Origin of the sequence: Bacillus sp. CECT 9360, assembly GCF_918741275.1 — a bacterium.
In the GTDB taxonomy this organism is placed as follows: domain Bacteria; phylum Bacillota; class Bacilli; order Bacillales; family DSM-1321; genus Peribacillus.
The window spans coordinates 172876-230546 of sequence record NZ_CAKKNA010000006.1 but is presented as its reverse complement, the minus strand read 5'-3'; the positions used below and the strand labels follow the sequence as shown (position 1 = coordinate 230546).

Annotated in this window: 58 protein-coding genes (2 of these 58 only partly in view); 52 read left to right on the top strand and 6 right to left on the bottom strand. The window is 44.6% G+C overall.

What is annotated here, in order from left to right:
- From LQ216_RS09605 to efp, 4 genes are all read left to right on the top strand, one after another.
- Positions 1 to 413, top strand: the 3' portion of a protein-coding gene (locus LQ216_RS09605) for a YqhR family membrane protein (RefSeq protein WP_230129077.1). The gene continues 94 nt to the left of window position 1, outside the view; only the last 413 of its 507 coding nucleotides appear in the window; its start codon lies off the left edge, out of view; its stop codon occupies positions 411 to 413.
- A 124-nt stretch (positions 414 to 537) separates the two neighbouring features.
- Entirely contained in the window at positions 538 to 969 is a 432-nt protein-coding gene (gene aroQ / locus LQ216_RS09600) for a type II 3-dehydroquinate dehydratase (protein WP_230129076.1), read from the top strand.
- 16 nt (positions 970 to 985) lie between these two features.
- The gene (locus LQ216_RS09595) at positions 986 to 2047 is read left to right on the top strand and encodes an aminopeptidase P family protein (RefSeq protein ID WP_230129075.1); all 1062 of its coding nucleotides are present in this window, start codon (positions 986 to 988) and stop codon (positions 2045 to 2047) included.
- Positions 2048 to 2067: 20 nt separating this feature from the next.
- Positions 2068 to 2625, top strand: a complete 558-nt coding sequence (efp, locus tag LQ216_RS09590; protein ID WP_230129074.1) for an elongation factor P — start codon at positions 2068 to 2070, stop codon at positions 2623 to 2625.
- A 107-nt stretch (positions 2626 to 2732) separates the two neighbouring features.
- On the opposite strand, the gene LQ216_RS09585 is transcribed toward efp, so the two are convergent.
- Entirely contained in the window at positions 2733 to 3002 is a 270-nt protein-coding gene (locus tag LQ216_RS09585; protein ID WP_230129073.1) for a hypothetical protein, read from the bottom strand.
- A gap of 450 nt (positions 3003 to 3452) precedes the next feature.
- Between LQ216_RS09585 and LQ216_RS09580 the strand changes: the two genes are divergently transcribed.
- From LQ216_RS09580 to LQ216_RS09460, 25 genes are all read left to right on the top strand, one after another.
- A complete protein-coding gene (locus LQ216_RS09580) occupies positions 3453 to 3638 on the top strand; it encodes a hypothetical protein (RefSeq protein WP_230129072.1) in 186 nt (61 codons plus the stop codon).
- Positions 3639 to 3755: 117 nt separating this feature from the next.
- Positions 3756 to 3962, top strand: coding sequence for a hypothetical protein (locus LQ216_RS09575; protein WP_230129071.1), 207 nt, complete (start codon positions 3756 to 3758; stop codon positions 3960 to 3962).
- A gap of 241 nt (positions 3963 to 4203) precedes the next feature.
- Positions 4204 to 5127, top strand: a complete 924-nt coding sequence (gene spoIIIAA / locus LQ216_RS09570) for a stage III sporulation protein AA (RefSeq protein WP_230129070.1) — start codon at positions 4204 to 4206, stop codon at positions 5125 to 5127.
- Positions 5128 to 5643 carry a stage III sporulation protein SpoIIIAB gene (gene spoIIIAB / locus LQ216_RS09565; protein WP_230129069.1) on the top strand — a complete coding sequence of 172 codons (516 nt, stop codon included), beginning with the start codon at positions 5128 to 5130 and terminating at the stop codon, positions 5641 to 5643. It abuts the gene before it with no gap.
- A 21-nt stretch (positions 5644 to 5664) separates the two neighbouring features.
- Positions 5665 to 5868 (top strand): stage III sporulation protein AC, encoded by a 204-nt coding sequence (gene spoIIIAC, locus LQ216_RS09560; RefSeq protein ID WP_117308061.1) that lies wholly within the window; start codon positions 5665 to 5667, stop codon positions 5866 to 5868.
- 7 nt (positions 5869 to 5875) lie between these two features.
- Complete coding sequence (gene spoIIIAD, locus LQ216_RS09555; protein ID WP_230129068.1) at positions 5876 to 6271, top strand: stage III sporulation protein AD; 396 nt, start codon at positions 5876 to 5878, stop codon at positions 6269 to 6271.
- 36 nt (positions 6272 to 6307) lie between these two features.
- Positions 6308 to 7501: a stage III sporulation protein AE gene (gene spoIIIAE, locus LQ216_RS09550; protein ID WP_230129067.1), complete on the top strand. Its 1194-nt coding sequence runs from the start codon at positions 6308 to 6310 to the stop codon at positions 7499 to 7501.
- A gap of 17 nt (positions 7502 to 7518) precedes the next feature.
- Positions 7519 to 8142, top strand: a complete 624-nt coding sequence (spoIIIAF, locus tag LQ216_RS09545) for a stage III sporulation protein AF (protein WP_230129066.1) — start codon at positions 7519 to 7521, stop codon at positions 8140 to 8142.
- Positions 8139 to 8798, top strand: coding sequence for a stage III sporulation protein AG (gene spoIIIAG / locus LQ216_RS09540; RefSeq protein WP_230129065.1), 660 nt, complete (start codon positions 8139 to 8141; stop codon positions 8796 to 8798). The genes spoIIIAF and spoIIIAG overlap by 4 nt, the downstream gene beginning before the upstream one ends.
- 14 nt (positions 8799 to 8812) lie before the next feature.
- Complete coding sequence (locus tag LQ216_RS09535) at positions 8813 to 9415, top strand: SpoIIIAH-like family protein (protein WP_230129064.1); 603 nt, start codon at positions 8813 to 8815, stop codon at positions 9413 to 9415.
- A 434-nt stretch (positions 9416 to 9849) separates the two neighbouring features.
- Positions 9850 to 10341, top strand: coding sequence for an acetyl-CoA carboxylase biotin carboxyl carrier protein (gene accB, locus LQ216_RS09530; protein WP_230129063.1), 492 nt, complete (start codon positions 9850 to 9852; stop codon positions 10339 to 10341).
- Between the two features lie 13 nt (positions 10342 to 10354).
- On the top strand, positions 10355 to 11707 hold the full coding sequence (accC, locus tag LQ216_RS09525) for an acetyl-CoA carboxylase biotin carboxylase subunit (protein ID WP_230129062.1): 1353 nt from the start codon (positions 10355 to 10357) through the stop codon (positions 11705 to 11707).
- A gap of 27 nt (positions 11708 to 11734) precedes the next feature.
- Positions 11735 to 12148, top strand: a complete 414-nt coding sequence (locus tag LQ216_RS09520) for an Asp23/Gls24 family envelope stress response protein (RefSeq protein WP_230129061.1) — start codon at positions 11735 to 11737, stop codon at positions 12146 to 12148.
- Between the two features lie 331 nt (positions 12149 to 12479).
- Complete coding sequence (gene nusB, locus LQ216_RS09515; protein WP_230129060.1) at positions 12480 to 12866, top strand: transcription antitermination factor NusB; 387 nt, start codon at positions 12480 to 12482, stop codon at positions 12864 to 12866.
- Between the two features lie 58 nt (positions 12867 to 12924).
- Complete coding sequence (gene folD / locus LQ216_RS09510; RefSeq protein ID WP_230129059.1) at positions 12925 to 13791, top strand: bifunctional methylenetetrahydrofolate dehydrogenase/methenyltetrahydrofolate cyclohydrolase FolD; 867 nt, start codon at positions 12925 to 12927, stop codon at positions 13789 to 13791.
- 166 nt (positions 13792 to 13957) lie between these two features.
- A complete protein-coding gene (xseA, locus tag LQ216_RS09505; RefSeq protein WP_230129058.1) occupies positions 13958 to 15313 on the top strand; it encodes an exodeoxyribonuclease VII large subunit in 1356 nt (451 codons plus the stop codon).
- A complete protein-coding gene (locus LQ216_RS09500; protein WP_230129057.1) occupies positions 15306 to 15533 on the top strand; it encodes an exodeoxyribonuclease VII small subunit in 228 nt (75 codons plus the stop codon). Before xseA ends, LQ216_RS09500 begins: the two co-directional genes overlap by 8 nt.
- Positions 15534 to 15536: 3 nt before the next feature.
- Entirely contained in the window at positions 15537 to 16433 is an 897-nt protein-coding gene (locus LQ216_RS09495; RefSeq protein ID WP_230129056.1) for a polyprenyl synthetase family protein, read from the top strand.
- 212 nt (positions 16434 to 16645) lie between these two features.
- Positions 16646 to 18541 carry a 1-deoxy-D-xylulose-5-phosphate synthase gene (dxs, locus tag LQ216_RS09490; protein ID WP_230129055.1) on the top strand — a complete coding sequence of 632 codons (1896 nt, stop codon included), beginning with the start codon at positions 16646 to 16648 and terminating at the stop codon, positions 18539 to 18541.
- Between the two features lie 5 nt (positions 18542 to 18546).
- Positions 18547 to 19401 (top strand): TlyA family RNA methyltransferase, encoded by an 855-nt coding sequence (locus LQ216_RS09485; RefSeq protein WP_230129054.1) that lies wholly within the window; start codon positions 18547 to 18549, stop codon positions 19399 to 19401.
- Positions 19402 to 19596: 195 nt separating this feature from the next.
- Positions 19597 to 20046 carry a transcriptional regulator ArgR gene (gene argR / locus LQ216_RS09480; RefSeq protein WP_230129053.1) on the top strand — a complete coding sequence of 150 codons (450 nt, stop codon included), beginning with the start codon at positions 19597 to 19599 and terminating at the stop codon, positions 20044 to 20046.
- 24 nt (positions 20047 to 20070) lie between these two features.
- Positions 20071 to 21786, top strand: a complete 1716-nt coding sequence (recN, locus tag LQ216_RS09475) for a DNA repair protein RecN (RefSeq protein ID WP_230129052.1) — start codon at positions 20071 to 20073, stop codon at positions 21784 to 21786.
- Between the two features lie 165 nt (positions 21787 to 21951).
- Positions 21952 to 23244, top strand: a complete 1293-nt coding sequence (gene spoIVB / locus LQ216_RS09470; protein ID WP_230129051.1) for a SpoIVB peptidase — start codon at positions 21952 to 21954, stop codon at positions 23242 to 23244.
- 293 nt (positions 23245 to 23537) lie between these two features.
- Entirely contained in the window at positions 23538 to 24335 is a 798-nt protein-coding gene (spo0A, locus tag LQ216_RS09465; protein WP_230129050.1) for a sporulation transcription factor Spo0A, read from the top strand.
- Positions 24336 to 24503: 168 nt separating this feature from the next.
- Entirely contained in the window at positions 24504 to 25226 is a 723-nt protein-coding gene (locus tag LQ216_RS09460; RefSeq protein WP_230129049.1) for a glycerophosphodiester phosphodiesterase, read from the top strand.
- A gap of 34 nt (positions 25227 to 25260) precedes the next feature.
- Here the strand turns inward: LQ216_RS09460 and LQ216_RS09455 are convergent, their stop codons facing one another.
- Positions 25261 to 25491: a DUF2627 domain-containing protein gene (locus LQ216_RS09455; protein WP_230129048.1), complete on the bottom strand. Its 231-nt coding sequence runs from the start codon at positions 25489 to 25491 to the stop codon at positions 25261 to 25263.
- Positions 25492 to 25658: 167 nt separating this feature from the next.
- Between LQ216_RS09455 and LQ216_RS09450 the strand changes: the two genes are divergently transcribed.
- From LQ216_RS09450 to LQ216_RS09390, 13 genes are all read left to right on the top strand, one after another.
- Positions 25659 to 27737, top strand: a complete 2079-nt coding sequence (locus LQ216_RS09450) for a sigma-54-dependent Fis family transcriptional regulator (protein ID WP_230129047.1) — start codon at positions 25659 to 25661, stop codon at positions 27735 to 27737.
- 151 nt (positions 27738 to 27888) lie between these two features.
- Entirely contained in the window at positions 27889 to 28797 is a 909-nt protein-coding gene (gene yqiS, locus LQ216_RS09445) for a phosphate butyryltransferase (RefSeq protein ID WP_230129125.1), read from the top strand.
- Between the two features lie 22 nt (positions 28798 to 28819).
- Complete coding sequence (gene bcd / locus LQ216_RS09440; protein WP_230129046.1) at positions 28820 to 29917, top strand: Glu/Leu/Phe/Val dehydrogenase; 1098 nt, start codon at positions 28820 to 28822, stop codon at positions 29915 to 29917.
- A gap of 59 nt (positions 29918 to 29976) precedes the next feature.
- Entirely contained in the window at positions 29977 to 31095 is a 1119-nt protein-coding gene (gene buk, locus LQ216_RS09435) for a butyrate kinase (RefSeq protein WP_230129045.1), read from the top strand.
- Positions 31096 to 31132: 37 nt separating this feature from the next.
- A complete protein-coding gene (gene lpdA / locus LQ216_RS09430; protein ID WP_230129044.1) occupies positions 31133 to 32554 on the top strand; it encodes a dihydrolipoyl dehydrogenase in 1422 nt (473 codons plus the stop codon).
- A gap of 26 nt (positions 32555 to 32580) precedes the next feature.
- Entirely contained in the window at positions 32581 to 33576 is a 996-nt protein-coding gene (locus LQ216_RS09425; RefSeq protein ID WP_230129124.1) for a thiamine pyrophosphate-dependent dehydrogenase E1 component subunit alpha, read from the top strand.
- 12 nt (positions 33577 to 33588) lie between these two features.
- Positions 33589 to 34572, top strand: coding sequence for an alpha-ketoacid dehydrogenase subunit beta (locus LQ216_RS09420; RefSeq protein ID WP_230129043.1), 984 nt, complete (start codon positions 33589 to 33591; stop codon positions 34570 to 34572).
- 175 nt (positions 34573 to 34747) lie between these two features.
- The gene (locus LQ216_RS09415; protein ID WP_230129042.1) at positions 34748 to 36028 is read left to right on the top strand and encodes a dihydrolipoamide acetyltransferase family protein; all 1281 of its coding nucleotides are present in this window, start codon (positions 34748 to 34750) and stop codon (positions 36026 to 36028) included.
- A 138-nt stretch (positions 36029 to 36166) separates the two neighbouring features.
- Positions 36167 to 36814, top strand: a complete 648-nt coding sequence (locus LQ216_RS09410; protein ID WP_230129041.1) for a superoxide dismutase family protein — start codon at positions 36167 to 36169, stop codon at positions 36812 to 36814.
- Between the two features lie 219 nt (positions 36815 to 37033).
- Positions 37034 to 38899 carry a methylmalonyl-CoA mutase family protein gene (locus LQ216_RS09405; protein ID WP_230129040.1) on the top strand — a complete coding sequence of 622 codons (1866 nt, stop codon included), beginning with the start codon at positions 37034 to 37036 and terminating at the stop codon, positions 38897 to 38899.
- 1 nt (position 38900) lies between these two features.
- Entirely contained in the window at positions 38901 to 41093 is a 2193-nt protein-coding gene (gene scpA, locus LQ216_RS09400) for a methylmalonyl-CoA mutase (protein WP_290369253.1), read from the top strand.
- Positions 41093 to 42232, top strand: coding sequence for a methylmalonyl Co-A mutase-associated GTPase MeaB (gene meaB / locus LQ216_RS09395; protein WP_230129039.1), 1140 nt, complete (start codon positions 41093 to 41095; stop codon positions 42230 to 42232). Before scpA ends, meaB begins: the two co-directional genes overlap by 1 nt.
- A gap of 170 nt (positions 42233 to 42402) precedes the next feature.
- On the top strand, positions 42403 to 42840 hold the full coding sequence (locus LQ216_RS09390; RefSeq protein ID WP_230129038.1) for a BrxA/BrxB family bacilliredoxin: 438 nt from the start codon (positions 42403 to 42405) through the stop codon (positions 42838 to 42840).
- Positions 42841 to 42979: 139 nt separating this feature from the next.
- On the opposite strand, the gene LQ216_RS09385 is transcribed toward LQ216_RS09390, so the two are convergent.
- On the bottom strand, positions 42980 to 43183 hold the full coding sequence (locus LQ216_RS09385; protein WP_230129037.1) for a hypothetical protein: 204 nt from the start codon (positions 43181 to 43183) through the stop codon (positions 42980 to 42982).
- Positions 43184 to 43425: 242 nt separating this feature from the next.
- On the opposite strand from LQ216_RS09385, the gene LQ216_RS09380 reads away from it, so the two are divergent.
- The gene (locus tag LQ216_RS09380) at positions 43426 to 44415 is read left to right on the top strand and encodes an aromatic acid exporter family protein (RefSeq protein WP_230129036.1); all 990 of its coding nucleotides are present in this window, start codon (positions 43426 to 43428) and stop codon (positions 44413 to 44415) included.
- 32 nt (positions 44416 to 44447) lie between these two features.
- On the top strand, positions 44448 to 44957 hold the full coding sequence (locus LQ216_RS09375; protein WP_230129035.1) for a L,D-transpeptidase: 510 nt from the start codon (positions 44448 to 44450) through the stop codon (positions 44955 to 44957).
- A 39-nt stretch (positions 44958 to 44996) separates the two neighbouring features.
- On the opposite strand, the gene prli42 is transcribed toward LQ216_RS09375, so the two are convergent.
- Positions 44997 to 45095: a stressosome-associated protein Prli42 gene (gene prli42 / locus LQ216_RS20350; protein ID WP_290369252.1), complete on the bottom strand. Its 99-nt coding sequence runs from the start codon at positions 45093 to 45095 to the stop codon at positions 44997 to 44999.
- Between the two features lie 170 nt (positions 45096 to 45265).
- Between prli42 and mce the strand changes: the two genes are divergently transcribed.
- From mce to gndA, 5 genes are all read left to right on the top strand, one after another.
- A complete protein-coding gene (gene mce, locus LQ216_RS09365) occupies positions 45266 to 45688 on the top strand; it encodes a methylmalonyl-CoA epimerase (RefSeq protein WP_230129034.1) in 423 nt (140 codons plus the stop codon).
- On the top strand, positions 45685 to 47235 hold the full coding sequence (locus LQ216_RS09360; protein WP_230129033.1) for an acyl-CoA carboxylase subunit beta: 1551 nt from the start codon (positions 45685 to 45687) through the stop codon (positions 47233 to 47235). Before mce ends, LQ216_RS09360 begins: the two co-directional genes overlap by 4 nt.
- Positions 47236 to 47333: 98 nt before the next feature.
- The gene (locus tag LQ216_RS09355; protein ID WP_230129032.1) at positions 47334 to 48455 is read left to right on the top strand and encodes a M20/M25/M40 family metallo-hydrolase; all 1122 of its coding nucleotides are present in this window, start codon (positions 47334 to 47336) and stop codon (positions 48453 to 48455) included.
- A 209-nt stretch (positions 48456 to 48664) separates the two neighbouring features.
- The gene (locus tag LQ216_RS09350) at positions 48665 to 49957 is read left to right on the top strand and encodes a DNA polymerase IV (RefSeq protein ID WP_230129031.1); all 1293 of its coding nucleotides are present in this window, start codon (positions 48665 to 48667) and stop codon (positions 49955 to 49957) included.
- A gap of 103 nt (positions 49958 to 50060) precedes the next feature.
- On the top strand, positions 50061 to 51473 hold the full coding sequence (gndA, locus tag LQ216_RS09345) for an NADP-dependent phosphogluconate dehydrogenase (protein ID WP_230129030.1): 1413 nt from the start codon (positions 50061 to 50063) through the stop codon (positions 51471 to 51473).
- 885 nt (positions 51474 to 52358) lie between these two features.
- Here gndA and LQ216_RS09340 read toward each other — a convergent pair.
- Positions 52359 to 52532, bottom strand: a complete 174-nt coding sequence (locus LQ216_RS09340) for an asparagine synthase (RefSeq protein WP_230129029.1) — start codon at positions 52530 to 52532, stop codon at positions 52359 to 52361.
- 110 nt (positions 52533 to 52642) lie between these two features.
- Here LQ216_RS09340 and LQ216_RS09335 point away from each other — a divergent pair, with 110 nt between their 5' ends.
- Entirely contained in the window at positions 52643 to 53113 is a 471-nt protein-coding gene (locus LQ216_RS09335; RefSeq protein ID WP_230129028.1) for a GNAT family N-acetyltransferase, read from the top strand.
- 344 nt (positions 53114 to 53457) lie between these two features.
- Here the strand turns inward: LQ216_RS09335 and zwf are convergent, their stop codons facing one another.
- Positions 53458 to 54954, bottom strand: a complete 1497-nt coding sequence (gene zwf / locus LQ216_RS09330; protein ID WP_230129027.1) for a glucose-6-phosphate dehydrogenase — start codon at positions 54952 to 54954, stop codon at positions 53458 to 53460.
- A 261-nt stretch (positions 54955 to 55215) separates the two neighbouring features.
- Here zwf and LQ216_RS09325 point away from each other — a divergent pair, with 261 nt between their 5' ends.
- On the top strand, positions 55216 to 56736 hold the full coding sequence (locus LQ216_RS09325; RefSeq protein WP_230129026.1) for an amidase family protein: 1521 nt from the start codon (positions 55216 to 55218) through the stop codon (positions 56734 to 56736).
- A 98-nt stretch (positions 56737 to 56834) separates the two neighbouring features.
- Positions 56835 to 57671 carry the 5' portion of a ribonuclease Z gene (gene rnz, locus LQ216_RS09320; RefSeq protein ID WP_230129025.1) on the top strand. Its footprint extends 96 nt past the window's final position, so the window shows 837 of its 933 coding nt (coding positions 1–837); its start codon is at positions 56835 to 56837; the stop codon falls past the right edge of the window.

Below are 57671 nucleotides of genomic sequence, written 5' to 3'. Positions count from 1 at the left end.
GGAGCCTAATGGCCCAGGTTGCCTACTTTTTTAATTTTTTGGACTTCAGCCCAAAAGTTCTTCTAACTTCATGGATTACTTTAGAATGGGCCAAAGGCTGGCTCGGGGTGGTCATATCCATCCTGCTTTTTGGAATCCTTTCCATTTTGGTAGCTCTCGTTTACTATGCTTTATTAAAAAAGGCCACAAGTATTTTTGCCGGTCTGCTATATGGACTGGTTTTATGGCTGATTTTAGTTTTTATTTTAAAACCGATGTTCCCTGATTTTCCCTCTTATGCGGAAATGACGGGTAACACCATTATCACTAGCATCTGTCTTTTTATCTTATTTGGGGTATCTATCGGCTATTCAATTTCTTACGAACATCAGGAGCTCGAAAAGATAGAAAAGATGGAAACGGAAATGACCTGATTATAGATCACGCATTGAACATGAAAAGATGCTTGCTCTTTTCTGTGTAACATAATTTGGGATTATGATAGAATGTTCATGTTGAACATTCTTTTTTCAATTCAGCAGATAAAGCGGGTGTAGCATGAAAATTATATTAGTGATAAACGGACCTAATCTTAATCGGTTAGGCAAGCGGGAGCCAAAGCAATACGGAACAGAGACGCTTTCCGATTTAGAGAATTCTTTAAGGCAAAATGAGGAAGGGCTCGAAATCAGCCTGAATTTCTTCCAATCTAACCATGAAGGAGCCATTATTGATAAACTGCACTGGGCCGAAGACAATGGCGTAAAGGGCATCGTTATCAATCCAGGAGCGTTTACACACTACAGCTATGCGATTCGGGATGCGATTGCTGCTATAAAAATCCCCGTCATCGAAGTACATATTACAAACGTTCATGCCCGGGAGGATTTCAGGCATGTATCCGTTATTGCACCGGTTGCGGCCGGTCAAATCGTCGGACTTGGTCTGCAAGGCTACGAATTAGCGCTTCATGCATTAAAAAAATTATAAAGGAGTGAAACGTGAGATGGAAAAATTAGAGCGACTCCGCGAAAAAATGGAGATTGTCCAGGTTGATGGATTTTTGATCACAAGCACATATAACCGCCGCTATATGACGAACTTCACCGGTTCTGCGGGTATTGTGCTGATTTCCCTCAAAGAAGCGAAATTCATTACGGATTTCCGCTATATGGAACAGGCAGGAAAGCAGGCTCAAGGGTTTGAAATTATCCAGCACACTGGTACGATTACCGATGAAGTGGCCAGTCAGGCAAAAGCGATGGGCATCAAAAGGCTTGGTTTTGAACAGGATCACGTCACGTTTGGGTCATACAAAGTGTATGAAACCGCTTTTGAAGGTGAGCTCGTCCCGGTATCCGGCCTGATAGAGAAATTGCGCTTGATTAAGACACCGTCAGAGATTAAGATATTAAAGGAAGCCGCTCAGATTGCCGATGCGGCATTTACCCATATCACACAATATATCCGTCCCGGTTTAACCGAATTGGAAGTTTCCAATGAACTTGAGTTTTTTATGAGAAAGCAGGGAGCTTCCTCTTCTTCCTTCGACACGATTGTCGCTTCAGGGTACCGCGGGGCTCTTCCGCACGGGGTTGCTTCTGATAAAGTGATTGAAAAGGGAGAATTGGTCACGCTTGATTACGGAGCTTATTACAACGGGTACGTATCCGATATTACCCGAACCCTGGCAGTGGGCCAGCCGAGTGATGAGTTAATAAATATTTACAACATCGTTCTTGAAGCACAACTGCGGGGAATGGCCGGCATCAAGCCGGGCATGACTGGAAAAGAAGCAGACGCACTAACCCGTAATTTTATTGCCGAAAAAGGATACGGAGAAAGTTTTGGCCATTCAACCGGTCATGGCATCGGCCTCGAAGTGCATGAAGGACCGGCACTTTCCGTAAGATCTGAAACCATACTTGAACCAGGCATGGCTGTAACCGTGGAACCGGGCATTTATGTGGCAGAATTAGGCGGTGTCCGGATCGAAGACGATACGATCATTACCACCCGCGGCAATGAATCGCTCACCCATTCAACTAAAGAGTTAATTATTCTGTAAAACATGTAGGAGGACAAAAGATGATTTCCGTCAATGATTTTCGTACCGGGTTAACAATTGAAGTAGACAATGCCATTTGGCAGGTAATTGAATTCCAGCATGTAAAGCCAGGTAAAGGAGCTGCGTTTGTACGTTCAAAGCTTCGGAACCTTCGTACAGGCTCCATCCAGGAAAAGACCTTCCGGGCCGGTGAAAAAGTAAGCAAAGCCCATATCGAAAACCGCAAGATGCAATATTTGTATGCAAGCGGCGACAACCATGTGTTTATGGATAATGAAACATATGATCAAATCGAACTTCCTGAAACGAGCATCGAGAGGGAATTGAAATTCTTGAAGGAAAACATGGAAGTGCATATCATGACATTCCAAAGTGAAACGCTTGGGGTAGAGCTTCCAAACACAGTTGAACTAGAAGTTACAGAAACAGAACCGGGAATTAAGGGGGACACCGCTTCCGGTGGAACGAAACCGGCAACCCTTGAAACAGGACTTACAGTCCAGGTTCCTTTCTTCATAAACCAGGGAGACCGTCTGATCATCAATACAACAGAAGCTTCCTATGTATCGCGTGCATAAGAAAAGTCCAAAACCGGAGATCTTGAATCTCCGGTTTTTTTGTGCTCAATTTTGTTAGGAATCCGGGACTGGTTACAAAATGGGAAAGTTCTCCCCCGGTTCCAAAACTAATCAACCCGACGGAAAGTTTCCGCAACGAAAAAAGGGCCTGGCAACAAAACTAAAATTCCGCCAACAAAAGTCGCTGTTTCGGCAACAAAACTAGTCAAAGCGGCAACAAAACTGGAAATTTCCGCAACAAAAAAAGGGCCTGGCAACAAAAACAGAATTCCGGCAACGAAAGTCGCTGTTCCGGCAACAAAACTAGTCAAACCCGCAACAAAATCGGAATTTCCGCAACAAAAAAGGGCCTGACAACAAAACTGAAATTCCGGCAACGAAAGTCTCTGTTCCGGCAACAAAACTAGTCAAACCGGCAACAAAATCGGAATTTCCGCAACAAAAAAAGAGCCTGGCAACAAAACCAGAATTCCGGCAACGAAAGTCTCTGTTTCGGCAACAAAACTAGTCAAACCGGCAACAAACTGGAAATTTCCGCAACAAAAAAAGGGCCTGGCAACAAAACTGGAATTTCGGCAACAAAAGTCGCTGTTTCGGCAACAAAACCAGTCAATGCGGCAACAAAACCGAAATTTCCGCAACAAAAAAAGAGCCTGGCAACAAAACTGAAATTCCGGCAACGAAAGTCTCTATTCCGGCAACAAAACTAGTCAAACCGGCAACAAACTGGAAATTTCCGCAACAAAAAAAGAGCCTGGCAACAAAAACAGAATTCCGGCAACGAAAGTCGCTGTTTCGGCAACAAAACCAGTCAAAGCGGCAACAAAATGGAATTATCCGCAACAAAAAAAGGGACTGGCAACAAAACTGGAATTTCGGCAACAAAAGTCGCTGTTTCGGCAACAAAACTAGTCAAACCGGCAACAAAATCGGAATTTCCGCAACAAAAAAAGAGCCTGGCAACAAAACTGGAATTTCGGCAACAAAAGTCCCTGTTCCGGCAACAAAACTAGTCAAACCGGCAACAAAATCGGAATTTCCGCAACAAAAAAAGGGCCTGACAACAAAACTGAAATTCCGGCAACGAAAGTCGCTGTTTCGGCAACAAAACCAGTCAAACCGGCAACAAAATGGAATTATCCGCAACAAAAAATGGGACAGGCAACAAAAACAGAATTCCGGCAACGAAAGTCGCTGTTTCGGCAACAAAACTAGTCAAAGCGGCAACAAAATCAAAATTTCCGCAACAAAAAAAGAGCCTGGCAACAAAACTGGAATTTCGGCTACAAAAGTTCTCAACCCGGCTACAATCAGCAGCAACCCGGCTACAAAAATGAAATTCCGGCTACGAAATCTGGGATTGGCTACAAAAATGAGATTCTCGCTACAAAAGTCCCCAACCCGGCTACAATCCGCAGAAAACCCGCTACAAAACTAAAATTCCCGCTACGAAATATGGAATTGGCTACTTTAAAATACTTGCCAATCGTCGAGGTTTCCTCCATAACTGTTCATCAATGCCAGTCATAAACTGTGCGGACAGGCATACATTTTAAATAATGAACGAGGGGGGTAGCTATGGAAAGTGTCCTGTCACTTTTGCCGAAAAAGATTCATGAACAGCTAAGGTCTGTTCCACCGGCCGAGGCCGAAAAAATCGAAGAGCTTCGCATCCGTGTCGGGAGGCCTCTTGAAATCATTATCGGCGGCAGGCCATCTTTTATGCCGTACCTGGTGAGTGCTGCGGATGCTCAAGGATTGCTCAGTCGTCTGAGCCAATTTTCTTTATATACGCTTGAGGAAGAATTGAAACGAGGTTATATAACGGTTGCAGGAGGACATAGAGTGGGCCTGGCCGGCAAAGTTATCCTGGAGAATGGTGCTGTTAAAGCGATCAGGGATGTCTCCTCTTTTAACATAAGGATAGCCAGGCAGAAAATCGGTGCTGCGCAAGGCTTGATTCCCTATCTATTCATGGGAGGATGGCAACATACCATGATCATCGGTGCACCGCAAAGCGGTAAGACGACTTTGCTCCGGGACATCGCGCGCATTATTTCAGGTGGAGATGAACGAAATCAGATTCAGCCGAATAAGGTAGGAGTTGTTGATGAACGTTCGGAAATTGCAGGCGCGGTCCATGGGGTGCCGCAGCTGGAATTTGGTCCGAGGATGGATGTGCTTGACGGCTGTCCAAAGGCAGAAGGAATGATGATGATGATCCGATCGATGTCTCCGGATGTTCTCGTCGTCGATGAAATTGGCCGGGCTGAAGATACGATGGCCGTGTTGGAAGCGGTGAATGCGGGGATCAAGCTGATCATCACCACTCACGGGCATTCATTGGAGGATGTTAAAAAACGTCCGAATATTGCCCATATCCTTGAACAGAACATATTCGAAAGATTCATTGAATTAAAAAGAGATGAAGATGGAGGGAGAATTTCAACCGTTCTGGATGCCCGGGGTCAGCCTATTTCACGGAAACTGGGGGTTTCATAGATGTTTAAGCTAATAGGTGCGGCAATCATTATTTTAGCCACGACCTGGACTGGATTTGAAGCTTCCAGACATTTGAGCCAGCGGCCGCGCCAGCTAAGGCAGCTGAAGGTGGCTTTGCAATCGCTGGAAGCAGAAATTATGTATGGTCATACTCCTCTCGCGGAAGCAGCCTTTAAGCTTTCGAAGCAAATGCCTAAACCGCTCTCATGGTTTTTTGAATCGTTCGCTAACCGTCTTACTTCAGGCGAAACGACTGTGAAGGATGCCTGGGATGAGTCCTTAAAAGAGATATGGAAATGGCTTGCATTAAAACAGGGGGAATTTGAAATTCTATCCCAATTTGGTGAAACACTCGGCAGGCATGATAGATATCATCAGCAAAAACAGATACAGCTCACGATGACGCATTTGGAACGGTTCGAGAACGACGCGATCGACCGGCAGGGAAAATACGAAAAAATGGTCAAAAGCCTTGGCTTTCTATCCGGCTTGTTATTAATAATTTTGCTAATGTAGGCAGATACGGGAGGAAATGAGATGGGCATGGATGTAGACATCATATTTAAAATTGCCGGTGTCGGAATTGTAGTGGCTTTTTTGCATACAATTTTGGATCAGGTCGGAAAAAAGGAATACGCTCAATGGGTCACCCTTTTTGGTTTTATTTATATCTTATTCATGGTTGCGTCGATCGTGGAGAATCTCTTCCAGAAAATCAAATCTGTGTTTTTGTTTCAGTAGGGAGGGGATGGCCATTGAAATTATCAAAATAGCCGGGATCGCATTGGTGGCCACCTTCCTCGCCCTTATCATCAAGGAGCAAAAGCCGAATTTTGCCTTCCTGCTGGTGGTCTTTGTCGGTTGTTCGATCTTTCTTTTTTTGGCGGATAAAATTCATGAAATCATTCAGATGCTCGAAAAAATCGCAGTCAATGCCAATGTCAATATGGTGTATCTTGAAACGATTCTAAAGATTGTTGGGATTGCTTATATTGCCGAGTTTGCCTCCCAGATAACGAAAGATGCCGGACAAGGATCGCTTGCTTCAAAGATTGAACTCGCCGGCAAAATATTGATTTTGGCAATGGCGATCCCGATTCTGACAGTCATCATCGAAACGATTATTAAGATGATTCCGAGCTGACAGACGGTATCTGTTAATTACAGGTGAGGTGAATATATGAAGCCAAAAATATACTACCTATCGCTCATGCTGCTTTTCCTCTTTTTTTTTCAGGGCAGCACGGTCCTTGCCTCCCCCGCCGCTGAAACAGAACCCATTATGCAATCGGAGCTTGTTCAGTCTCAAATCGACAAGCTCGGAGTGGACGAGCTGAAACAATATTGGGATGATGTCATCTCTGAATACGGAGGTTTTTTGCCGGAAAGCCAAAAAGGCAGCTTCATGGATTTTATCAGCGGGGAAAAGCAGTTTTCATTCGCGGAATGGTTTAAGGGATTGGGAAAATTCATTTTCCATGAATTGATTGTAAATGGTAAGCTGCTTGGCTCATTGATATTGCTTACTGTGTTCAGCATGTTTCTCCAGTCGCTCCAAAATGCCTTTGAACAAAGTTCCATCAGTAAAGTTGCCTATGCGATTGTATATATGGTGCTGATTATTCTCGCACTTAACAGCTTTCATGTCGCCATTACCTATACGAAGGAAACAATCGATTTAATGATTTCCTTTCTGATGGCGTTGATCCCTTTGCTGCTCGCTTTGATTGCCGCTTCGGGCGGTGTAATCTCGGCGGGATTCTTTCATCCGGTGCTTTTCTTTCTCATGAACACGAGCGGGATCTTGGTTCAATATGTCGTCCTGCCGCTGCTGTTTCTCTCAGCACTTCTCAGCATTGTCAGCACGTTGACGGACCAATATAAAGTGACACAGCTTGCCCAGCTGCTTCGAAACTTTGGAATCGGGATTCTTGGAGCTTTCATGACCGTTTTTCTCGGTGTCATTTCCGTTCAGGGAGCCACATCGGCTGTTGCTGACGGGATAACATTAAGAACCGCGAAGTTTATTACCGGCAATTTCATACCGGTGATCGGGAGAATGTTTACGGATGCTACAGATACTGTTATTAATGCATCCGTCCTCTTGAAAAATACCGTGGGGGTGGCAGGTATGGCGATCCTGCTTATGATCACGGCCTTTCCGGCCATCAAGATATTGATTGTCTCCTTCATCTATAAGCTTGCAGCGGGGCTTTTGCAGCCGCTTGGCGGAGGACCGGTGATCAACTGTCTCGATATTATCAGCAAAAGCATGATTTATATTTTTGCGGCTCTGGCTATTGTATCGCTTATGTTTTTTCTAAGCATAACGATTATTATAGCGGCCGGAAATATTACGCTCATGGTGAGGTGAGGAAAGGAGCAGGAGCATTGGAATTTTTAACGGGATGGATTACGAATATCATTTTGTTTGTGTTACTAGCCACTGTCATTGATATGCTGCTCCCGAGCTCGGCGATGCAGAAGTATGCGAAGATGGTCATTGGTCTCTTGCTGATTGCGGTTATCATATCGCCGGTGCTTTCCTTATTTAACACCGATTTTGATCAATTGCTGGCAGAAGCAACGGCTTCTTTCCAGAAGGGTGAGCAAAAGAATCTGGAAAATTTAACAGAAATGAAGAAAAAAGAAATACAAGCCTCACAACATGCATATATTTTAGAACAAATGGCTGTCGGGTTGAAGGCAGGAGTGGAAGAGGAGTTGATAGCGAAGTACGAAATGGAAATTCAATCCATTCATTTAGAAGTAAAAAATGCTAAACAACCTGAGATGCCGGAGGACTTAGAAAAGATTGTACTGGAATTGGACAAAGCAAAGAGTGAAACAGACTCAGTAGAGGTTGTCACGAAAATAGAAATCAATACAGGGGACACAGCTCCGCAGAAACAGCCTGCCAACTTGGACGAGATTAAAAAATTTCTCGCAGCGAATTGGTCCGTAGATGAACAAGTGATTGAAATAGCCGGGGAAGGGAGTGGCTGGAAAAATTGAAAAATGATAAAGGTCCTATAACCTGGCTTTACAAACTATTCATTAAAGATGGGGAACCAAAAGAGAAAAAACCTTCACTCTATGCTTACGTTTTCGTGGTCCTTATTATTGGAGTCGGAATCATGACCGCAGGGAACTTTTTGACAACCGATCAGACCAAAATGGATCCAAACGATGCAATGCCTGCTTTCAATGACAAAGAGTCGGAAGAGGAAGTGCCGGCATTCGGCCGGAAAGAACAAGTGGAAATCAAATCGATTAAGGATTATGAGAAATATTTGCAAACCGAAATGAAGGAAGCGCTTGAAGCGATTTCAGGCGTTGATGATGTCAAAGTAGTTGTAAACGTGGATGCTTCCGAACAGAAAATCTTTGAAAAAAACAAGGTCACGCAAAAGCAAATCACGGAAGAAACGGATCAGGACGGCGGCAAACGGACAGTCGAAGATTCGAATATTGATGAGCAGCTCGTCATTATAAAAAGTGGTGAGAAAGAAGGCCCAATTGTTTTAGAAACGAAAAAACCAAAAATTCGCGGTGTCCTGGTCGTAGCAAAGGGTGCTGAGAATATCCAGATAAAAAAGTGGATCATCGAAGCAGTTACAAGGTCACTTGACGTACCGAGCCACAGGGTTTCGGTAATGCCTAAAAAATAAGGGGGAAGAAATCCATGTTATTAAAAAAACAAACCGTTTGGTTATTGACGATGTTAAGCCTTGTCGTTGTATTATCTGTCTACTATTTGACCGCGCCGCCAAAGGATTCTTCAAATATGGTAGCCACTGAGCAAAAAGAGGACAAACAGCAGACCGAGACCAAACAGCAGACCGAGACCAAACAAGCTGAAAAAGAAAATACAGGAGAGCCGGCCGCCGAAAAAGAAAGCAAATCGGGTGCTACTGTCGTGACTGAACAAACGGACGATGATACTTTCGCGATACTGCGTATGGAAATTCAGGATAGCCGCGCCAAACAAAAAGAGGAATTGACGTTAGTCATGGCAGATACTGAGATCTCGGCGGAAGAAAGAAGCAAGGCAGCGGCATCGATTAAAGAATTGAGTGAGATTGATGAAAAAGAACAAATCATTGAATCGTTAATTGAAGCGATGAATTACGACGCCGCGCTTGTTCGAGTGAAAGGTAAGGATGTTAACATTACCGTAAAAGCAGATAAAGCCAATGCCTCTGCCGCCAACAATATCATCAGGCTTGTAAATGATGAATTGGAAAGTATGCACAATGTGGCGGTCGCATTCCAACCGAAAAAATAATTGGATTCTTTCTATAAATGAACGCTTGGTTATAAACCTAAGCGTTTTCTTATGTTTCTTGCACCCTTTGTCAGCCAAAACTTTGCAGGTGAAATAAAAGGAGTGTTAAACTATATAAGTTGAACTAAAGATTACGCATTAATAAATTTTTGGCTCATTTAAGCTCCAACAGGATAGGCCGGGGAGAAAGCGAGCTTTCTCTCGGCCTATCCTGTTGGAGCAACCTTTCAGCTTTGCTGAAAGGCATGTGAAACTCTGGTTTCACATGAATGAGCCAAAATTAAATCATTCATTCAACTTATATAGTTAAGACTATGTATTGAATTTTGGCAAGCTATTATCGTATGATATTAGTATCTAGTCATAAATTTACCGATAAGTCTGGATGATTCCTTCGAAATGATCTGTTAAAAAAATAGACAAGGGGTGCCGTAATGTTAAAGGTACAAGAAATTCGTGAACTTATTAAATTGATTGATCAATCAAACATTAATGAATTTGTTTATGAGCAAGATGGAACAAAAATTAAAATGAAAAAGAAAGCAGCTCAGGAACAACCGGTTTCTGTCATCGCTGAAACGGTACAGGCCCAAGTTCCGGTACAGGAACAGCCTGTAAAGCAGGAGAAAGCCGCGGTTGTTGCATCCGCTCCCGCTCAGGAGACACAGGAGTCCAATCAAGAAAATTTACATAAAATTGTATCACCGATGGTCGGAACATTCTATCAGTCTCCTTCTCCTGATGAAGACATATATGTTAAAGCTGGATCGAAGGTCAAAAAGGATTCGATCGTTTGCATTGTTGAAGCGATGAAACTGTTTAACGAAATCGAAGCGGAAATTGAAGGGGAAATCGTCGAAATATTAGTGAGTGATGGCCAATTAGTCGAATATGGCCAGCCATTGTTTTTAGTTAAGCCTGAATAAGGAGCTGTTACAGATGATTAAAAAGCTACTGATCGCAAACCGCGGTGAAATTGCCGTCCGTATTATCCGGGCCTGCAAGGAATTGGGCATTGAGACGGTCGCTGTCTTTTCTGAAGCCGACAGAGAGGCGCTTCATGTCCAGCTTGCAGATGAGGCATATTGTATAGGTCCGACTGCATCCAAAGACAGTTACCTTAATTTCACGAACATTATCAGCACGGCAAAGCTTACCGGTTCGGATGCCATTCATCCCGGTTATGGATTCTTGGCTGAAAACTCGGATTTCGCTGACCTGTGCCGTGAGTGTGGAATCATTTTTGTAGGTCCGTCCCCCGAGGCGATTTCAAAAATGGGCACAAAGGATGTTGCGAGGGAAACGATGCGCAAAGCGGGAGTACCGATTGTTCCCGGATCACAAGGCATTATCAAAGATAATGATGAAGCGATAAAACTAGCAGAAAAAATCGGTTATCCGGTCATCCTAAAGGCTACTGCTGGCGGAGGCGGAAAAGGAATCCGTGTTGCGAGAACCGAGGATGATCTGATTAAAGGTCTCCGCATTACCCAACAGGAAGCCATGACCGCGTTCGGCAATGCCGGGGTCTATATTGAAAAGTATATTGAAGATTTCCGTCACGTTGAAATCCAGGTGATGGCCGATTCACACGGAAACGCCATCCACTTGGGTGAGCGGGATTGTACGATTCAACGACGCTTGCAAAAACTGGTTGAAGAGACTCCTTCTCCGGCTTTGGATAGTGAAATGCGCGAGGAGATGGGGACTGCGGCTGTAAAGGCAGCGGTGGCTGTGGACTATTCGGGAGCAGGAACAGTCGAATTTATCTATGATTATAAGGACCGTAAATTTTACTTTATGGAAATGAATACCCGTATCCAGGTAGAGCATCCAGTTACTGAAATGGTGACGGGAGTTGATCTAATCAAGGAACAGATTTATGTGGCATCCGGAAAAAGACTGAGTTTGAAACAAGAGGATGTTACTTTTAACGGATGGGCGATTGAATGTCGCATCAACGCGGAAAACCCCGAAAAGAATTTTATGCCGTCTGCCGGGCAGATCCAAATGTACCTGCCCCCGGGCGGATTTGGTGTAAGGGTGGATTCTGCCGCATATCCGGGCTACTCCATTCCTCCATATTATGATTCGATGATCGCGAAATTGATCGTCCACGCGGCGACGAGGGAAGAAGCCATCGAAAAAATGAAACGCGCATTAAGTGAGTTTGCGATTGAGGGCGTTCATACGACCATTCCGTTTCATATTAAACTGCTTCAGCATGAACAGTTCGTCTCAGGAGAATTTAATACCAAATTCCTTGAAATATATGATGTAATGGATTCATAATGAAAGAGAAACAGGAGGTGCTTTTTAATGAGTGAAATGGAAAGTGCAATGCTTGAGATGAACGAGAGTGATAATGGATTAGGCAAAGTGGAAATAGCTCCGGAGGTCATTGAAGTCATCGCCGGAATTGCTGCGGGTGAAGTTGAAGGCGTGGCTCAGATGCGCGGCGGGTTTGCTTCAGGAGTCGTAGAACGTCTCGGGAAAAAAAATCATGGCAAAGGCGTAAAAGTAGACCTATCAGGCGATGGAATTAAAGTAGACTTATATTGCGTCATGAAATTCGGTGTTTCCATTCCCAAGGTAGCCCAGGTGGTACAGGATAATATCAGGCAGGCATTATTGAATATGACAGCTTTGGAAGCCGATGAAGTGAATGTTCATGTCGTCGGGATCCAATTTGAGAACGCGAAACAAGAAACGGAAATCGAGCAGGAAATGTAACATTCTGTCATGAAGCATTATCCTTTCAGAGAAAGGCCCGGCTTTTTATGCCGGGCTCTTTCTATTAAAAATACCTTGTTTCCTGAGTTTAGTTTGCCTGGTTATGAGGCATACAAAATATATAGGAAATAAAAGCATAGAATTTTTGTTCCTCTTCAAACTATTATCTGATACAGTGTAAAAGATGTGATTTCAATCGAAGGTTGAGGCAAAACGAGTTCTTTGGTTATCGTTTGGCTAATAAAACTTAATATTTTTGAATAAATGATACTTAATGTTCGTTTTTGTCTTTGTTTTCATATATAATAGTGGATATTAAAGGAGTAAAATGATGAAAAGAAGAATAGCTCGTGAAAAAGCACTGCAGGCACTTTATACGATCGAGATTGGCAAGTCGGAAATTCAGGATGCACTGGTGAGCGTTTTGGATGGCGGAGAATCTGACGAATATTTCGAAAAACTCGTAAAAGGTACCCTTGACAAAAAGGAAGAGATTGACGGCCTGATCCGCAGCAACCTTGAAAACTGGAAGCTTGAGCGCCTTGCAAATATTGACCGCAACCTTCTCAGGCTTACCGTTTATGAGATGCGTTACAGTGATGATGTTCCGGTAAATGTCGCCATGGATGAAAGCATTGAAGTCGCTAAAAAGTTTGGGGATGACCAATCAAGCCGATTTGTGAATGCGGTTTTGTCAAAAATCAAAGACTCGCTGTAATCACGATGTACGTGCCGTTTCTTTTTCACCATTTCATTCGGGGAGGAATTCTTGGAAAATGACAGCTAAAATAATTGATGGTAAAGAAATTGCGCTGGCAGTAAGGCAGGGAATAGCGGAGGATGTAAAGAAGCTTCAAGCAAAGAATATTACCCCAGGCTTGGCTGTTGTTTTGGTTGGCGATAACCAGGCTTCCCACACGTATGTCACAAATAAACAAAAGGCATGTCAGGAACTTGGGATGCATTCCGTTCTAATCGAATATCCAGCTTCCCTCACTCAGCATCAACTAGTTGAAAAAATTAAAGAACTGAATGGGGATGACGCGATCCATGGCATTCTCGTGCAGCTGCCGCTCCCGGGGCATATTGATGAAAAAGAAATCATTGAAGCGATTTCCCCGGAGAAGGATGTGGATGGCTTTCATCCAATCAATATTGGCAGAATGATGACCGGGCAGGATGCGTTTCTTCCTTGCACCCCATATGGAATTTTAGAAATGCTGAAATATATCGGCAGTGACCTGGAAGGCAAGCATGTCGTCGTGGTCGGCCGTAGCAATATCGTCGGCAAGCCGGCAGGACAGCTGTTCTTGAATGAAAATGCGACGGTGACCTACTGTCATTCCCGAACAAACGATCTTGCTCACCATACGAGACAGGCGGATATTATCGTCGTGGCTGTTGGGAGGAGAAACATGATCACGGCTGAGCATGTAAAGCAAGATGCGATTGTGATCGATGTCGGGATGAATCGGGACGATGAAGGCAAGCTATGCGGCGACGTTTCGTTCCAAGAAGTTAAGGAAATCGCCTCTTACATTACCCCTGTTCCAGGAGGCGTCGGGCCGATGACGATTACGATGCTGATGAAGAATACACTGAAATCAGCCCAAAAGTCTCATCGTACCAAGTCGGAAACTTAAATTGTTAAGAAAATAGGATTAAATGCTTAAAAGAAGTCGGACTCTTGTTTATAATGAAGAGACGGCTTTTTTATGTGATTAACAAATCATGTTGATAATTAAATGTAGAGAATCAATGTTCTTTACGTTCTGTGAGATAACAATGTTTCTTTTAAGGAGAGTCTTAATGGAAAATCAACAATATTTAAGTGTTACGGCTTTAACAAAATATATTAAGCGCAAATTCGATGTGGATCCCCATCTGCAGAATATGTACATAAAAGGTGAGATTTCGAATTTTAAACAGCATTCAAGCGGTCATATGTATTTTACGCTTAAGGATGAAAAGGCGCGTCTCCTTGCCGTCATGTTTGCAAGCAGCGCGAGTGGGCTTAAATTCACCCCGGAAAACGGGATGAAGGTATTGATTCAGGGAGATGTATCCGTCTACGAGCAAAGCGGGCAATACCAGCTGTATGTCAAGGCGATGTCTCCTGATGGCATCGGAGATCTCTATCTGGCTTATGAACAACTGAAGAAAAAGCTGGAGGAAAAGGGGCTTTTCTCCCCGCAGCATAAGAAAGAAATTCCGCGATATCCCAAGACCGTGGGCATTATCACGTCGCCAACCGGTGCTGCTTTGCGGGATATCCTCATTACAATTAAAAGAAGGTTTCCGATCGCGAGAATCATCATCTATCCGGCACTTGTACAAGGGAACAATGCCGCCAGGTCCATTGCGAAGGCGATTGCCACGGCAAATTCGAGAAAAGAAGCGGACGTCTTGATTGCCGGACGCGGTGGAGGCTCGATCGAAGAGCTTTGGGCCTTTAATGAAGATGTGGTCGCGGAATCGATTTTCGACTCGGATATTCCAATTATATCGGCAGTCGGGCATGAAACGGATTTTACGATCGCGGATTTTGTCGCCGACTTGAGAGCTCCGACGCCAACCGGTGCCGCCGAACTCGCTGTCCCACATCTCAATGAAATTATGGAGCGGCTGATGAACCGGAAAAACCGGTTAACCAGATCGGTACAGGAGCTGGTTAATTTTGAGGGCACAAAGCTAGCTCGCCTGGAAAAATCATACGCTTTCCGTTACCCAAGGAAAATGTATGAACAAAAAATGGAGCAGCTTGATAAAGCGGTAGAGCGACTTAAAAGAGAAAGCAGGAGGTATTTCCTGAAAAAGAATGATAACCTGTCAGCCCTTCAGGCGAGTCTCAGGAAGCAACATCCTTATCAGGCCGTTTTACATGGGAAAGACAGCCTTGATAAACAGAAAAGAATCTTGAACAGATTAATGGAAAGCATTCTGAAGACCCATACCCAGAACTTTGTTCATAAAAATGCGACATTATCCGCGTTAAGCCCGCTTAAAATCATGGACCGGGGGTACGGGCTTATATACGCGGAAGATGAAACACTTGTGAAGAGCAGGGAACAAGTAGCAAAGGGAGATGCAATCTCCGTTCAAATAAAAGACGGCACATTGAATTGCGTTGTGCAGGATATAAAGGAGAGAAATGAACATGAGTGAAGAATTAACCTTTGAACAGGCAATGGACAAGCTGGAGGATATCGTGGAGAAGCTGGAAGAAGGGGACGTAGCATTAGAAGAAGCCATTTCCATATACAAGCAGGGAATGGATTTGTCGAGGCTCTGTCACCAAAAGCTGAAAGCGGTGGAAGATCAATTAACCGAAATTTTACGCGAGGACGGCGAACTCGAAGGCTTTACAGTTCAGGAGGAGGAATAAGTATTGGATACAGGTGAAGCCTATCAGGCTTTTTCCGAAAAGCATAAGACACTTATTGAAACAGAGATCGTTACCTATGTAAAGGCTATACAAGCACCTGATACATTAAAGGAAGCAATGGTTTATTCCTTTGAAGCGGGCGGGAAAAGAATCCGCCCGTTATTGGTATTCGCCGTGCTGTCTGCTTTTGGCAAAGATACACGGATTGGCATTCCGGCTGCTGCGGCGATTGAAATGATTCATACATACTCACTGATCCATGATGATTTGCCGAGCATGGATAATGATGACCTGCGCCGGGGAAAGCCGACCAACCATAAAATATTCGGTGAAGCAAACGCAATACTGGCAGGTGACGCGCTGCTGACATACAGCTTTCAGATCATTGCTGGAAGCAGCCATCCGGATGTTTCGGCGGAAATGAAGCTGGAATTGATACAGGAACTGTCCAAAGCAGCCGGAGCAGAAGGCATGGTCGGCGGACAGGTCGCTGATTTGGAAGGAGAAAGCAAACAGCTCTCATTAAAGGAACTGGAATATGTTCATGAGCATAAAACGGGGAGGCTGCTTACATTCAGTGTGTTATCGGGTGCTATATTGGCCGGTGCCAACGATCAACAGCGCCGGCACTTGCAACAATTCTCCCATCACTTAGGGCTTGCCTTCCAAATCCGTGACGATATTCTCGATATCGAAGGAACGGAAGAAGTCATCGGAAAACCGATAGGAAGCGACGCGATAAATCGAAAAAGCACGTACCCATCCTTACTCACAGCTGAGGGGGCAAAGGACAAGCTGAAGGAGCATATTAATCACGCCTATCTTGAATTGGAAAAAACGAATCTCGATTCAAGTTTATTAACAGAGATTACAGACCTGATATCGGCGAGGAATCACTAAGTAAGTTTGTTATGGAAACGGGATTGTGATATACTCATCTTGAAAATTTCCCTGTTTTTTGTCGCTTATTCTTTCTAGGCAGGGAAACAGTAAATGGAAAATCATGAAATGCAGCCGCCGTTATCATCTGGTGCCGGCGGCTTTTTAGCACCGTAATATTAGTTAAAAAGTCGGACGCTGCAACAGAATAAAATGAAAGCGAGTGATCCGCTTTGGATCTTCTATCTATAAAAGACCCATCATTTTTGAAAAATATGAACCAAGCAGAATTAGAAAAGCTTAGTGAGGAAATCCGTAAATTTCTAATTGAAAAATTATCAACCGTGGGAGGACATATCGGCCCAAACCTTGGCGTCGTTGAACTTACGATTGCCCTGCACAAGGAATTTAACAGCCCGCAGGACAAAATCATTTGGGATGTCGGACATCAATCCTATGTTCATAAAATCTTGACAGGAAGAGCGGGCGAATTTGATACATTAAGACAATATAGAGGACTTTGCGGGTTCCCAAAAAGAATTGAAAGTGAGCATGACGTATGGGAATCCGGGCATAGTTCCACATCTTTATCCGCCGCAATGGGGATGGCGATCGCCCGTGACTTAAAAAAGGAGAAGAGCTTTATTCTCCCTGTTATTGGCGATGGAGCATTAACAGGCGGTATGGCACTGGAGGCGCTTAATCATATCGGCCATGAAAAAAAGAATATGATTGTGATTCTTAATGATAATGAGATGTCGATTGCACCCAATGTCGGCGCTCTTCACAGTGTGCTTGGCCGCCTTCGTACGGCCGGGAAGTATAATTATGTGAAAGATGAGCTTGAATATATTTTGAAAAAGATACCTGCCGTTGGCGGCAAGCTTGCGGCTACTGCAGAGCGGGTAAAAGACAGCCTGAAGTATTTGCTGGTATCCGGGATATTTTTCGAGGAGCTCGGCTTTACCTATTTAGGGCCGGTTGACGGCCATAACTATGAGGAGCTGTTCGAAAACTTCCGCTATGCTAAAAAAACGCAGGGGCCTGTTCTTTTGCATGTTATTACCAAAAAAGGCAAAGGCTATAATCCGGCTGAAGCCGACAAGATTGGAACATGGCATGGAACCGGTCCGTATAAAATCGAAACAGGAGCCTTTGTGAAACCGCTGCAAGCGCCACCACCTGCATGGAGCAAGCTGGTCAGTGAAACAGTGCGACGTCTTGCCAGGGAGGATGAGCGCATCGTAGCGATAACTCCTGCGATGCCGGTCGGATCTAAGCTTGAAGGTTTTGCAAGTGAATTTCCTGATCGAATGTATGATGTCGGAATTGCCGAGCAACATGCAGCGACGACCGCTGCAGGACTTGCGACCCAGGATATGAAACCATTTCTGGCGATCTATTCAACCTTCTTGCAGCGTGCCTACGATCAGGTATTGCATGACATCTGCCGCATGAATTTGAACGTATTTCTGGGTATCGACAGGGCAGGCCTTGTCGGGGCCGATGGGGAAACGCATCAGGGCGTGTTTGATATTGCCTTTTTGCGGCCTCTGCCGAACATGGTCCTAATGATGCCGAAGGATGAGAATGAAGGCCAGCATATGGTCAATACAGCTCTGAAGTACAACGCGGGACCGATTGCCATGAGGTTCCCGCGCGGAAATGGCCTGGGTGTCCATTTGGATGAAGAACTGAAGCAAATTCCAATCGGATCATGGGAAGTGCTCAAAGAAGGAAATGACGCGGTGATTTTAACATTCGGAACGACGATTCCGATGGCACTTGAGGCCGCAGCCATTCTTGAAAAACAGGATTATTCGGTTAAGGTTGTCAATGCCCGCTTTATAAAGCCGATGGACGAGAAAATGCTAAACAGCATTCTCGACACCAAGTTGCCAATTTTGACCATTGAGGAAGCGGTTCTTCAAGGAGGATTCGGAAGCGCTGTTCTCGAGTTTACGCATGAAAATGGCTGTCAAGGATCTATCATTGAACGCATGGGCATTCCTGATGAATTCATTGAACATGGAAGTGTCGATAAGTTGCTCGAGGATATTGGCCTTACTGTAGATGGGGTAGTAAACAAAATCATTAAAATAACACCAAAAAAGCAAAAAAGGGCATAAACAACATGAAGGCTAAAAAAGAAAGATTGGACATTTTGCTTGTAGAAAAAGGTTTATCCGAAACGAGGGAAAAGGCCAAGCGTATGATTATGGCCGGACTTGTTTACGGGAACGAGGAACGTTTGGACAAGCCCGGTGAAAAAGTTCCGGTTGATTTGGAGCTTACAATTAAGGGAAAAATGATGCCATACGTGTCTCGGGGCGGTTTAAAGCTGGAAAAGGCGTTGAATACATTTGATCTTGTTGTGTTGGATAAGGTTCTTTTGGATATCGGAGCTTCCACTGGGGGTTTCACCGATTGCGCCTTACAGAACGGCGCTAAAATGTCATACGCACTCGATGTGGGCTATAACCAGCTGGCATGGAAGCTGAGGCAGGACGACCGGGTCAAGGTGATGGAGCGAACGAATTTCCGTTATGTCACACCTAAAGACCTTATTGGTGAGATGCCTAATTTCGCAAGCATTGATGTTTCGTTTATCTCATTAACGCTCATTCTGCCAGTGCTAAAAACGTTGCTCGTGCCGGATAGTGATGTCGTGGCGCTCGTCAAGCCGCAATTTGAAGCAGGAAAGAATCAAGTTGGCAAGAAAGGGATTGTGCGTGAAAGTAAAATTCATGTCGAAGTGATCGATAAAATCATCGCCTTTGCGATCAAAGAAGGATATGACATCAAAGACGCGTCCTTCTCCCCGATAACAGGCGGCGATGGCAATATTGAATTCTTACTCCACCTTCATTGGTCGGGAAAAAAGGAATCCGGTGACAATCAATTAAAAGATTCTACCGAAAATATAGTCAAACAGGCCCATCTGGAATTGAAACAAACGAAAGATAAGGAAAGTCAGAAAGACTCCTAAGCTGCAGTATTCAGGAGTCTTTTTTTGTTTATTATGGCGCCCTCGGAGAAATGAATCCATCGTAAGGAGGAAATTTTAGAATGAAGGCGAATTATGTAGAATAAGAAAGAAAAAAGAAAATACATTGTACAATTGGTTGTAAATCCGCTAACATTAATGGTAATGAAAGTTTTTTTCGAGAGGTGCTTTTTTTAGATGAATAAAGGACAACGGCATATTAAAATAAGGGAAATCATTGCTAACAATGATATAGAAACGCAGGACGATCTGGTTGATGAGTTGAAAAATGCAGGCTTCAATGTGACACAGGCGACCGTCTCCAGGGATATTAAGGAATTGCATCTGGTTAAGGTCCCACTAATGGATGGCCGCTATAAATACAGCTTGCCTGCTGACCAAAGATTCAATCCGCTGCAAAAGCTGAAAAGAATGCTTATTGATGCATTTGTTCGCATTGATTCGGCAAGCAATCTGCTAGTTATGAAAACCCTGCCGGGAAATGCACAGGCAATCGGTGCCTTGATTGACAACCTGGACTGGGAAGAAATTTTAGGCACGATCTGCGGAGATGATACTTGTTTAATCATTTGCCGGACTCAGGAAGATACTGAAATCATATCAAATAAATTTTTGGACATGCTCTAATCCTTAGGAGAGGTGAGGTAGCCGTTGTTAACGGAAATATCCATTAAAAATTTTGCGATTATTGAGGCCCTTTCGATTTCATTTGAAAAGGGCTTAACTGTTTTGACAGGGGAAACCGGGGCGGGAAAATCGATTATTATTGATGCCGTCCATTTGCTTGTCGGGGGACGGGGCTCTGCCGAGTTCATACGTCACGGGGAAAAGAAAGCGGAAATCGAAGGGCTGTTTCAGTTCGAGGATGAAAACCATCCAGTATTTGCGAAAGCAGAAGAGTTTGGTATTGACGCAAGCGACGGGATGATTGTGTTGCGCCGTGAAATGTCAAGCACCGGAAAAAGTGTTTGCCGGGTTAATGGAAAGCTTGTGACCATTGCTGCCCTGCGTGAAATTGGCGGGAAATTAATTGATATCCACGGCCAGCATGAGCACCAGGAATTGATGGACGAAAGGCTTCATTTACCGCTACTAGACCAGTTTGGCGGGGAAAAAATAGCCAATGCCCTTGTGGAATACGAAAATCTGTTTAAACAATTTGATCAAGCCACAAAGCAGTTGAAGAAACTCAGCCAAAATGAGCAGCAGATGGTGCACCGGCTTGACTTGATTAAATTTCAGCACGAGGAGATCGAAAACGCGAATTTGAAGCTTCATGAAGATGAAGAATTAACAGAAGAAAGAAAATCAATCAATAATTTTGAAAAGAACCATGAGGCACTTCAAACAAGCTATCAGGCACTTCGTGAAGAACAAAGAGGGCTTGACTGGGTATCAGTCGCGATGAACAATCTCGAGGACGCGGCCAGTGTTGATGAATCTGTGCGACAGGTAGCGGAAACAGTCTCAAACAGCTATTATATTTTAGAGGATGCCGCCTCAGAAATCAGGGACCGACTGGATACGCTGGAATATGATCCTGAGCGACTTGATTTTATCGAAAACAGGCTGAATGAAATGAACCAATTGAAGCGAAAGTACGGTAAAACGATTGAAGAAATTCTCGAATATGGCGCCGCGATCGAAGAAGAAATCGAAACACTTTTAAACCGCGAAACGCATATTGCCAAGCTTGAAGGGGAAATCAAATCGATTAAAGAAGACCTGCTCGTTGAAGCGAAGAATCTTTCTGAGATCAGACAAAAATACGCGAAGCAACTGACGAAGCAAATTCATCAGGAATTAAAAGAGCTATATATGGAGAAAACAGTATTTGAAGTCCATTTTCATAAATCCGCTTCGACAAATGACACATTTGCAGACGCAGGCATTCGTTCCGGAGGCTTGGATGAGCTCGAGTTTTATATTTCAACAAATCCGGGCGAGCCGTTAAAGCCGCTTTCCAAAATCGCGTCTGGCGGGGAACTGTCGAGAATCATGCTTGCTTTAAAGAGTATTTTCTCCAAACACCAAGGGATTACGTCGATCATTTTCGATGAAGTAGATACCGGTGTCAGCGGCAGGGTAGCCCAGGCAATTGCTGAAAAAATATATAAAGTCGCTGTCGATTCACAGGTGCTCTGTATTTCCCACCTGCCTCAGGTGGCTGCAATGGCTGATACCCATTTGTTTATCGCCAAGGACATAAAGAGCGGGCGCACCAAAACCTCCGTCCAGCCGCTTGGCCAAAATGAGAAGATAAAGGAAATCGGCAGGATGATCTCAGGCGTTGAAATAACCGAGTTGACCAAAGAGCATGCTAAAGAACTAATTGAGCAGGCAGAAAAATTAAAAGAGGCCCGGTAACGTCTTAAAACATAGGTGTATACATGGTTACATGTAAATGCGTGATTGAAAAGCTATCCAAAAACGGATAGCTTTTATTTTGCCTGAGAAGTTATAAATGGATGGCATGAGGGCTACATTAAGGGTGTAGCCATAAAGCAAAAGGAAACGAGGAGAGTGAATAGGTTGAAGCTATGGATAAACAGAATAATCGGTGGAATCCTCCTTGTTTCGCTACTAGCATTAGGGTTATACCAGCCACTCCGTGAATACATCTCTTTCCCAAGAAAAATTGTCCTGTTTGAGGGCGATCAATATAGTATTCCTAAAGCCTTACCCGTAACCGCAAAAGTAATAACGGCTGATGCCGGTGCCGCCGTAAATGAGGAAGCGACTTCGATTACACTTGATGCCGACAAGCCCGGTACAAATGAATTACTCCTCGATTTTGCGGGACTGCCTGCAAAAAAAGTCGATATCGAAGTGATTAAAGACTTTAAAGTCATACCAGGAGGGCAGTCTATCGGTGTGAAATTGAACACCCTTGGGGTGCTGGTAGTTGGACATCACCTGGTGGATACGCAGCAAGGGAAGAAATCGCCAGGGGAATTAGCAAAAGTTGAAGTGGGCGATATCATTACGAAAATCAATGGCCAAACGATGAAAAAAATGTCGGATGTTACTCCTTTCGTTCAAGAAGCAGGAGAAAAGGGAGAACCGCTTAACCTTGACATTACCCGTAATAAAGCAACGGTAAAAGCAACGCTAAAGCCATTAAAGGACAAGAATGAAGGCACCTATAAGCTGGGGCTTTACATTCGTGATTCAGCGGCAGGAATTGGAACAATGACGTTTTTTCATCCTGAATCAAGAAAATATGGAGCGCTCGGCCATGTGATATCGGATATGGATACAAAACAGCCAATCGTGGTCAAGGACGGCCAGATTGTCCGCTCGACAGTGACCTCCATTGAAAAAGGAAGCAACGGAGATCCGGGTGAAAAACTTGCCCATTTTTCGAAAAATAGAGAAATCATCGGAAATATTAATCGGAACAGTCCGTTTGGCATTTTTGGAAAACTGAAGGAAAACATTAATAACGGAATATCGGATAAGCCAATGCCCATCACATTGTCGCATGAAGTAAAAGAAGGACCGGCAAAAATCCTTACGGTCGTTGACGGCTCGGCTGTATCGGATTTCGATGTGGAAATTGTCAGTACGATCCCGCAAAAATTCCCTGCGACAAAAGGCATGGTCTTAAAGGTAACCGATAAAAAGCTTTTGGAGCAGACTGGCGGAATCGTTCAAGGAATGAGTGGCAGCCCGATCATTCAAAATGGAAAACTGATCGGTGCCGTGACCCATGTGTTCGTCAACGATCCGACAAGCGGCTACGGTGTCCATATAGAATGGATGCTGAACGAAGCTGGTATCAATATATATGAAAACGAAGCCCGGAATTTGAAAGCAAGCTAATCCGAAGAAACCCCATACAGGCTGCGGGGTTTCTTTTTTTGATATCAGCAATATTTTCACACCTTTTTACATTTCCTTAATATTGTGGTAAAATAAACCATTGGGGTTTTCGACAAATTCCTATAATAATGGCGAAAATAGTCGAAAACGGGAGAAAACGCGAGAAAGATAATGATATTGCACTATTTTTTTGAAAATAAGAGGATTTTCATTCCCATTGTCGAAAATTTCAATTACAATAGATTTAAATATAATTAGAAAAAATGATCAACTGCAGTTGAGGAGGAAATAGAGTGAAGAAGATAAAAGTATGTGTGGTAGATGATAATAGAGAGCTCGTGTCCTTACTCGAGGAATATATCTCAAGTCAAGAGGATATGGAGGTTATCGGAGTTGCCCATAACGGACAAGATTGCCTTACGCTTCTGGAAAGCACGGAACCCGACATTTTGATTCTGGATATCATCATGCCGCATGTAGACGGTCTTGCCGTTTTGGAAAAATTAAGGGAAACGAAGCAAGGGGCCCCTCTTCCGAATGTTATTATGCTGACTGCCTTCGGACAGGAAGATGTGACGAAGAAAGCGGTTGATTTGGGAGCTTCTTATTTTATCCTAAAACCGTTCGATATGGAAAACCTCGCAAGCCAAATCCGACAGGTCAGCGGACAAGGAAATAGCGTTTTGAAAAAACCTTCTCAATACAGCTATCGCAACAGCCAGATAGAATCTAAACCAAAAAATTTAAGCGCAAGCATCACAAGCATCATCCATGAAATCGGGGTGCCGGCCCATATTAAAGGTTATTTGTATTTGCGTGAGGCAATCACAATGGTCTATAACGATATCGAGCTTCTTGGGTCCATCACGAAGGTTCTTTATCCGGATATTGCGAAGAAATTCAATACGACTGCAAGCCGTGTGGAACGCGCAATCCGTCATGCGATTGAAGTGGCATGGAGCCGCGGCAACATTGAATCGATTTCTTCGTTGTTCGGCTACACCGTCAGCATGTCCAAAGCCAAGCCGACAAACAGTGAATTTATCGCGATGGTGGCTGACAAGCTAAGGCTTGAACATAAGGCTTCTTGAGAGGGTTAGACTTGTAAACGTATTAATCTAATCAATTTTTCACCTCGCTCAACAAACGAATGTTTGTTGAGCTTTTATCATTTTTTTCGTTGATAAATTAAAGATGATCATGAGCATAAGCTTTTTCGGTTTATTATAAAGATGTATTTGCAGGGGGGCGAAGCTTCAATGACATTGATTTTTGCGCACAGGGGGTCTTCAGGGACTCATCCAGAGAATACGATGATCTCTTTTCAGGAAGCGAAAAGAGCGGGTGCTGACGGCCTTGAAATCGATGTGCAGTTGTCCCGAGATGGCGAAATAGTCATTATCCATGACGAAAAGCTGGACAGAACAACAAACGGTACCGGGTATGTTAAGGATAATACCCTTGAGCAAATTAAATCTTACAATGCAAGCCATCAATTCGATAAACAATATGGCTGTACAGAAATACCCACTTTAGTCGAGCTGTTTGATTGGCTGCAGGGAAATGATTTGCTGTGTAATATTGAATTAAAAAACGGAGTGTTTCCGTATCCCGGTATGGAGGAAAAAGTAATTGGCCTGATCCGAAGCTATCGGTTGGAAGACCGGATCATCCTGTCTTCTTTCAATCACTACAGCCTCGTTTATTGTGTCCGGATAGCACCCGAACTTGAAACAGCCCCGTTATACCGGGACGGCCTTTATATGCCATGGGTTTACGCACAATCGATAGGTGCCAAAGCGATCCATCCGAGCATTAAAGCGGCTCCGGATTATATTATTAATTCCGCTATCCGCGCAGGAACGAAAGTGCGGCCGTTTACGGTCAATAATGAAACAAGAATGGAAGAGCTCATTCGGATAGGATGCAGCGCCTTCTTTACCGATTTCCCGGAAAATGCAATCAAGCTTCGACAGAAATAAAAATAAAGAAAACTCGCCGATTGGCGAGTTTTCTTTATTTAAATCTATTCTGAACCTTATCTTTCTTACGGTCCCGATGAAGGACAAAGCCGGCGATAAATCCGATTCCACCGATACATAAAACAAGACCAGCTAAAAATTGAACCCATAGGGCGGGATAAGGAGGCTGGGAAATCCCAAAAAGCATATCTCTCATAATTTTAATGCCATATACTGCGAGAGCTCCCGGTATGAAGAGAATTAAAAATGCGATAGTCCGTCTCATTAAGGTGTCCCCTTTAAAAAATTATCATCACAAAAATCATAAGTCATATATAAAATTTGTCAAGCGAGCGCATCTTTAATACAATAAGAGAAATAATGAAAGACATTGCATAGCATACATAATAAAACGTGAAATTTTTTGCAGAGTAACAGTAAGGGGGCATCATCTTGCAAACAGTTTTGCTGATCGGGGCCGGTGCAGGCGGGACCGCAATATTAAAAACCTTAATGGAAAGTGAAAGTTTTTTAATCGATTGCGTGGTAGACAGAAATGAAAATGCTCCTGGGATGAAGCTTGCCAAAAAGCTTGATATTAAGACAGAAGCTGACTGGGTAAAACAGCTACATGATCATATTGATATGATTATTGAAGCTACGGGAGATGATCGGGTCTTTGATGAAATCCGTGCTAAGAAGAGCGGGAAGGCTATACTTATCCCTGGCAGTGTCGCCTATATCATCGCCAAGCTCTTCGAGGATAAGAAGGAATTGATCGAGAAGCTCAAAAACGAAAAAAATAAACATGATTTGATATTTAATACAACGAATGACGGAATGATTGTTGTTGATAGAACTGGCCATATCATTCTTTTTAACAGAAGTGCGGAGAAGATGGTGGCAGCCAAGCAAAAAGATGTGATCGGAAAACATGTCACCAAGCTGATACCTGGAAGTCGTCTCCCCCATATAATCGCGACGAAAAGGATGGAGCAGAATCAGGAACAGGTTTTAGAAAACGGACGGAAAATTATTACGACGCGCATTCCACTGCTTGATGAGAATAATGAAGTGGTCGGTGCTTTTGCGGTCTTTAAGGATATCACGGAAGTCGTCAATCTTGCCGAAGAGAACACGAATATGAAAGAGATTCAAACGATGCTTCAGGCAATCATCCAGTCAAGTGATGACGCCATCTCGGTTGTCGATGAACAAGGACACGGCATCCTGATTAATCCGGCCTATACAAGACTAACAGGCTTAAGCAAGGATGAGGTGATCGGGAAACCGGCAACCACCGATATTTATGAGGGTGAAAGCATGCATATGCAAGTACTGCAAACAAGGAGACCTGTCAGAGGGGTAAACCTTAGGGTCGGCCCGATGAAAAAAGACGTGATCGTCAATGTCGCACCGATCATTGTTGATAACAGGCTGAAGGGGAGCGTCGGAGTCATCCATGACGTTTCCGAGATCCAACAGCTGACGAAGGAGCTTGATCGAGCAAGACAAATCATTCGAACGCTCGAGGCAAAATACTCATTTGAAGATATTATCGGGCAGTCTGAAGAAATGCAGCTGGCTATAGAACAGGCGAAATTAAGCGCTAAAACGCCGGCAACGGTGCTGCTTCGAGGGGAGTCTGGGACCGGAAAAGAACTATTTGCCCATGCGATACATAATGCAAGTGAAAAGAAATTCAATAAATTTGTTCGGGTCAACTGTGCCGCAATTTCGGAATCATTGCTGGAAAGCGAGCTTTTTGGTTATGAAGAAGGCGCTTTTTCAGGAGCGAAACGCGGCGGTAAGCGCGGGTTTTTTGAGGAGGCGAATAAGGGCAGCATTCTCCTTGACGAGATCGGAGAGTTAACTCCCAAAATTCAGGCCAAGCTGCTCAGAGTCCTCCAGGAAAATGAAATCGTCCGGGTCGGAGGGACCAAGCCAATCCCTATCCAGGTAAGGGTCATTGCCGCGACCAATCTGAATCTGGAAAAAGCGATCACAATCGGCAGTTTCAGGGAGGATCTTTATTTCCGCTTGAACAGAATGCCGATTCATATCTCTCCGCTTCGGAAAAGAAAGGAAGATATCGAAGCGCTCTCTCGGCATCTCATTCAGAAAATCAATCAGGAATACGGACGTAACATTGAGGGGATTACAGATCAGGCGGTTGCTAAACTGGAACAGTATGATTGGCCAGGCAATGTAAGGGAACTGGAAAACATCCTTGGACGGGCCATCATTTTTATGAAAATCAACGAAGCGGTGATCGAAGCCTTTCATATCCCTGATTTTATTGAAGGTGATGAACAGAAAGTAAATGATAGGTCTTCTTCAGGGAGAAAGATCACTCATCCGGAAAAGTCTTTAGGAGAATTGCTTGACCAATATGAAAGGGACTTAATTAAGCAAACGTTGATCAAGAATAACGGCAACAAAACCGCAACCGCGAAATCATTGGCAGTTTCAGTAAGGAATTTATATTATAAAATTGAAAAATACAATCTTGAAAAATCTAGCATGCAATAAATTTCATACTGTGCAATATATTTCGATGAATTGGTTCGAAAAATAACTAAATGGCTTATTTTCCTGTCGTGAATAATTGGCATGAAAATTGCATTAAGTAAATTGGTTGCGAAAACAGATGAATGAAAACGGAAGGATTGGACAGTTAGCCATGAAATTACACTCACTTATTGAGCAAGCAACCCAACGTGAAGAAATGAAAGTGGCGGTAGCCGGTGCTGAGGATAAAGAGATCATCAAAGCAGTCGCGGAAGCGGTCATGCTGAAAATGGCTTCCTTTATCCTGTTTGGCGATAAAGAAAGAATTTTAGAGCTTCTTGACAACCACCAGCAGGGACTTGCAAAAAACGAAAGAATTCGTATTGAACATGCCATAAATGTTTCGATGGCTGCTGAAAAGGCTGTGAAAACCGTTAAATTGAACCAGGCAGATGTGTTGATGAAAGGACAGGTTGAAACAGCCCGGCTTTTAAAAGCTGTATTAAACAAAGAATACGGGCTGCGGACCGGCAATCTCCTTTCACATGTTGCTGTGTTCGAGGTGCCTGACTATGACCGGCTTATAGTTGTGACGGATGCAGCGATGAATATCACACCTGATCTTCAACAAAAGGCCCAGATCATTACAAATGCCGTAAAGGTGGCTCGGTCGATTGGAATAGACAAACCAAAGGTTGCTCCGATTGCAGCTGTAGAGACAGTAAATCCGGCAATGCAGGCAACTCTTGATGCGGCCGCGCTTTCGGTCATGAATGCAAGAGGCCAGATTTCCGATTGTATTGTGGATGGCCCGTTTGCTCTCGATAACGCGGTTTCCCTATATGCTGCCCAAGCTAAAGGAATCAACAGTGAGGTGGCTGGCAAAGCGGACATATTGCTAGTTCCTTCAATAGAGGTCGGAAATGTATTATACAAGTCACTGATGTATTTTGCGAAAGCAAAAGTTGGAGCGGTCATCGCAGGGGCTAGAGCACCAATCGTCTTAACATCCAGGGCTGATTCTGCGGAAAGCAAATTATATTCGCTCGCACTCGCGATATGCACTGCATCTAATAAATAAGGACTTCTTGGGGGGATTATTCATGGAAATTTTTAAGCATTTGGAGAAGTATGATTACGAACAGCTTTTATTCTGTCAGGATAAACAATCTGGTTTAAAAGCGATCATTGCCATTCATGATACGACTCTTGGCCCGGCGCTTGGGGGCACGCGCATGTGGACATACGAATCGGAAGAAGCGGCTATCGAGGACGCTCTGCGCCTTGCACGTGGCATGACGTATAAAAATGCAGCTGCGGGATTAAACCTCGGTGGCGGGAAAACAGTGATTATCGGGGATCCACGGAAGGACAAAAATGAGGAAATGTTCCGGGCATTTGGACGCTTCATTCAGGGGTTGAACGGGCGTTATATAACCGCGGAAGACGTCGGGACCACCGTAGCTGATATGGACTTAATCCACGAGGAAACCGATTTTGTAACGGGCATTTCGCCTGCATTCGGCTCATCAGGCAATCCGTCCCCGGTCACGGCTTATGGCGTTTATCGAGGCATGAAGGCGGCGGCCAAGGAGGCATTCGGAACAGACTCTTTGGAAGGAAAGGTCATTGCCGTTCAGGGTGTTGGAAACGTAGCGTATAACCTCTGTCGCCACCTTCATGAGGAAGGTGCTCAGCTCGTCGTTACGGATATCAACAAAGAATCGGTCCAGCTTGCAGTGAATGAATTTGGGGCCAAGGCTGTCGACCCGAATGAAATATATGGTGTGGAATGTGATATTTATGCGCCTTGCGCGCTCGGGGCTGTCATCAATGACCAAACGATTCCGCAATTAAAGGCTAGGGTTATTGCCGGTGCGGCGAATAATCAATTAAAGGATACAACACACGGAGACCTCATCCATGAAATGGGCATTGTTTATGCGCCGGACTATGTAATAAACGCGGGCGGGGTCATCAATGTCGCTGATGAGCTATACGGCTATAACAGTGAGCGTGCTTTGAAAAAGGTGGAGACCGTATATAACAATATTGAAAAAGTCATCGCAATCGCCAAGCGTGACGGGATTCCCACTTATGTGGCGGCAGACCGCGTGGCCGAAGAACGCATTGAAAGAATGAAAAATTCACGCAGCCAATTCCTGCGTAATGAAAAGCATATCCTAAACCGTCGTAAATAACCGGTATAACAGTCTTTTGAAAGAAATCTTTCTGCGGCTTTACAAATGGAGGGTCAAAATTGCAAGAAACAAAACATCGAATTCTCGTCATCAATCCCGGCTCAACTTCTACAAAAATAGGCGTCTTCGATAATGGAATGTCCATTTTGGAGCGGACCATCCGCCATCCAGCAGAAGCGATTAATCAATTTGAACAAATCATCGACCAATACGAATTCCGAAAGAAAACGATCCTTGAGACACTGGATAAAGAAGGAATCAATCTTTCGAAATTCGATGCCGTTTGTGGCAGAGGCGGTTTATTAAGAGCGATTGAAGGCGGAACCTACGTTGTTAATGAACAGATGTTAACCGATTTAAGAAATGGCTATAACGGGCAGCATGCATCAAATCTCGGCGGGATATTGTCCTTTGAAATTGCCTCCGATTTAAATATACCGGCATATATCGTGGATCCCGTCGTTGTCGATGAACTGGACTCTTTAGCGAGAATATCAGGCTTTTCCTTGATCGAGAGAAAAAGTAAATTCCATGCTTTGAACCAAAAAGCTGTCGCCAGAAGGGTTGCCACCGAGTTTCGGAAAAAATATGAAGAATTGAATTTAATCGTTGTCCATATGGGCGGCGGAATAACTGTCGGTGTCCATAAGAACGGGAAGGTAATCGACGTAAATAACGGTTTGGACGGGGACGGCCCATTTAGTCCCGAGAGAGCGGGGACTGTCCCTGCGGGCGACCTCGTCAAATTATCTTATTCCGGTGAGTTTTATCGGGAAGAGATGATGAAGAAGCTCGTTGGAAATGGGGGACTTGCCGCCTATTTAGGGACTAGTGATGCAGTCAAGGTTGAGAAAATGATTGCAAAGGGCGATGAAAAGGCAAGGCTTGTATATGATGCCATGGCTTATCAGGTTGCTAAAGAGATTGGTGCTTCCGCCGCAGTCCTATCTGGAAAGGTGGATGCAATTATCCTGACAGGCGGCCTCGCTTACGGCAAAAAATTTGTTGATAAAATTTCCGAACGGGTAAATTGGATTGCCGATTGTATCGTCCATCCGGGGGAAAACGAATTGCAGGCTCTGGCTGAAGGAGCCCTTCGGGTACTCTACGGTGAGGAAGAGTCAAAAGAGTACCCAAATCCACAATCGTCCAGACAAGGATCATTCATTCTGCATTAATAATATCCGCTACCAATTTTAGTTAGGAGGCAAGAAAATGGCTCAAGAATACGATTTAGTCATATTGGGTGGCGGAACAGGCGGCTATGTAGCGGCTATCCGTGCAGCTCAATTAGGCTTGAAAACGGCTGTCGTTGAAAAAGGGAAACTGGGCGGGACATGTCTGCACAAAGGATGCATTCCTTCAAAGGCGTTGTTACGAAGCGCTGAAGTGTTCAGCACCTCGAAAAAAAGTGAGGAATTCGGAGTGGTAACCGGAGAAGTTACGCTGGATTTCATGAAGGTCCAGGAAAGAAAAAGCAAGATTGTCGACCAATTACATAAAGGCGTTCAGCATTTAATGAAACAAGGGAAAATCGATATTTATGAAGGAATCGGCAGAATACTTGGCCCATCGATCTTTTCACCAATGCCAGGGACAATTTCTGTGGAAATGAATAACGGAACGGAAAATGAAATGTTAATCCCAAAAAACGTCATTGTTGCGACCGGCTCCAGACCAAGAACCTTGCCGGGCCTTGATATTGATGGTGAATCGGTCATCACCTCGGATGAAGCCCTCCAGCTTGAAAGCCTGCCAAATTCGATCATCATCGTAGGAGGCGGCGTTATTGGAATAGAATGGGCCTCGATGCTTAACGACTTTGGTGTTGACGTGACCGTAATCGAGTATGCCGACCGCATCGTTCCAACCGAGGATAAAGATATTTCGAAGGAAATGTTCCGCCTCTTGAAGCAAAAAGGAATCAAGCTGGTTACAGGAGCTAAGGTTTTACCTGAGACGTTGAAACGGGGAGAAACCGTATCGATTACAGCTGAAATAGACGGGGAAGCTAAGGAGTTCGTAGCTGACAAGATGTTAGTATCCGTTGGCAGACAGGCAAATACAGAAGGCATCGGACTGGATAATACAGATATCAAGGTTGAGAATGGCTTTATCGCGGTTAATGATGTATATCAGACGAAGGAATCCCATATGTATGCCATTGGGGATTGTATCGGCGGATTGCAGCTGGCACATGTCGCCTCACATGAAGGCATTGTCGCTGTCGAGCATATTGCCGGAGAAAAACCGGACTCAATTGATTATTCGCTAGTCTCAAAATGTATTTATTCAAATCCCGAAGCGGCCAGCGTTGGTTACACAGAGACTGAAGCGCTTGAAAAAGGCCATACGCTTAAAATTGGCAAATTCCCGTTCAAGGCGATTGGAAAGGCCCTGGTATATGGGGAATCTGATGGCTTCATCAAAATCATCGCCGATTCCGAAACGAATGACATCCTGGGTGTACATATGATTGGGCCGCATGTGACGGATATGATCTCCGAAGCGGGACTTGCAAGAGTGTTAGACGCGACACCTTGGGAGGTCGCCCGTACAATTCATCCGCATCCGACACTGTCAGAAGCGATCGGTGAAGCTGCACTTGCGGTAGATGGATTGGCCATACATTCATAATGTATTTGTATAAGGAGGGGAAAATGATGGGTGAAAATCGTCATAAAGAATTAGGCCTTAGTGATGAAAAAGTATTAGAGATGTATGAAATGATGTTGCTTTCACGCAGAGTCGATGAACGTATGTGGCTGTTAAACCGTTCAGGGAAAATCCCATTTGTGATTTCCTGTCAAGGACAGGAAGCCGCACAGGTTGGCGCTGCTTTTGGTTTGGATAAGGAAAAGGACTATGTACTTCCCTATTACCGGGATGTCGGTGTCGTGCTTACCTTTGGGATGACCGCTAAGGATCTTATGCTTTCGGGCTTTGCGAAATCAGAAGATCCGAACTCCGGAGGGCGTCAAATGCCGGGACATTTCGGGCAAAAGAAAAATCGGATTGTGACTGGATCTTCGCCGGTCACTACACAGGTTCCACACGCTGTCGGCATTGCGCTTGCCGGAAAAATGGAGGGCAAGGACTTAGTAACCTTTGTCACGTTTGGAGAAGGTTCTTCCAACCAGGGAGACTTCCATGAAGGAGCGAACTTTGCCGGCGTACATAAACTTCCGGTCATCTTCATGTGTGAGAACAATAAATACGCGATTTCCGTGCCAATCGAAAAGCAATTGGCCTGTGAAAAGGTATCGGATCGCGCCATAGGATATGGAATGCCAGGTGTAACCGTTGATGGCAACGATCCCCTTGAAGTTTACAAAGCGGTAAAAGAAGCTGCAGACAGAGGGCGTCGCGGGGAAGGACCTACTCTTGTTGAAACCGTATCATACCGGCTGACCGCGCACTCAAGTGATGATGATGACCGCAGCTATCGTGCTCCTGATGAGGTGGCAGAGGCAAAAACGAAGGACCCAATCATTACCTTCGGAGCCTATTTGAAAGAAACAGACGTTATGGACGATGCGTTAGAGAAGGAAATCAATGATAAAGTAATGAAAATTGTCAACGAAGCTACGGATTATGCAGAAAACGCCCCATATGCCGAGGCGGAAGAGGCATTAAAATATGTATATGCTGAAAAGTAAGGGGGAGTATATATGTCGGTAATTTCATATATTGAAGCCGTCACAACGGCGATTCGCGAAGAAATGGAAAGAGATTCACGCGTGTTCGTTTTGGGCGAAGACGTAGGGAAAAAGGGCGGAGTATTTAAGGCTACTAACGGGCTTTATGATACATTCGGCGAAGATCGTGTCATCGATACCCCGCTTGCTGAATCTGCGATTGCTGGTGTCGGGATCGGAGCGGCGATGTATGGAATGCGTCCAATTGCCGAGATGCAATTCGCTGATTTCATCATGCCTGCCATTAATCAGATCATTTCTGAAGCGGCGAAAATCCGTTATCGCTCCAACAATGACTGGAGCTGTCCGATTGTCATTCGCGCTCCATACGGGGGCGGTGTCCATGGAGCGCTTTACCACTCGCAATCAGTAGAATCCGTTTTCGCGAACCAACCAGGCCTGAAAATCGTCATGCCGTCGACACCCTATGATGTGAAAGGCTTATTAAAAGCGGCGATTCGTGACGAAGATCCCGTCTTATTTTTTGAGCATAAGCGGGCATACCGATTGATAAAAGGCGAAGTTCCTGCCGATGACTATGTATTGCCAATCGGAAAAGCGGACGTCAAGCGCGAAGGCGAAGACATTACGGTTATTACATATGGTCTTTGTGTGCACTTTGCACTGCAGGCAGCAGAAAAACTTGCCAGTGACGGCATTTCGGCCCATGTACTTGATCTTCGCACTGTCTATCCATTGGACAAAGAGGCCATTATTGAGGCTGCGTCTAAGACAGGCAAGGTTTTGCTTGTGACGGAAGATAACAAAGAAGGAAGCATCATCAGTGAGGTTTCGGCGATTATCGCGGAGAATTGCCTGTTTGACCTCGATGCCCCAATCATGAGACTGGCCGGCCCGGATATCCCTGCGATGCCTTATGCGCCGACAATGGAAAAGTTTTTCATGGTGAATCCTGAAAAAGTTGAAAAAGCAATGAGAGAATTGGCTGAATACTGATATTTCCGTAAATTCGAGTCGGGATCCTGTAAAAGAGAATGAGAATTCCGTAAAAGTGAGCGGGAATCCCGTAAAACTTGATAGGAATTCCGTAAAACTCAGTAATACTGAATAGGAATTCCATAAAAAGTGATTCAGAAAGCCTCATGAAAACTTATAAAAGGAGGTCTGCACATTGGCAATTGAACAAATGAAAATGCCGCAGCTCGGAGAAAGCGTCACCGAAGGCACAATCAGCAAATGGCTGATAAAGCCGGGCGACCATGTCAATAAATACGATCCAATCGCTGAAGTCATGACTGACAAGGTAAATGCAGAAGTTCCGTCCTCATTTACAGGTGTTATTAAAGAACTTATGGCCGAGGAAGACCAGACGCTGGCCATCGGGGAAGTAATCTGCTCGATCGAAGTAGAGGGGACAAAAGCGGACGAAGCGGCCGTTAACGAAGACTTTCATACTGAAGAAAAGAAAGACGCTCCGCCGCAACAGCCTGACTTTGACAGTGTAAATGAGACGCGAGGAAAAGCCAGATATTCTCCCGCCGTTCTGAAAATTTCCCAGGAACACGGGATAGATTTAATCCAGGTACTAGGAACCGGTAAAGAAGGCCGGATTACGAGAAAAGATTTACTGAAATTAATTGATTCCGGAAATATTCCGCAAGCTGGAGGCACTAGTACGGAGCCTGCAAGGGGAAGTGGACCGACTGGCCAGCAGTTAAAACCAGCCGAGTCAGTTTCTGTTCCGACTGCTGCCGGAGATGTTGAAATCCCGGTGACAGGTGTCAGAAAAGCGATCGCGGCAAATATGCTGCGTAGCAAGCATGAAGCTCCGCATGCGTGGACGATGGTCGAAGTGGATGCTACCAATCTGGTGACTTACCGTGATTCGCTGAAAAATGAATTCAAGCAAAAAGAAGGCTATAACCTGACTTATTTTGCGTTCTTCGTAAAAGCGGTCGCACAGGCTTTGAAAGAATTCCCGCAAATCAATTCCATGTGGGCGGGTGATAAAATCATCCAGAAAAAGGACATTAACATCTCGATTGCTGTCGCAACAGAGGATGCCCTGTTTGTTCCTGTAATCAGAAACGCCGATGAAAAATCGATTAAAGGGATTGCCCGTGAAATCCACGAGCTTGCCGGAAAAGTACGCAGCGGCAAGCTGAAGTCAGACGAAATGCAAGGCGGCACTTTTACCGTGAATAATACGGGCTCATTCGGTTCGATTCAATCGATGGGCATCATCAATTATCCGCAGGCAGCGATCCTGCAAGTAGAATCGATCGTGAAAAGACCGGTTATCATCGATAATATGATTGCGGTCCGCGACATGGTGAACCTCTGTATGTCACTCGATCATCGAGTGCTTGACGGACTTGTTTGCGGGCGTTTCCTTGCTAGGGTGAAGGAGATCGTTGAACATACATCGAGTACAAATACGTCCATATATTAACACAAAGCGACGCCGGAAATTTGCCGGCGTCGTTTTCCTGTTTTTTGTCGAAATTATCGTTTTTACGTTTAACACATCAGGTTAGTGGAAGTATGGAAAGGAAGGATATCTGAACAAAGTGAAGAGGGGAGCAGGCAAATGAAGAATTATTGGACAAAGCTACTACTGCCAATGTCTGTCGTTTTGTTTTTGATCGGTTGTGGCGGTGACGGTGAAAACGCGGAGGGAGAAGACATCCCAAAGATGGATGACACGGCTCAGATCAACGAAGGGGCAACAGAACAGACTAGCCCTCAGGCTACAGCTGAAGTCAAGGATGCGAATAATGAAACCGTGGGAACTGTTAATTTTTCCAAGAATGATGACCAAATAAAAATTGAAGCCAATATGGAAGGCCTGGTGCCAGGGCATCATGGCTTCCATATCCATGAAAAAGGAGTATGTGAACCTGATGCGGAGGATGGTCCATTTACGACAGCGGGCGGACATTTTAATCCGGATGACAAAACCCACCCGGGACATGCTGGTGATATGCCATCGCTTTATGTAAATGAAGATGGCACAGCTGAATATTCAGCAACCTTTGACCGCTTAACGATGGACCATTTAATGGAACAAGAACTTGCTGTCATGGTTCATGAAGGCCCAGATAACTTCGCTAACATTCATGGGCGTTATCTGGAAAATGGCGCCTCCGGTCCTGACGAAGATACAACGAAAACAGGTGACGCAGGTTCAAGGCTCGCATGCGGCGTTATTGAGAAAGTTAATGAGGATAGCAACTGAAAACCAGAGAAGAAGCCCTTCAGCGTTTATGAAGGGTTTTTTTTCTTATGAATTCATGATCATCCACATGATTGCAGGATTGTAAGGCATTTTCTAGAATATTATGTTGTGAGAATGTTATAATTATTTTAAAAGACATGGAGGGAGGGAGCTTTCAAATTCATACTGAGCGAGCGTTCGCTCTGCGTATAAAAAAAGGTATGAAAGAAAGCGATTACAGTGAAGTTAAAAGAAGTGAAAAATCTCTCGTTTCCCGGTCCTTCCCTGGAAGACTGGAAAGAAGCCGCTGAAAGCAGTTTAAAAGGTAGTAGCATTGAAAAGCTGACGACGAATACATATGAGGGCATTGCGCTTCAGCCACTATATACAGAAAAAAGTCTGTCTGAGGATGCCCGCGGGGAACTCCCTGGATTCTTTCCGTATACGAGAGGAATCCATATAACCGGCTATTATCAGAATCCATGGCTGATATGCCAGCCTGTTTTTGCCGCGTCGGAAGCAGAAGCAAATCAAAAGATGCATGACGCATTGTCCCGAGGCCAGAATGCGATTTTTTTCCCGGCAAGCTTGCTGAACGGTTCGCTTGAACATCTCTTTGAACGCTTGCCTTTAGAGGACGTGCCGCTTTTTATAGATTTAGAGGGAAATGGGCAAACCGCCTTGCCATTATTAATAAATTATTTTGAGAAACACAGATTGTCAGTAAACGGGGTTCTTGCGGAGGATCCGATAGCGGAATGGGTAGTTTCTGGCAATCTTCCGACTGACTTGGACGGCTATTTTAATGACTGGTTTGCCGGAATACGCGAACTGGGTGAAATACTACCAAATGTTAAGAGTGTTTTCATCAAAACATCTGTCTACCATAACGGTGGTGCCCATGCGATTCAAGAGCTTGCTTTTGGATTGGCCGAGGCGGTTCATTATTTGAATGAAGGCCAAAAACACGGCCTATCTATCGAAGAAATGACTAGCAAAATCGTGTTTTCGTTTGCGGTTGATTCCAATTACTTTATGAATATTGCCAAGCTGCGGGCGGGAAGACGGTTATGGGCTTTGCTTGCGGAAGCGTATGACGTGCCTCCTGAGTATTTCAAAATGCATATTCACGCCGAAACTTCTAAGGTCACGGTAACATTGTATGATAAGCACGTGAATATCCTGCGTATGGCCAATCAGGCTTTCGCTGCCGTTGTAGGCGGTGTGCAATATATGCAAGTCCATCCTTTTGATCAGCTCCAAGAAACGGACAATGGCTTCTCCAACAGGCTTGCCCGCAATACACAGCTTGTCTTAAAGGAAGAAACCCAGATCACGAATGTTGCCGATCCTGCGGGGGGCTCCTTTTATGTCGAGAAGCTTACTGATCAATTAGCGGAAGCTGTCTGGGCAAAATTCCTTGAAATCGAGAATCAGGGAGGCATCATCGAATCGCTTAACAAAGGCATCATCCAGTCGGAAATTTCCGATAGTTTTAATCAAAGACAAGAAAACGTAGCTTCACGGAAAGAGAGCATCATAGGAAGCAATGTCTATCCGAACGCAGCGGAAAAAGTAAAACAACCTAAAGTTACCAAGGATCATTCAAATGAAAAAACAGCTTTCATAGAGATTACTCCGATTCCAATCAGGAGAATCTCTGAAGAATTTGAGAATATCCGCCTTCGTGCGGGGGCCCATGGGACCCAAGTGGAATCTCCGAAACTTGGATTAATCAATCTCGGCGAGCTTAAGGCATATAAATCGAGAACTGATTTTATCAAAGGAATAGCCGCAGCCGGTGGTATTGCAACGGTCGATAGCGAGGGTTGCAGTACGAAAGAGGATATCCTCGCTTTTATTAAAGATACGAACCTGAAGAGCTATTGCTTGTGCGGAAGCGATGCCGATTACCTGGAAGCGGCTGTATCATTCGTTCAAGCTGTTAAGGAAAGCTATCCTGATAAGAATATGTATTTGGTTGGGAAACAGGACCGCGATCTTGAGGCAGCATTAAGCCAGGCTGGCGTAAACGAATTTGTGCATGTGAGAACAAATGCGGTCGAGATACTGACTCAATGGCTGACGGAGATGGGGGTGGAATAACGTGAAAAAGCCTGATTTTACTAAAATTAAGCTTACGACAATTAAAGCAGACGGTTCTTCTGAACAATGGAAAAAAGAAGCTGAGGCAGCGATTCACGGCTCCATTGACGAGCTTTTATATGAAACGAATGAGCAGATTCAGATCAAGTCTCTTTATCAAAAAGAAGAAGTGACGGAATTCGAGCATATGAAAGGTGTTCCGGGTCTTGCACCATATACTCGGGGACCTTATCCGACGATGTTTGTAAACCGTCCGTGGACGGTGCGTCAGTATGCCGGTTTCTCGACGGCAGAGGAATCCAATGCCTTTTATCGCAGAAATCTGGCAATGGGCCAAAAAGGTTTATCCGTGGCGTTTGACCTGGCGACACACAGAGGTTATGACTCGGACCATCCCCGGGTTGTCGGCGACGTCGGCAAAGCGGGCGTGGCGATTGATTCGATTCTCGATATGAAACGGTTATTTGAAGGGATTCCCCTCGATCAAATGTCCGTTTCGATGACAATGAACGGGGCAGTCCTGCCGATTTTGGCCTTTTATATCGTGACAGCCGAGGAACAGGGTGTAACCCAGGAAAAACTCTCCGGTACGATTCAAAACGATATTTTAAAAGAATACATGGTGCGGAATACATATATCTATCCGCCGGATATGTCGATGAAAATCATTGCCGACATATTCGAATATACGTCCAAATATATGCCGAAGTTTAATAGCATCAGCATTTCAGGCTATCATATGCAGGAAGCGGGCGCACCGGCTGATATTGAACTTGCCTATACGCTCGCAGACGGCCTTGAATATGTGCGAACTGGGCTTGAGGCTGGCATACCGGTAGATTCTTTTGCCCCCCGCCTTTCTTTTTTCTGGGCAATCGGAATGAATTACTTCATGGAAGTAGCCAAAATGAGGGCTGCCCGTTTTATTTGGGCAAAGCTGATGAAGCAATTCGAGCCAAAGAATTCAAAATCAATGGCACTGCGTACCCATTCGCAAACCTCCGGCTGGAGCCTGTCGGAACAGGATCCATTCAATAATGTTGTCCGCACGTTACTGGAAGCCCATGCGGCTGCGTTAGGACATACGCAATCACTTCATACGAATGCCCTTGATGAAGCCATCGCCCTGCCGACTGATTTTTCAGCGCGGATCGCGAGGAACACCCAGTTATATCTTCAGGAGGAAACGGGAATCACTAAGGTGATCGACCCGTGGGCCGGTTCGTATTATGTGGAATCACTGACGAATGAACTGATTAACCGGGCTTGGACCCATATCGAGGAGATTGAAGAGCTTGGCGGAATGGCAAAAGCTATAGAGACTGGGCTTCCTAAAATGCGAATTGAGGAAGCGGCCGCGAAGCGACAGGCTCAAATCGACTCCGGCAAGGAAACGATCGTCGGTGTGAACAAGTACCGTCTTGAAAAAGAGGATCCAATAGAAATCCTGGAAATTGATAATACGGCTGTACGCGAAAGCCAGCTTCAAAAACTTGCCAAACTAAAGGAAGCAAGGAATCAGGAACAGGTTGAGGCTACACTCGCGGCGCTTTCAGAGGCGGCTATGAGCGGTGAAGGCAACCTGCTTGAGCTGGCCGTCCAGGCTGCAAGAGCAAGGGCGACGCTTGGGGAAATCTCGGATGCGATCGAAAAGGCAGCCGGGCGCCATAAGGCAACGATCCGTTCGATCAGCGGCGTTTACAGCTCCTCTTACTCGAATGAAAATGAAATTGAAGAAGTGAAACAGATGACCGATGACTTCCTTGAAAATGAAGGCAGAAGGCCCCGTCTTCTGATGGCGAAAATGGGCCAGGACGGCCATGACCGCGGTGCCAAGGTTGTTTCGACTGCTTTTGCCGATTTGGGATTCGACGTCGATATCGGTCCGCTTTTCCAGACGCCGGAAGAAACGGCACTGCAGGCAGTCGAAAACGATGTCCACGCAATCGGAATGAGCTCGCTCGCCGGAGGACATAAAACACTTCTTCCCCAACTCGTGAATGAACTGAAAAAACTGGGCAGGGAAGACATCATCGTAATTGCCGGCGGCGTGATTCCGGCCCAGGATTATGAATTCCTGCAGCAAAATGGGGCAGCCGCGATTTTTGGACCTGGTACAGTCATTCCGCAAGCCGCTAAAGGCGTGTTGAAGGAAATCTACCGCCGCCTCGGATATGAGGAAGTGTCGGGGTGATGGAGAATGGAAAAAAACCTGAATGGTCAGAAGAAAGCGAAGGCTTCGCTTCTATTGTAAGAAAAGGGGTGGACATGTCATCCACGGCCGCTAAAACAGGCAAAGGCAGGTTTGTAAAAAAGGAAAAGCAGAAGCTCGATCTTAGCGATATAAAAGCAGGTCTGTTGCGGGGAGATAGAGCCATGCTTGCGCGTGCGATCACATTGGTCGAAAGCAATGCCCCACATCATTTCGAGGATGCGCAGCAGCTTCTGCAATCGATTTTGCCCAAAGCAGGCAGTTCAATCCGGATCGGGATTTCCGGAGTGCCCGGAGCAGGGAAAAGTACATTTATCGAAACCTTTGGCAGCTTTTTATGCAATTTGGGGCATAAGGTTGCTGTGTTGGCAGTAGACCCGAGCTCTTCTGTCAATGGCGGGAGTATTCTTGGTGATAAAACGAGAATGGAAGAGCTCGCCAGGAACCCGAAAGCCTTTATCCGGCCTTCTCCTTCAGGAGGGACGCTCGGCGGCGTTCACCGCAAAACCCGGGAAACGATGCTTCTTTGTGAAGCCGCTGGTTTTGATATTATCCTCGTTGAAACAGTTGGCGTCGGCCAAAGCGAGGCATTAGTCCGGAGCATGACAGATTTCTTTATGCTTCTTGTCCTCACCGGTGCCGGGGATGAATTGCAAGGAATGAAAAAAGGGATTATGGAACTCGTGGATGCAATTGTCGTGAATAAGGCTGACCGAGACAATAAGCCACTCGCCTTGAAAACAAAAGAAGAATACGATCGAATTCTTCATTTCCTGCAGCCTGCGACAAAAGGCTGGCCGGCGAAAGCATATACTTGTTCATCATTAACCGGCGATGGAATCGACCCGCTGTGGAAGACCATGGAACGGTTTTTAAAAGAAACGAAACAAACCGGCGTCTTCCAAGAGAGAAGAAGACAGCAATCAAAAGAATGGCTATATTCTTTGATCCAAGATTCGCTTCATAACCTGTTTTTTAAAAATGAAAAAATCAAAGACATGCTGCCTGTCCTCGAAAATCAGGTGTTGTCGGGTAATAAAACCATTACGAGGGCGGTCCAGGAAAGCTTTGAGATATTTAATGAAGTGTTGCGAAGTTCCGACCCAAAAGAAAATGGATAGCAGAAAATCTGCTATCCAATCTAGGGAGTTAGGGGTATGGATCTAGTTGTATTGTTATCATTCCCGGTGTAACCCAAAATTAAACTCTTTTTTCTGATTGCATTTAGATTGAATCTGAAATCGCACACTGTTATTATGAAATTGTAGAAAAATATAGAGGAGGCACGACCATGAGCATGGATTTTAACTTTTTAATGAATGATGTAGTTCGTCAAGCTCGCCAGGAGATCACGACGGCAGGATATAGAGAATTAACAACTCCAGAAGATGTGGAAGATGCTTTCGCACAAAAAGGAACAACCCTTGTCATGATTAATTCAGTTTGCGGTTGTGCAGGCGGGATCGCAAGACCAGCCGCAGCTCATTCCGTTCATTATGATAAGCGCCCGGATAACCTTGTAACGGTTTTCGCCGGCCAGGATAAAGACGCAACTGAAAAAGCACGTGACTTTTTTGAAGGCTATCCGCCATCATCGCCATCATTTGCCTTGTTAAAGGATGGAGAATTCATCACAATGGTGGAAAGACACGAAATTGAAGGGCATGATCCAATGTCCGTCGTCAACAAGCTGCAAGGCTACTTTGACCAATATTGCGAAGAAGTGTAAGACTCGGGAGTTCCCGGGTCTTTTTTTATTTCCTCTGAAATTGCCGATAAATTAGAGGTATAAATCACTGAGAAGGGCAGGACTAAGTGAAAAACATATAACAAGAGCAGATAAATACTTGGGACACTGGGGATTGTATTTAACATCCCATAGAGGAATCATAAGAAAAGCCTTTACTTTCATTGTATATGTCATCCTCCTCATTATCCCACCAAGCATAGTTTTCGCTCAGTAAAATAACCTCATTAGACATATACTTATCTTTAATTTTTTTTAGTACCTTTTGTCTTTCTTTTTCATCTAACTTGTCAAGTTCCTTGATGATTTTATCTGAAATAGACATGTCATACACCTCCATAACATCCTATCCTTATATTCCCTTAGATATAAAAAGTGCAAAAGCTTTATTTAATAAACTAAATTTAAGGATTATTTCAGCGAACAGATAAATAAGTAAACTTGGTCAAAAAGCTGGAATCCCAAATTGGATAGGCAATTCGTGATAAAAAGGACAGTTGTTGCTGTAAAACTCTCCATTTTGCTGATACTATGGATATTAAGAAAATAGAAACCGGTGATACATATATGTTTAAAATCGGATATCGAACGATTAAAACCGCTTTAGGGGCGACGCTTGCGATTATGATTGCCCAGTTGTTTGGCCTGGATAACTTTGCCTCAGCGGGCATTTTGACGATTCTTTGCGTCCAGGTTACGAAGAAGAAATCACTGAAGGCGGCCTGGTCGAGATTCTTTGCCTGCCTGCTGGCAATTGTGTTTTCAGCGATCCTTTTTGAAGTCATTGCCTACCATCCGATCGTAATCGGGCTGATGCTATTATTATTTATCCCAACCACTGTAACGCTAAAGATTCAGGAAGGCATTGTCACAAGCAGCGTCATCGTCCTTCATTTTTATATGGCAGGGAATGTGACGGTGGATCTGGTGCTCAATGAAACGGCTCTGATCATAATCGGTATTGGTGTCGCCCTGATTATGAATCTTTACATGCCGAGTCTTGAAAATAAACTGGTCACTTACCGGGTAGAAATTGAAAAAAACTTTAGTGTGATCCTGCGGGAGATTGTCAATTACTTGCGGACCAATGAAAGCGATTGGGACGGTAAGGAAATAACCGAAACGAACCAGCTCTTGGAAGAGGCAAAAACAATGGCTTTCCGGGATGTCGAGAATCATTTTCTAAGGGGCGAGGATGTCTATTATCATTATTTTAAAATGAGGGAAAAGCAATTTGAAATAATCGAGCGGATTCTGCCGCTAGTGACTAGCATCCCGACGAATGTCAGGCAGAGCGGGATACTGGCTGATTTCATTCAAGAATTAAGTGAGAACGTCCATCCGCAGAATACGGCCATTGTCTATTTACAGCAACTTGAAGAAATGAAAGAAAAAATCAAGGAAATGGAGCTTCCGAAAACACGGGAAGATTTTGAATCCAGGGCGGCTTTATTCCAGCTGGTGAGGGAAATGGAGCGTTATCTTGAGATAAAGCTATCCTTTAAGGGACTCCCAGTAAAAACAAAAGGTCGAATGAAAAACGGCTCCCTTGCTTAAAATAAGCGAAAACGCAAGGGAGCGTCAAAAACATGAAGCTACTACTATCCATTTTGCTTGCGATGATGGTTTCGCCCATCCATCCCGATGCACCTGCTGTCAAACCGGGAGATCCGTTTATAATCGTGAACAAGGCTACGAATAAGCTGGCATTCATCAAGGACAATGCTGTCCAAGAAGTTTTGCCTGCCGGGACGGGAAGAAGTCAGGAACTGACACCGGAAGGATTATTTACCGTAAAAGTGAAGGCAGTCAATCCTTATTACCGCAAAAAGAATATTCCTGGCGGTGACCCGAAGAATCCGCTCGGGACCAGGTGGATTGGCTTTGATGCAAAAAATACAGATGGGAGAATCTATGGGGTCCACGGGACGAACCAGCCATGGACGGTTGGGAAATATATTTCAAACGGCTGCATCCGCTTGAAAAACGCCGATGTAGAAAGGTTATATAATAAAGTTCCGATCGGAACGAAGATTTTGGTCGCGAAAACCAATAAAGATTTTTATACGCTTGCCAAAGAACAAGGCGCGATTAAATAACTAAAAAGGGTCTTAGCAAATGTGCTAAGACCCTTAATTTTACATAAAAAATGCTAACATTCCTGACAATAATGAGGTTAACAGCATCGTTGCGATCATTAAATAAACGACCATTTTCCTGAAATTTCTATTTCTCATCATACTCTCCCCTACCTGAATTGATTACTATTATTGTAACGTGAGTAGTTACCTGTAGACAAGCAATAATGACGAACATATATTTTACCTGTAGTATAAGCAGGATTATGATGATTATTGTTGAATATTGTTATAGTCAGATAATTGTCGAACTTAGATGGGGGACTGTTATGATAAAAAATATTGATCATATTGGAATCGCTGTTTCTTCAATAGAAGAAGCCCTTCCGCTTTATACAAATGTCTTTCAATTGAAGCTTGAAGGCGTTGAAACGGTGGAAAGCCAAGGAGTCCGGGTCGCTTTTGTTTCTGCGGGAAATACGAGGCTAGAATTATTGGAAGCGTTATCGCCTGACAGCCCGATTGCAAAATTTATTGAAAAACGGGGACAAGGCATTCACCATATTGCTCTGGGTGTGGAAGATATTGAAGCTAGGATTCAGCAAATTAAGGAAAATGGGATTAAAATGATAGATGAGAAGCCAAGGCTCGGGGCACACCATGCAAATGTCGCCTTTATTCATCCAAAAGGAACCGCTGGCGTTCTTTATGAGCTTTGTGAACGGAATGAGACAGGGGAGGATCAGGAATGACGGACATCTATGAAAAAATCAATGAGCTGTACGACCGACGCCGGGAAATTGAACGGGGCGGCGGGGATGAACGAATCGAAAAGCAACATGAAAAAGGAAAGCTTACTGCAAGGGAACGGATTGAACTGTTGGTTGATCCCGGTACATTTCTTGAATTGAATCCTTTTATTGAACACCGCAGCCGTGATTTCGGCCTTGATGGCGTGAAAGGTCCGGGAGATGGAGTCGTGACCGGTTACGGCAAAATAAACGGAAAACCGATTTATTTATTTTCGCAGGATTTTACCGTTTTTGGCGGCGCTCTCGGTGAAATGCATGCAAAGAAAATCGCGAACGTGATGGATCTTGCCGCGAAAAACGGCGCTCCATTCGTCGGCCTGAATGATTCAGGAGGGGCCCGGATTCAGGAAGGGGTCGTATCCCTGGACGGCTATGGGCATATTTTCTACCGGAACGCGATTTATTCCGGGGTGATTCCGCAGATTTCTGTGATTATGGGACCGAGCGCCGGGGGGGCCGTATATTCGCCTGCAATTACCGACTTTGTCTTCATGGTCGAAAAAACTAGCCAAATGTTTATCACCGGCCCGAAGGTCATCGAAGCGGTTACCGGAGAAAAGATCAGCGCTGAGGATTTAGGAGGAGCGGGAGTACATAACAGCATTAGCGGGAACGCGCATTTTCAGGGCGAAACAGAAGAAGAAGTGCTGGAAATGGTGCGGAAGTTGATCAGCTATCTGCCGCAAAATAATGAAGAAAAACCACCTCGTATCGAGTTGGATGAAGAGGATGATTACCGTCCGAACCTGACGGAGGCGATTCCCTTTGACAGTGTGCGTCCTTACGATGTCCGTACTGTCATTACAGAAGTCACCGATGAAGGTTCATTTATGGAAGTGCAAAAGGATTTTGCAAAGAATATTGTAATCGGCCTCGCCCGAATGAAAGGAGAAGTGGTTGGACTCGTATGCAACCAGCCTAAATTCATGGCCGGTGGTCTTGATATCGATTCTTCCGATAAAGCGGCCCGCTTCATCCGTTTTTGTGACTCCTTTAATATCCCGATCATTACTTTTGAAGACGTCACCGGCTTTTTCCCGGGCGTAAAGCAAGAGCACGGGGGCATAATCAGGCACGGTGCAAAGATTCTATACGCTTATTCAGAGGCGACTGTACCGAAGCTAACGGTCATTTTGCGTAAAGCATATGGCGGTGCCTACGTGGCCCTTAACAGTAAATCGATCGGGGCTGACCTGGTTTACGCCTGGCCGAATGCGGAAATAGCCGTCATGGGGCCTCAGGGAGCGGCTAACATTATTTTTGCAAGGGAAATCCAGAACAGCGAAAACCCTGAACAAACGCGTGCCAAAAAGATAGAGGAGTACCGCGAAAAGTTTGCGAACCCGTATGTTGCAGCCAGCCAGGGAATGGTGGATGATGTCATCGATCCGCGCGACACAAGGATCAAGCTTGTTCAGGCACTTGAAATGCTCCGCAATAAGAAGGAATCCCGGCCGTACAAAAAGCATGGCAATATCCCTTTGTAAACAACGCTTAGAATGTCTTATGTTGATCCCGGAAATTTGCCGCTTGTCGAGTATCAGGGGTATACTGAGACAGTAGATAATTATTGGAGGTATTGACATTGATTAATGAAGAGCGATTAGTTCAGGAGTTTATGGAACTGGTTCAAATTGATTCGGAAACAAAATTTGAAGCCGAAATTTCCAAGGTACTGAAAGATAAGTTTACAGCGCTTGGCGTTGAAGTTTTTGAAGATGACACAACCAGCTTGACCGGACATGGAGCCGGTAACCTTGTCTGTACTCTGAAAGGTACAAAAGAAGGAGTCGACACGATCTACTTCACATCCCATATGGACACAGTTGTACCAGGTAAAGGGATTAAGCCATCGATTAAGGATGGGTATATTGTTTCAGACGGCACGACGATCCTCGGTGCGGATGATAAAGCCGGGCTTGCTGTCATGCTTGAAACAATCAGAGTATTAAAAGAGCAAAATATCGCGCACGGCAAGATTGAATTCATCATAACTGTCGGGGAAGAATCCGGTTTAGTCGGGGCAAAAGTGCTTGATCGTTCCTTAGTAACCGCAAAATTCGGGTACGCGCTTGATAGCGACGGAAAAGTCGGCAATATCATTGTCGCTGCTCCGACACAGGCGAAAGTAAAAGCGGTTATTCAAGGAAAAACAGCGCATGCCGGCGTTGCTCCCGAAAAAGGAGTTTCCGCGATCACGATCGCTTCAAAAGCGATTTCAAGAATGCCGCTTGGCAGAATTGATGAAGAAACAACAGCTAACATCGGGCGCTTTGAAGGTGGCACACAGACTAATATCGTTTGCGATCATGTTGAGATCCTTGCAGAGGCTCGTTCTCTAATTACAGAAAAAATGGAACAACAGGCCGACAAAATGAAAGAAGCATTTGAAACCGCCGCAGTAGAAATGGGCGGACGTGCCGATGTTGAAATAACCGTTATGTATCCAGGATTTAAGTATGGTGCGGGTGATCATGTTGTGGAAGTCGCTAGAAAAGCAGCCGAAAAAATTGGCCGCCCTTGTGAACTGCAGCAAAGCGGAGGCGGAAGCGACGCAAACGTCATTGCAGGTTTCGGCATTCCGACTGTTAACCTTGCAGTGGGATACGAAGAAATTCATACAACGAATGAAAAGATCCCGGTCGAGGAATTGTCAAAGCTTGGCGAAATGGTCATTGCGATTGTCCAGGAAGTAGCTGGAGAGTAAAGAAGTAGAGGACGCTGGATTATCAGCGTCTTTATTTTGGCAGAAAGGAAAGTATAAACTTTCCTTTTTGCATAAGTGCAACTACGTCTAACCTCCGCCTTACGGCTCGTCAATCGACGAACTTTCTTTACATTCAAGAGTAGGAGTGTGTCTACCGACTCGTTTTGGTACAATAGAAGTAAACGGAATTTGACAAGGAAGTGACCGGCGTGAATGACATGTATCCTAAGAATGGCAGGGTTATCCTTCATGTAGATATGAATAGCTTTTACGCCTCGGTTGAAATGGCTTACGATCCCTCTTTAAAAGGTAAACCGCTCGCAATTGCCGGAAATCCGGAAGAAAGGAGGGGCATCATCGTAACCTGCAGCTATGAGGCAAGGAAATACGGAGTAAAAACAACGATGCCCCTCTGGGAAGCTAAAAAACTATGCCCTCAGTTGATTGTGATGATGCCTAATTTCGAAAGATATAAGAAAGCTTCACTGGCTATTTTTGAGCTTTTCCGTGGGTATACGGAGTTGGTAGAGCCTGTTTCAATAGATGAAGGATATCTTGATATTACAGACTCAGGTGACATTGGTTCGCCGATCGAAATTGCTGAAAGCATCCAAAAGCGAATCTTTGAAACGATGGACCTGCCATGCAGCATTGGGGTCGCTCCAAACAAATTCCTTGCCAAAACAGCCTCTGATATGAAAAAACCGATGGGCATCACCATTTTGCGAAAACGCGACGTCCCGATCAAGATGTGGCCGCTTCATGTTGGTGAAATGCACGGAATCGGCAAGAAGACAGCTGAAAAGTTGGAAAACATCAGTATCAGCACGATTGGCGATTTAGCGAAAGCAAATGAAATTCAACTGAAACAGGTGTTGGGTATTAACGGTCTCCGCCTGAAAGAGCGTGCGAACGGAAACGATCAAAGACGAGTCGATCCCGAGTCTATTTTTGAACATAAAAGTATTGGCAATTCAACCACGTTGCCACATGATTCCACTAACCAAAAAGAATTGATCGATATATTAAGAAAGCTGTCAGAAAAAGTTGCTCTTCGCTTGAAGAATAAAGGGCTGGTTGGCCAGAAAATCGGCGTGACCATTCGCTATAAAGACAGAAGCACGATCACAAGAAGCCGAATTGTCGAAAATCCTTTTTCGGGAGCGGACGAAATCCATGACATGGCAGTTCGGCTTTTTAAGAAGCATTGGAAGGGAGAAAAGATCAGGTTGCTCGGGGTGACGGCCTTTGATGTCACCGAAAGAGAAACAGCCTTCAAGCAGCTTGATTTATTTTCCTATCATAAGGATGCCGAAAAGGAGCCTTTATATAAAGCTTTAGACCAGTTACAGAGCAAATATGGCAAGGATATCATTACAAAAGGGCCTTCTGAAATGAAAAATTCCCCGGTTGTGGCTGAGACCAGTTTTGGTAAAGACTTTTTTGATAATTTCGGTTTAAAGGACAGGAACATTCATGATTCAAAAAAAGAAAATAAATAATAACAGGTTAACGGGTAAAATATAAAGGAAAAAGCATGATGTTTGAACATGGTTGAGATAGTTGATATAGTAATCCGATAAGGTAAAGAAGGGAAGGGAATCCATGTCAAAACAGCAAATTGGTGTAGTCGGACTTGCCGTAATGGGTAAGAACCTCGCGTTTAATATTGAAAGCAGAGGTTATTCTGTTTCGGTATACAACCGTTCAAGGGAAAAAACGGATGAGATGATGAGAGAGGCACAAGGTAAAAACGTGGTTCCTACATATAATGTCGAAGAGTTTGTTTCTTCGTTGGAGAGTCCTCGAAAAATCCTGTTAATGGTCAAAGCCGGCGGCCCAACTGACGCCACAATCGAGCAGCTTAAGCCTTTGCTTGATAAAGGTGATATCTTAATCGACGGCGGTAATACATTCTTCAAGGACACACAGCGCCGCAATGAAGAGCTTAGTGCACTTGGCATTCATTTTATCGGTACTGGCGTTTCCGGCGGTGAGGAAGGTGCATTGACCGGTCCTTCGATCATGCCTGGCGGACAAAAGGAAGCGTATGAACTAGTTGCGCCGATCTTAAAGGATATCTCTGCCAAGGTAGATGGAGACGCATGCTGTACATATATTGGTCCGAATGGTGCCGGTCATTATGTAAAAATGGTCCATAACGGAATTGAGTATGGAGACATGCAGCTTATCTCAGAATCGTATTTTTTATTAAAAAATATCCTTGGACTTTCCGCTGAAGAACTTCACAGCGTATTCGCCGATTGGAATCAAGGCGAGCTGGACAGCTATCTCATTGAAATTACCGCTGATATTTTTAAGAAATATGATGAGGAAACAGGCAAGCCGATGGTTGATGTCATCCTCGATAAAGCTGGCCAAAAAGGCACAGGCAAATGGACAAGCCAGAGTGCTCTTGACCTTGGCGTTCCACTCCCAATCATTACAGAATCCGTGTTTGCCCGCTTTATCTCTGCCCTTAAGGACGAGCGTGTTGTGGCAAGCAAACTTCTAAGCGGACCTGAAGCAAAGCCGTTCTCCGGTGATCGGGACGGATTCATCGAGAGCATCCGAAAAGCACTATATATGAGTAAAATTTGTTCATACGCACAAGGCTTTGCTCAAATGAAAGCTGCCTCTGAGGAGTACGGCTGGGATCTTCGCTACGGGGAAATTGCAATGATTTTCCGCGGAGGCTGTATCATTCGGGCACGATTCCTGCAGAATATCAAGGATGCTTATGACCGCGATGGCCAACTGAACAATCTGCTTCTCGATTCGTATTTCAAAGAAATCGTTGAAAGCTATCAGGGAGCTCTTCGTGAAGTAGTATCCACAGCAGTCATGAACGGAATTCCGGTTCCTAGCTTCGCTGCTGCGCTTTCTTATTACGATAGCTACCGCACGGAAACGCTGCCTGCCAACCTGATCCAGGCACAGCGTGATTACTTCGGGGCGCACACATATCAGCGTGTCGACAAAGAAGGAACTTTCCATACCGAGTGGATGGAGAAATAGGTTTTAGGTTTTATATAATGACGAAAACGGACTAATCTTAGAGGTTAGTCCGTTTTTTTGGATATAATTCTAGGAGTGGCCGTTACTTCATGGTGATTATTAGAAGCGATTATGGATTTGTGCTCGATAATCCGAATTTGTGCTCGATTATCGGAATTTGTGCTCGATAATCTGGATTTGTGCTCGATGATCTGGATTTGTGCTCGATGATTTGATTTGTGCTCGATGATTTAGATTTGTGCTTGATAATTTAGATTTGTGCTCGATAATTTGGATTTGTGCTCGATGATCTGGATTTGTGCTCGATGATCTGGATTTGTGCTCGATAATCGGAATTTGTGCTCGATAATCTGGATTTGTGCTCGATAATCTGGATTTGTGCTCGATGATCTGGATTTGTGCTCGATAATCGGAATTTGTACTCGATGATCTGGATTTGTGCTCGATAATCGGAATTTGTGCTCGATAATCTGGATTTGTGCTCGATGATTTAGATTTGTGCTCGATGATCCGGATTTGTGCTCGATAATCGGAATTTGTGCTCGATTATCGGGATTTGTGCTCGATAATCGGAATTTGTGCTCGATAATCTGGATTTGTGCTCGATGATCTGGATTTGTGCTCGATGATCTGGATTTGTGCTCGATAATCTGGATTTGTGCTCGATGATTTAGATTTGTGCTCGATAATCTGGATTTGTGCTCGATAATCGGAATTTGTGCTCGATAATCGGAATTTGTGCTCGATAATCCGAATTTGTGCTCGATAATCTGGATTTGTGCTCGATAATCGGAATTTGTGCTCGATAATCCGAATTTACGAGCTATTATAAAAAATACAGAATTTCGGACAGTAAAAGGAGCACAGACCTGTGCTCCCCCATTGTTAACGACGATGTTCAACAAGGTCAATGACGCCAAGAACCACATGTGCCAATCCAAATCCGAAAAGGGTATTGGCAACCATCTTATTGGAACCCCGGTTCTGTTTCATTGCATAACCAGCAGCTGTTACAGCAGTACCTAAAGCAGTAGGAATCAAGCCTTCACGAACGTCCATGGTTATATCCCTCCATCGAAGTCAGGTTCGGTAAAAGATTACCATTGTTAGTCTTGCCGAAGCAGGTAGAAGTATGTACCGAAAATCCACACAAAAGGAGTGAACAATAAATGAACATGCGAAATATAAAGGAAGCTGATTACCCAAACATTACTTCTCGATTGAATGAGTGGTGGGGCGGGCGTGAGATGTCTTCTTTGCAGCCCAGGCTGTTCTTCCAACATTTTAATGATACGAGCTTTATAATGGAAAGTGATAAAGAGACAGCCGGTTTCATCGTTGGTTTTCTCTCACAGACTGAACCAAATACAGCCTATGTGCATTTTGTAGGGGTTAACCTCAACTTCCGCAAACAAGGCATTGGTAAACAACTGTATGATCGATTCTCAAGTTCAGTTGCTGCAAAAGGAGTGCGTAAGATAAAGTGCATAACATCGCCGGTTAACCGGAATTCGATAGCCTTTCACAGTCAGCTTGGCTTTATGATTATTCCCGGAGATAAAGAGATAGATGGGATTTCGGTACATAGCAATTACGATGGAAAAAACGGGGACAGGGTCGTTTTTGCGAAAGAAATTTAGTCAGAAAATCCTATGGAAAATAGTCCATATCGGATTTTCTTTTTTTTGTCAAAAAAGATACCCTTAAAGAAAATGTTCAGATGATATTTGATGATTTCCAACATAAGCTGATAAGACAAAAGGGAGAGGATGAACATGCCGATGCTGTGGATTCTTGTATCTATGTTTCTCTTTTTGATCATCCTGGAGTCAGGCGTGTCGTTTTGGATGAATAAGGGAACCGCTAAAAAACATTCATCAAGACACAGAGAGATTCTCGATTCAATTAGAGGGAAGATTTTCAGAAAAAGCGCTTCCTAGAAAGGAAAAGGATATCCCGATCGGGATATCCTTTTTCTTTAGCGTCATTCTTCAAGGTCAAGATTTTCGACAGGCCACCAGAAATGTTCGTCTTTTTTCAGCAGTTCGTCAGCGCAATCCGGTCCGGTTGTACCGGATTTGTAGTTGGGGAAAGTGCTGTCTTTTGTCGTTTCCCATACCTCGGAAATCCTGTCGACAAATTTCCAGGATAAGGCCACTTCGTCCCAATGGGTAAAGTTCGTGGCATCGCCTCGCATGCTATCGAACAGAAGCTTTTCATAAGCCTCTGGTGTGTTAAGTTTGTCGCTGCTTTTATTTGAATAGGACAGCTGTACCGGTCTCGATCTCATACCATTTCCTGTTTTTCTAGCGTTCAGGAGGAGGGTGATGCCTTCCTCAGGTTGGATGTGGATGACTAGGAGGTTAGGGTGAAGCGTTTCTCCCGTTTTGTAATACAAATTCATCGGAATGTCCTTGAATTGGACCACAATTTTCGTTGATTTAATGTCCATCCTTTTCCCGGTACGAATATAGAAAGGTACCCCGGCCCAGCGGAAGTTATCAATCATCAGCTTGCCTGCGACGAATGTTTCCGTGTTTGACTCGGAATCAACCATTTGCTCTTCCCGGTAACCAGGCACATTTTGCCCATTCATTGTGCCTGAGCCATACTGGCCACGCACAAAATATTGATTCACTTCTTCCGCAGTCATCGAACGAAGGGAACGAAGCGCACGCACTTTCTCGCTGCGGATTTCCTCGGTAGTCAACCGGATTGGCGGTTCCATCGCAAGCAGCGCGACCATTTGCAGCATATGGTTCTGGACCATGTCGCGTAATGCCCCACTCGTTTCATAATAACGGCCGCGTTCCTCTACACCAAGCGTTTCACTTGAGGTCACCTGAATATTGGAGATGTAGCGGCTGTTCCATAATGGTTCAAAAAGAGCATTGGCGAAACGGATGACTTCAATATTTTGTACCATCTCCTTGCCGAGATAGTGGTCAATCCGATAGATTTCGTCTTCCTCAAAGGCAGTACGGATCCGTTTGTTAAGCTCCAAAGCACTTTCAAAGCTGTGTCCAAACGGTTTTTCGATGACAAGTCGTTTATAGCCGGGTGTGTCAGTGAGACCTTGCTCTCTCACCTGCTCTGCGATTGTTCCGAAGAACTCAGGAGCCATGGCAAGATAGAAGACACGGTTGCCTTCAAGCTGATAATGGCTATCTAAACGGTCTGCGATCTCCTTCAACTGTATGTACGATTCGGAACTGGTCACATCATGCGAATGATAAAAAAAATGAGAGGCAAATTCGTCGATGTTTTCCTGTTCATTGGTGAAGGTTAGAATCGAGTCCTTCACATTGGCTTGGAATTCTTCATTGGTAAGATGCCTTCTTGCCACGCCGACAACGGCAAATTTATCTATCTTTTCTTTCTGAAATAATCGATAAATGGAAGGAAATAGCTTGCGCTTAGCCAAGTCCCCGGTTGCTCCGAATATCATGATTAGTGCGGACGGTTTATTATTTTGAACCACAGGTAAAACCTCTTTTCCTCATCAATTGCTTCTGAAAAAATACTCTTACAATATATAATTTGTTAAACAGTAACGCAAACATATTGCATATATACTTATTCTTTTTCAAAGAAATATAATCTATTCAACGATTCCTGATGAATAGATTAAAACTTCCCCGTATATGTAAATAGGTTTTTCGGCCTATGAATTTTGACTTTTCTGATAAATCATTTATATTTAATTAAATAGAATAAAATAATGTATATCGGGGGATTTGCGATGATGGGTTTTCACTATCGGGATTATGATGCGCTGGGGCTTGCGGAATTGCTTAAAGGAAAGGAAGTTCAGACCCAAGAGATATTGGAAGAAGCAATCAAACAGATTGAAGCGATAAATCCCAATTTGAATGCGGTTATTAATAAAATGTACGAGCAGGCAAAAGCTGCCGTCCGTACACTTGATATGAATAACACTTTTGCAGGCGTGCCCATGCTTCTAAAGGATATAACCCAGGAAATTGAAGGAGAAAAGATTACATCGGGATCAAAATCGTTCCAGGATTATCTGGCCGTTCGTGATGCCGAATTTGTACGAAGAGTCAGGAACACAGGAGCTGTTTTTCTGGGACAGACGAACGTGCCTGAATTTGCTTTGATGGGGATTACGGAGCCTGCTTTTCACGGGCCAACGAGAAATCCTTGGAATATAGGGCATACACCCGGTGGTTCTAGCGGTGGATCAGGGGCGGCAGTCGCATCGGGCATGGTGCCGATTGCCGGAGCAAATGATGGAGGAGGCTCCATTCGGATACCTGCTGCCTATTGCGGCTTGTTTGGATTAAAGCCAACAAGAGGCAGAACGCCTGCCGGACCGAAATTGGGCCGTCAATGGCAGGGTGCCTCCTCAGACCATGTCCTAACCAGAAGTGTGCGAGACAGCGCGGCGATGCTCGATCAAATCGCCGGATATGAAAAAGGAGCTGCTTTCCATGCTCTCCCGTTTGATGGATCGTACTTGGAAATTGTCCAAAACCCAACAGAAAAAAAATATAGAATCGCCTTTTCCACTGAATCCCCGATAGGAACCGAGGTGGACCCTGAATGCATCGAAGCAGTGAGAAAAACGGCTAAATTGCTGGAATCGATGGGGCATACCGTCGAGGAGAAGAATCCATCGGTTAATGGGAAGCGGCTCGCGAATAGTTATATGATGATGTACTTTGGAGAAGTGGCCGCAACCATAAACGATCTCGAACTGCAGCTGGGGCGTAAAGTCAAATTCGATGACGTAGAACCAACGACATGGCTTTTGGGCCTTCTTGGTAAAGCGGCAAGCGCAGAAGAATTTGTTCTCGCTTTACGGGAATGGGATAAGGCTGCCTTTGAAATGGAAACCTTCCATGAAACCTATGACTTGTATATGACCCCAACGACTGCGTTTCCGCCAGCGAAAATCGGCGAGCTGAATTCAAGGGGAGCGGAAAAGGTGATGCTTGACATTATCGGGAAGCTTGGCGCTGGAGGGCTGGTCAAAAAAAGCGGGATGGTTGATAAAATCGTAGAAAACAGCTTAAAGCGGACACCGTTTACCCAATTAGCTAATCTGACCGGCCAGCCGGCCATGTCCGTTCCGCTTCACCTTACTGCGAACGGATTGCCTTGCGGGGTACAATTCATTGCCGGGAGGGGGCGGGAGGACTTGCTGTATGAATTAGCAGCCCGGCTTGAGACTTTAGAAGAGTGGATTGACGTAAAAAGAAATCCAATGTTTTTGGGGGAGCCAATAAGTCGGAAATAGAAATGTTCTTATAAAAAGAAGAGAGAATCGTTCACTTAAGCGAATTCTCTTTTTATGATATAGTGGTTCCATACATATAGTAGGCGGAGGTAGTGGACGTGGATTTTGTTTTTTTAGGGACAGGGGCGGGAATGCCGGCGAAGGCAAGAAATGTATCCTCGATTGCCCTGCAACTCCTTGAAGAGAGGGGAGCAGTGTGGCTGTTCGACTGTGGCGAAGCGACTCAGCATCAAATTCTGAAGACGCCTGTGAAGCCTGGCAAAATCGAGAAAATCTTTATTACCCATCTGCACGGGGACCATATTTTTGGATTGCCCGGCTTACTTGGAAGCCGTTCATTCCAAGGAGGCACGGACGAGCTTACCGTATACGGCCCAGCGGGAATAGAGGAATTCATTACGACCAGCCTTCGGGTGAGTGGAACTCATTTGAAGTACCCGCTTAAGATCGTTGAAATTACAGAGGGCATTGTGTTTGAGGACGAACAGTTTACGGTAACAGCACTGCCGCTTGATCACGGTATTATGTGTCTGGGCTACCGGATTGTTGAGCACGACCGTCCAGGAAGTCTGCTTATCGACAAACTACGCTCAGAGGGAGTAAAGCCTGGTCCCGCCTTCAAGGCATTAAAGAAAGGCGAAACGGTCCGGCTTGAGGACGGCAGGGTTCTGCACGGAACCGATTATCTGAATCCTCCGCAAAAGGGCCGGATTATCACGATTCTTGGCGATACACGAACCTGTGACAATGCCTTAATCCTGGCCGGGGATGCCGATTACCTTATCCATGAAGCGACATTTTCAAAGCATGAACCTGAAATGGCACATGATTATTACCATTCGACAACTACACAGGCGGCCCAAACCGCTAAACAGGCTAATGCCAAACAACTGATCTTGACTCATATAAGTTCGAGATATACGGAAGAAGATGCG

Excerpts from the sequence above, each read along its gene's own strand:
- LQ216_RS09390 (WP_230129038.1), top strand. The coding sequence starts at position 42,403 with ATGAGCATGGATTTTAACTTTTTAATGAATGATGTAGTTCGTCAAGCT.
- LQ216_RS09360 (WP_230129033.1), top strand. The coding sequence starts at position 45,685 with ATGACGGACATCTATGAAAAAATCAATGAGCTGTACGACCGACGCCGG.
- LQ216_RS09385 (WP_230129037.1), bottom strand. The coding sequence starts at position 43,183 with ATGTCTATTTCAGATAAAATCATCAAGGAACTTGACAAGTTAGATGAA.
- efp (WP_230129074.1), top strand. The coding sequence starts at position 2,068 with ATGATTTCCGTCAATGATTTTCGTACCGGGTTAACAATTGAAGTAGAC.
- spoIIIAD (WP_230129068.1), top strand. The coding sequence starts at position 5,876 with ATGGCCATTGAAATTATCAAAATAGCCGGGATCGCATTGGTGGCCACC.
- spoIIIAC (WP_117308061.1), top strand. The coding sequence starts at position 5,665 with ATGGGCATGGATGTAGACATCATATTTAAAATTGCCGGTGTCGGAATT.
- gndA (WP_230129030.1), top strand. The coding sequence starts at position 50,061 with ATGTCAAAACAGCAAATTGGTGTAGTCGGACTTGCCGTAATGGGTAAG.
- accC (WP_230129062.1), top strand. The coding sequence starts at position 10,355 with ATGATTAAAAAGCTACTGATCGCAAACCGCGGTGAAATTGCCGTCCGT.
- spoIIIAE (WP_230129067.1), top strand. The coding sequence starts at position 6,308 with ATGAAGCCAAAAATATACTACCTATCGCTCATGCTGCTTTTCCTCTTT.
- meaB (WP_230129039.1), top strand. The coding sequence starts at position 41,093 with ATGGAGAATGGAAAAAAACCTGAATGGTCAGAAGAAAGCGAAGGCTTC.
- LQ216_RS09520 (WP_230129061.1), top strand. The coding sequence starts at position 11,735 with ATGAGTGAAATGGAAAGTGCAATGCTTGAGATGAACGAGAGTGATAAT.
- LQ216_RS09340 (WP_230129029.1), bottom strand. The coding sequence starts at position 52,532 with ATGGACGTTCGTGAAGGCTTGATTCCTACTGCTTTAGGTACTGCTGTA.
- spoIIIAB (WP_230129069.1), top strand. The coding sequence starts at position 5,128 with ATGTTTAAGCTAATAGGTGCGGCAATCATTATTTTAGCCACGACCTGG.
- LQ216_RS09500 (WP_230129057.1), top strand. The coding sequence starts at position 15,306 with ATGAGTGAAGAATTAACCTTTGAACAGGCAATGGACAAGCTGGAGGAT.
- LQ216_RS09575 (WP_230129071.1), top strand. The coding sequence starts at position 3,756 with ATGGAATTATCCGCAACAAAAAATGGGACAGGCAACAAAAACAGAATT.
- LQ216_RS09485 (WP_230129054.1), top strand. The coding sequence starts at position 18,547 with ATGAAGGCTAAAAAAGAAAGATTGGACATTTTGCTTGTAGAAAAAGGT.
- LQ216_RS09425 (WP_230129124.1), top strand. The coding sequence starts at position 32,581 with ATGGGTGAAAATCGTCATAAAGAATTAGGCCTTAGTGATGAAAAAGTA.
- xseA (WP_230129058.1), top strand. The coding sequence starts at position 13,958 with ATGGAAAATCAACAATATTTAAGTGTTACGGCTTTAACAAAATATATT.
- LQ216_RS09535 (WP_230129064.1), top strand. The coding sequence starts at position 8,813 with ATGTTATTAAAAAAACAAACCGTTTGGTTATTGACGATGTTAAGCCTT.
- prli42 (WP_290369252.1), bottom strand. The coding sequence starts at position 45,095 with ATGAGAAATAGAAATTTCAGGAAAATGGTCGTTTATTTAATGATCGCA.
- accB (WP_230129063.1), top strand. The coding sequence starts at position 9,850 with ATGTTAAAGGTACAAGAAATTCGTGAACTTATTAAATTGATTGATCAA.
- LQ216_RS09375 (WP_230129035.1), top strand. The coding sequence starts at position 44,448 with ATGAAGCTACTACTATCCATTTTGCTTGCGATGATGGTTTCGCCCATC.
- LQ216_RS09460 (WP_230129049.1), top strand. The coding sequence starts at position 24,504 with ATGACATTGATTTTTGCGCACAGGGGGTCTTCAGGGACTCATCCAGAG.
- bcd (WP_230129046.1), top strand. The coding sequence starts at position 28,820 with ATGGAAATTTTTAAGCATTTGGAGAAGTATGATTACGAACAGCTTTTA.
- nusB (WP_230129060.1), top strand. The coding sequence starts at position 12,480 with ATGAAAAGAAGAATAGCTCGTGAAAAAGCACTGCAGGCACTTTATACG.
- yqiS (WP_230129125.1), top strand. The coding sequence starts at position 27,889 with ATGAAATTACACTCACTTATTGAGCAAGCAACCCAACGTGAAGAAATG.
- folD (WP_230129059.1), top strand. The coding sequence starts at position 12,925 with ATGACAGCTAAAATAATTGATGGTAAAGAAATTGCGCTGGCAGTAAGG.
- LQ216_RS09580 (WP_230129072.1), top strand. The coding sequence starts at position 3,453 with ATGGAATTATCCGCAACAAAAAAAGGGACTGGCAACAAAACTGGAATT.
- lpdA (WP_230129044.1), top strand. The coding sequence starts at position 31,133 with ATGGCTCAAGAATACGATTTAGTCATATTGGGTGGCGGAACAGGCGGC.
- aroQ (WP_230129076.1), top strand. The coding sequence starts at position 538 with ATGAAAATTATATTAGTGATAAACGGACCTAATCTTAATCGGTTAGGC.
- LQ216_RS09335 (WP_230129028.1), top strand. The coding sequence starts at position 52,643 with ATGAACATGCGAAATATAAAGGAAGCTGATTACCCAAACATTACTTCT.
- spoIIIAA (WP_230129070.1), top strand. The coding sequence starts at position 4,204 with ATGGAAAGTGTCCTGTCACTTTTGCCGAAAAAGATTCATGAACAGCTA.
- LQ216_RS09380 (WP_230129036.1), top strand. The coding sequence starts at position 43,426 with ATGTTTAAAATCGGATATCGAACGATTAAAACCGCTTTAGGGGCGACG.
- LQ216_RS09325 (WP_230129026.1), top strand. The coding sequence starts at position 55,216 with ATGATGGGTTTTCACTATCGGGATTATGATGCGCTGGGGCTTGCGGAA.
- mce (WP_230129034.1), top strand. The coding sequence starts at position 45,266 with ATGATAAAAAATATTGATCATATTGGAATCGCTGTTTCTTCAATAGAA.
- LQ216_RS09455 (WP_230129048.1), bottom strand. The coding sequence starts at position 25,491 with ATGAGACGGACTATCGCATTTTTAATTCTCTTCATACCGGGAGCTCTC.
- LQ216_RS09410 (WP_230129041.1), top strand. The coding sequence starts at position 36,167 with ATGAAGAATTATTGGACAAAGCTACTACTGCCAATGTCTGTCGTTTTG.
- argR (WP_230129053.1), top strand. The coding sequence starts at position 19,597 with ATGAATAAAGGACAACGGCATATTAAAATAAGGGAAATCATTGCTAAC.
- LQ216_RS09595 (WP_230129075.1), top strand. The coding sequence starts at position 986 with ATGGAAAAATTAGAGCGACTCCGCGAAAAAATGGAGATTGTCCAGGTT.
- LQ216_RS09420 (WP_230129043.1), top strand. The coding sequence starts at position 33,589 with ATGTCGGTAATTTCATATATTGAAGCCGTCACAACGGCGATTCGCGAA.